Below are 51,199 nucleotides of genomic sequence, written 5' to 3'. Positions count from 1 at the left end.
GTAGTTTTATTTCTTGGCATGGGTATTTATTTGGGTCATTTGGATGCCGACCTTACAATAGTATATGTCCGCTATATGAAATGGTTTGTTATTTATGTTCAGTTAAGTATAATTTAGAAAAGAAAAACACCTATTTTTTAATAGGTGTTTTTCTTGCAAATTGGCTTATAAATTAAGGGAAAGATTTTTCTTTTAATTAAAATTTATTAATCTTCTCTATGATCATGTTTATGTTCGTCATGTTCTTTACAATGTCTACGACGTTTACAACAGAAACGATCACAATCAGGTGAATTTATAGAGATTACGTTAATTTTGTTAATTGCAATACGTGCTAATCCCGGGAAACAATCAAAGTCAGATAAAATGATTACGTTGTTTCCTTGAAAACCTTGGAATGTTGCACTTGTAGGTGGTTGACAATCATATTGAATAACAATACAAGTACCAGGAGTTAATGTTCTTAAGAATTGTAATAACTCTGGATTGTTATTCATTTCTCTTTTATTGTCTTCTCTTTCTTCTTTTCTGTGATGTTCTTTTCTGTGATGTTCTCGTCTATGATGATCACATCTGTTAAAATCACAACCTCCACCAAAACCAAAACCCATAAAATTACCCCCTTTCGTTCGTCAGTACATCTTATGCTCGTCTAGAAAGGATGGTGTGAGTATAGGAGTCTAGTTAAGTGTGGATTTTTTATTTAATTATGGAATTTGTTTAATAAGGATCTTTTTATGTATTATCCCTTAAACATTATGTCCTAATAATGTATTACTAAAAAATTTGCCAACTTGTCTATTTCAATTCTTATGCTAGAACATATTCTATTTTGATAACTAATAATAAGTTAATTTAATAGAGTTACATTGTTAGGTGTCAAAATTAGAAATAAAGGAAGGTGATAGAGAATGGATAATAATGAAATTCTAACTCTGTTGCAAGCATTTCAATTGGTTGGGGCGAGAGTTGTATTATTTTTGCCATCATTTCACGTAGAAGGAATTATTACACAAATTGGAGAAAATTTTGTTACTCTTCGTCGTGGTAATGGGGAAGCTATTGAAGTAGAAAGTAATGCGAACGGTGGAACTCTTGAAAATCCAAACCAAATTAGTGTTATGATTGCTAGCATTTTAGCGGTAAGTGATGATCGAGGAGCATAATAAATTAAAAATGTACTGGGTATTATAAATACCCAGTACATTTTTGTATAATGTGTTTACTATATAATACATACTTATTATAGGAGGGGTATAGGTGTGTCAGTTTTGTTTTAATTCTGATAATGGCAAACGTAAATTTAGATTGATTGATATAAATCCGATTCCTCTTATCGCTCCATTTAAATCAAGAAGAAATTTTGATCCTTTATTAGAATCAGAAAAATCTTCTGATGTTTTATTACAATCAAAAAAGTCCTCTAACACCTCTTTAGAATTAAAGGGATCTTCTTCTTATCATTCAGTAGTGAATAGTTCTAGTAATAATTTTGCAGAATCAACAAATGAGATTAGAGAACTTTTATATGCTTATCAGTTGCTTCATTTACGTACTGTATTGTTTTTGAAAGGAATTCATATTAAAGGTTTTATAATGAATGTGAGTCAAAATTTAGTTACTGTAATTGGACCCAATGTAGAAGTAGCAAGTAATTCAACTGGTAATATTATAGATTTTCCGAACAAAATTAATGTTAGACTTGAGTCTATTCAAGCAATTGGTGATGTAAAATAGTTTCTCGTTAAAATGTAAAAAACAATAGGGTAAAGAGTGATTTTTAATGTTGATTTATATTATATGGCAAAATTAAATCGAAAATATATCAAGAATATTATCTTTTTCTTCTTTGTTAATTCCAATATATTTTAGATTGACACTCCTTGCTCATTTAGGGCTGGGAGTGTCCAATCGATGCATATTAGCAGTAACATCGAGAAATGTTAATCTATACGTTAGAGTTACCCCTTATATTTTGAGAAGGCCCTGAATAAGGTTTCTTTTTGCTACACCTTTTGAGAATGACAAGCATATACTAGAGTGTGGGGGAAACCACTTTATATATAGGAGCATCTAACAATTGTGGATGCTCTTTTTATTTGCACACAAAGAATTGTTAAAAATACTATATTGAAGGGGCTATTCTACAAACTCCTTTTTAGAGGGACATGTATTCCCCAATAGAGCTGTTGTGGATTTAAAATAAAGTTCGATAATTTGTAATAAAGATTGATAAAAAGATCTATTTTGTAGAGTATTTCTTTGTTCAACAATCGGGCCAAATTGTTTAGTAGTTTTAGGGGGGATCAAAAGATGGAATGGTTTACTTTTCTTGTTTTTCCAGCATTCACTTTAGGTGGAATAGCTTTAGGGCTCGCCCTTCACTCAATCAAAAAAATAAAGAACATGGAAAGGAGAGTTGAGGAATTAGAAAACAAAAATAAATAAATCTATGACTTTTGTCAATAAAGTGTCCCAGCTAAAATTTAAGTGGATTTTTACAATGATTATTCCATAAAAGGGCGCTTTAATTGAGCAAGGATCACAAAAATTATCAAACTTTTTTATAAAAGATGATTCAATTGAATATAGAAAAGGCGTGTTTTGATCAATCTTTTTTTCAAAACACGCTTTTTCTATTTGCTCTTTTATCAAGGTCTATTAAGTTAATTTAATCAAACTTTATTCTAAGGCTACAGCTGTGTCATGTGAAAGGGAAAAACATTGCTATTTATTTCATTCTCATAATCTTTCAAGGGCACTTAAGTTTTTTTGAATATTCCTTTCATAATCAGGAATAGCTACTCTACCAAAAATAAAGTCGGCTTGTACATATTTTGTTTGGAAGTGTATCATAATTTGGAATTGAACAGTCTGTGTAAGTTCTATGTCTCTATTAAATGATCTTCGCAACAGAACTTTGCTCCTTATTTATATTGAACTAATCGCCACTTAACCTCCTCACGGACTGTGTGAAGTGGGATATTCCTAAGTACGGAAACCTAACGGTTCTAATCAATTAAGCTATCCCTGTAGTTCCTACGGTTAAGAGAGAGATCGCTTCGTTGTAGCTTTGAAATAAAGTTTGATCAAAATGGATTCTTCTCCAGCAGATTTAAGATTAGTTTTTATAAAAAAATTTGATTATTTCTACCCATATTCTTCCACAATCGTGCCCTTTTGCGGAAGAATATTGATTTATTTTGGTGAAAAAAAACAACATTTAGGTTCCTTATGACATTTTTCTAATATAAGTTGTAACATTGCCTAAACAACAACTACCTTGTGGATTGTTTACTTCACAACCACATCGGTTTTCTTTTATGTTTTCGCGAATATGCTCTACTGGATTAGGAGTAAGTCCATTTTCCACATATTGTTTAATTTTTTCTTTTGTCCAATCAAAACAATAACAAATTGGTGTAGTTGCTGAGTCATCTTTTTGATGTACAGCTACCTTTATGTCAGATACAAAATGCTTTTTATTATTCGTATCAAAATAGACTACATCACAATCTTCGTTTGAACAAAAATAGTGATTTTCTTTAGCATTTAATGTTTCTAATGCTGATGGTTTAAGCAATGATTTTAGTGTAATCAACTTTACAATCTTAGCTTTATTTTTACATGATGGACAATGACCATTATTTTCAATTTTTATTCCTTTAAGGTTACTACAACAATCTTCCATTGTTCTTCCACCTTTACAATTTATTATTTTTATAAATATTCTTCTGCTTTCTTTTCTGAATCCATTAAGGTTTCGATAATAGGACATTCGTAAATATCTTTGTTTTCGGGACATCTTTCTTTAAGGTCTATCAACATTTGTTCAATTTTTTTAAGGTCTTGAATTTTACGTTGGATGTCCTCTAATTTAAGAACAGTGAAATCATATATGTCACGGCACTTTGCTTCATTGCGATCGACAACCCCTAGCAATTTGTCAATTTCATTTAAGGTAAACCCCAATTCCTGCGTCCGTTTTATGAAACTCAAACGATCGACCATTTGTAGGGAATACATTCGGTATCCTTTTTCGGTACGATTAGGCTCTGGCATTAAGCCTAAACGTTCATAGTATCGAATGGTCTCCTTGTTAACGCCACACTTTTCAGCCAGTCCTCCAATACGATATTGCATCTATCTCACCTCATATAAAGTATAAACCCTGTACCATAGTACAGGGTCAAGGGAAGTATTATTTACTATATTATCGATCTACTTTCTTAAAATAAACCGTCATTTTTCAATAAGCCTTACTCAACAATATGGCCCTTTAGTAGAGTAACTTTATTGCTACTCAACAGTTCCTTAATCTACCTTTCAGTTTAAATCTTCTTTTCACTATAAAAACACCCCTTTAGATAAACAGATCCAAAGGGGAAAAACGTCGCGACTTTATTCAAAAGATCGTGTCTTTTTTATAAACACCGTGACTTTATTTAAAAGCGACATTCGTTTCTAAGATTTAGTCCTGCATTAACATCTCTATCGTGATATGTACTACAAGAAGGGCAATCACACTCACGAAGATTAAGATTTTTAACGACTTTATTTTGGTAAATGCAATTCGAACATAGTTGACTAGAAATAAATGTTTTTGATATAACTACATCTTGCTTCACGTACCATTTTCTTTTTTAATTGAATACGCTCGTCAGAGAAAAAATGATACGTTAATCCTCTCTCCGCTTCTTTATAAGTATGATTCCACATAGTAAGAAAACGATTAAATACCAAACGACTGCAACCAATGGTTCTCAAGGCTTTTTATTCTTGATTCTAGTAAAAACGTAGGCTTACGCCTACCGACATTCATCTCCCACCTAAAATTGGTGTTCCACACCTTCACATTTTTGAGGAGGGAGTCTTCTGTCGGAAAAAGATAACAGTAATCTTTGCCCAGAATTGTTTGTATCGCGTATTAAAATTCCTCTATTAACATATTTAAAGCTTTTGACTTAATCCTTTCATATTCCATAGCTTCAGCAAGTTCATTAGCAAGTAATGGTGATTTTCTAACGTATTTTTCACGAATCACATCATACAATTCGTACGGAAATAACATATCAATGAACATAATTTTCTTCTGCTCTGCTGTTAAAGGAGAAACTGACTCATATGCGTTAATCATAATTTGAAATTGGTCTGCATTCCAAACACCAGTTGTATCTAGTAGGGGAATAATCATTTTACGCAAGTCTCGAATAGGGAGATCGTAAGAAACTGTATCTAAATCAATTACCCAAATTTGATTACTTGGATCTAATAAGGAATTTCCTGTTCCATAATCTTGATGACATAAATTGGGGAATGTTTGTAATTCATCAGTCCATTTTGTATATTCAGATTCCAATAGTCTTTGGTGTGTATGTTTTGCTTCTAAAATGAAAGCATCAATTTCAGCCAAATACAATTGTGAAAATGGGTCATCCGGCATAGTTGCGGATAAATTTTTCCAAATCTCCATCTGCTGAAATCTTTTAATGTAATGATTGGGCCAACGTCCCAGTTTTGTGAAGATAGGTATGCCTGGTGGCGGTTTGTAGCCAATAGAAGCTACATGAAAATCTGCTAACCCTTTCATAATCATTTCAAGGTCTTCTTGCATTGTTAGCTCAAACGGTCTTCCCTCAATCCATTCATAAACAACAAATAAAAATGGACCGTGTTTTGTATATAACTGATTCACTTTGCTTGGAATTATGCTCGGAACACGCATGCCTTTTTTGGCAAGATAATCTTGAGCGTGAATGGAAAATAAAGCCTTTTTTTCAGGGCGATGAATTCTCTTTAAGCAAAATGGTCCATCTGTAGTATGAATTTTCCATACTAAGGCTAGTTGTCCACCTTGTATTAATTCGATTGTAGTCGCTTGAATGTCCCAATGTTGAATCATTGTCTCTGCCAATGCTACTAATTTTTGCTCCTCTTCGGGCGATAATGTATACACCGCTTCTTCATTATGATTCTCCACATATACCACCATCCTTTTATACTCTCTTATTACTGTATGGTGCATGACCATTTTTGCTCTAGCCATTTGCCTTTAAGAAGAAAAAGTACTATTTACCAAATTTAATTATAAAAGATGAAAAAATGCTTGATAACTCACAAACATAAGGGTTTCTTCGTAACATATGAAGAAAGTTGTATTTTATGAAACAGGGAGGCGATTTAATGAAAATTGCGATAATATCCACTGAAAAGCTACCCGTACCAGCTGTACGAGGTGGAGCTATTCAAATTTATATAGATTCTGTTGCTTCCATTATTGCTTCAAATGGAAAAAATGTGACAGTTATTTCTATAACAGATCCTAATTTAAAATCAGAAGAAAAAAATCAAGGTGTAAGGTATATACGTTTTCCAGAAGAGGAGTATCTGCCTTATATTATTAAACATTTGAAACAGGAAAAATATGATGTGGTTCATCTATGTAATCGTCCCAATTGGATTACAATTTTACGTGAGGCGGCACCACAGACCAAATTCGTGTTAAGTGTGCATAATGAAATGTTTGCATACGAAAAAATAAGTGATAAAGAGGGCGAAGCATGTATTGCGGCTGTTTCCAAAATTGTAACAGTTAGTGATTATATAGGAAAAACAATTACCTCGCGCTTTCAAACTGCAAAAGCAAAGACAAGAACAGTATATTCTGGTGTAGATGTAAATGAATATTATCCTTCGTGGACCGTGAATGGTACAAAAGTTAAAAGTCATGTGCTAAAACAGTTGAATTTACAAAATAAAAAAATAGTTTTGTTTGTTGGACGCTTGAGCAAAGTAAAAGGTCCTCATATTTTGCTACAAGCTCTTCCTAAAATAATTGAGAAAAATCCAGACATTGTAATGGTTTTTATTGGTTCAAAATGGTTTGGAGATAACAATGTAAATAATTATGTAAAACATTTATATACCTTAGGTGCAATGTTTCCAGAACATGTAGTCTTTATTAAATTTGTTAAGCCAAAGGATATTTCAACACTTTATGCTATGTCAGATATTTTTGTTTGCTCTTCACAGTGGCAAGAGCCTCTTGCTAGGGTGCATTACGAAGCAATGGCAGCAGGGTTACCAATTATTACAAGTAATCGAGGCGGTAATCCTGAAGTTATTGAAGAAGGAAAAAATGGATATATTGTCAATGACTTTGAGAATCCTGATGCATATGCAGAAAAGATAATTAATCTTTTAAATAACGAAAATAAAAGAAAACAGATAGGGAAATATGGACGTGCGAAGGTCGAAAAAGAATTTAATTGGAACCGAGTTGCCACGGATTTAATGAAAGTGTATGAGGAAGTTTTATAAAATTTAAGAGGAGGATGATGAAAGTTGGAAGAAACAACTGGATTAGAGAGTGAACATTTAAAAAAGGTCCTTAGCTTTTATCCATTTGAGGTAAGTAATATCATTTTACAGTCAAGCAGAAGTGGGAGAACAATTTGGGAAGTTGAAACAGAAGAAGGATTAAAAATATTAAAACAAGCACATATGCACCCCAAAAGGATGCTTTTTATTGCTGGAGCACATTTACATCTCCTTCAAAATGGATTACCAATTACAAAAATTCATAACACAAAAAGAGGGGGCTTTTGTATTGGATCTGGTGAGTATGCGTATGTACTATATGATAAGCATCAAGGGAAAGAAGTTATTTATTATAATAAAGAACAATTAGAGAAGGTACTAATATATGCAGGTAAATTTCATCAAGCATCCGAAGGATATATTCCGATACAAGAAAGTAAAATTCGGGGTCGATTAGGAAAATGGCATAAATTATACAGATGGAAATTACAAGAATTAGAAGGAAACAAAAGGATTGCACTCTCCTTTCCAGATGATGTATTTTCAACTATGTTTTTAGAGTACGTCGATAAAATGTTAGCACGTGGTCAGAGAGCATTACAAGAAATAAATGATCCATATTTTGACCAATGGACAAAAGAAGTTATTGCATCTAACAGTTTTTGTCAGCAAGATTTTACTTTAGCAAGATTTGCAGAAATAGATGATGCTATGTTTATGAAAGAACTACATTCTATTACAAGTGATTTACCCGTGAGGGACCTACGTATCTTTTTAAATAAAGTGATGAAAAAAATGTCAGTTTGGGATACTAATTTAGCAATTCATATGTTGAGTGCATATGATTCAGAAAATTCCTTATCAGAAAAACAATTTCGTGTTCTTTGGACTGATTTATCGTTTCCTCACTTATTCTGTGCAATTGCACATAAATACTATTTAGGACAAAAGCGTTCTTGGTCTGATGAAAAGTATATTTGGGCATTGCAAAATATCATTGCACTTGAAGACTCTAAAGAAGAATTTTTACAAAATTTCTCTGATATTTACCACGAAATCAAGAGCAATAGCGGAGGGAAATAAGATGAATTCAGAACAAGAAGAGATAGTAATCCCTATTTTAGATTTAGAGAAATTTGTGTTTTCTCCACCAGGGCCAATGGGATGGGAATTGTCAGAGTATGAGCAGCAAAAAAATATTGTACTAAATGAATCTTCTGTGCTAGAGAATTTAGCGATTATTAAGGAAATAGAATTAGAGGAGTTACCCAAAATCGGATTGCTAGATTTAGAAGAACAATCCCCACAAAAAACTACAATAATTGATGAAGTAAAAGATAAAGAGGTTCAAAATGCAATAGAACTAGAAGAGCAATCCCCACAAAAAACTACAATAATTGATGAAGAGATTCAGAAGACGAGGAAGAAGAAAACGAAGAAGAAGAAGAAAACGAAGAAGAAGAAAAATACAATAGAACTAGAAGGGAAATCCCCACAAAAAACTCCAATAATTGATGAAGTAAAAGATGAAGAGATTCAAAATGCAATAGAACTAAAAGAACAAAACCCGGAACAAAATGAGGTCGTTCCAACTCAAATAGAAAAGCCAAAAGTAAAAGTCAAAATTATTACTCCCGATCATCCATTAAAAACCCCGTGGATAGCAAAATTAGTAAAGAGCGCTAAGGAAAATGAATAATGAAATTTCCGCAAATATATTAATCTTTTCATATTCTTTCGACATAGTATATATAAATCTATATTGAAGGAGTTAGGTAAATGGCTGATGTGAAAAGAGCAAAAATAAAACTAGATGTTGAGAATGGCTTTAGTGTTAATTCAGATGATGATTTACAGGAAGTTCTAAAATCTCTAGCTGAAATAATTCAATCTGGTACACATAATGGTGTAGAGGTTGAAATTCAATATGATGATGAAACAGAAGTTATCTTTACAGACGAGGACGAGGACGAGGACGAAGAAGAAGAAGACGAAGACGAAGACGAAGACGAAGACGAAGAAGACGAAGACGAAGACGAAGAAGACGAAGAAGACGAAGACGAAGACGAAGACGAAGAAGACGAAGACGAAGAAGACGAAGAAGACGAAGAAGACGAAGAAGACGAAGAAGACGATGACGAAGACGAAGAAGACGAAGAAGACGAAGAAGACGAAGAAGACGAAGAAGACGAAGAAGACGAAGAAGACGAAGAAGACGAAGAAGACGAAGAAGACGAAGACGAGGAAGAAGACGAAGACGAGGAAGAAGACGAAGACGAGGAAGAAGACGAAGACGAGGAAGAAGACGAAGACGAGGAAGAAGACGAGGAAGAAGACGAAGACGAGGAAGAAGACGAAGACGAAGACGATGACGACGACGATGACGATGATGATGATGATGATGAAGACGAAGACGAGGAAGAAGACGAAGACGATGATGACGACGACGATGATGACGACGACGATGACGATGATGACGACGATGATGACGATGATGACGATGATGACGATGATGATGAAGACGATGATGATGATGATGACGACGACGATGATGACGATGATGACGATGATGACGACGATGATGACGATGACGATGATGACGATGATGACGACGATGACGATGATGACGATGGTGAAGAAGAAGACGCGTAAAATAATTAGCACTAAAATACGCTTGGTTCTCCAAGCGTTTTTTGTTCTTCAAAATATACATAATAGGCAGCCGTTATCATTTTCCGACAGAAGACTCCTTCCTCAATTTGCGTGAAGGTGCGATAGCACCAGCAAATAGGTAGGAGATGAATGTCGGTTGGCGTAAGACAAAATGTTTGTTACCATATACTTGTACAGATTGCTCTTTGAAAACTGAAGATATGAGATTGGTTGCAGAAAAATCGTTGCAACCGTAAAATTTTCAACGTTCAATCACCCCACGCTTGCCGAAGTTGCGAAAACCAAGCTAAAGTAGGAAGCGTGGTGAGTCAACGTGTAAGATACTTATGTTCTCACCGTAGGAACTGCAGACAGAGCCTGCTAAGATAACTGGTGAATACATCGGTGTTCGCAGGAATCCCCCACTTCAAACAGACTGCAGGGTCGTTAAGTGGGGATAGTTCAAACAATTAGAATTTTGAGAGGGCGTATTAGATTTCTAGCAGGTTGATTAGTAGATTCTGCTACTTGTTTATATACCTGATCTAGTTTTTTTGCTGTATGCTTAAATGTAAAGTTTTCCTCCACAATTTTTCTTCCGTTTTCAGCAATCCATTGTGCAAATTCTCGTTGAGATAACAAAGCCTGGACAAGTCTGGCAAACTCCATTGGATTATCATATTGTTCTACTAGGCAGCCGTTATATTCATCTGTTATAACTTCTGCATTTCCCCCACGGTTTGTTGTAATAATTGGGATTCCAGCAGCCATTGCTTCATAATGAACACGTGCCAATGGTTCGTTCCATTGTGAGCTACATATAAATATATCCCCCATTAGAAATATATTATGAATTTGATCTGCAGGAATAAATTTGGTGAAAATTACGTGTTCTTTAATTGGCCTAGCTATTCTATATAGCTTTTTAACATATTTATTTACTCGGTTATCACTAAACCATTTACCACCAACAATTACAAGTACCGTATCTTTATGCGTTTGAATAATCTTCTTCATAGCTTGAATGAGCAAGTCTGGACCTTTATTTTTGCATAATCGGCCAACAAATAGAATCACTTTTTTATCTTGGATACCGTATTTTGTACGAAATGCATTTCTTATCTTTTGTCCTGTTGGTGTCCAGATGGAGGGAGATTGTTTTAAATTAACACCAGAGTAGACAATGGAAATCTTTTCTTCAGCTTGTGGAAACCTCTCAATCACAGTTTGTTTAATATAGTTACTAACAGTCACAATGGCGGTAACCATTTCAATAATAAGATTGCCTTCACAAATAGATAGTTTATGTTCAGCAAACATATCGTTATGAAGACCTAATACAAATTTACTGTGTGGAGAAGCTTGTTTATATAGAGGTATATTTTTAGGACGATTAAAGACATGTATAATATCAAAGGTATTGGTTTGGAGTGTTCTTATAACATGCTGTTCATATTCTTTTTGAGGAAGATACACGTAATTGACATTATCTTGTGTTTTTTGATTTGGAAGACTTGGATCTGAAATAGAGAAAATAGTAAGTTCATAATCTTGACTTATATAGGGGGACACCCCATCAATCATCATTTGAATTGCTCCACCTTTAATCGCGGGAGATGGTAATTTTTCTGTACATATATATGCAATTTTCATAAACTAATCCCCTTTGTATAGTTGTTTTATATATTGATATTCTGCTTCCAGTCCGTCGAATAGGGAAACTGTTGGAGAATATTGCAGTAATGTACTAGCCTTAGATATATCTGCCCATGTTTGCTTCGGTTCCCCAGGAACTGATTTTAGAAAGTTTTTGGTTGCTGATTTACCTAATATTTTTTCTAACATAGAAATGATGTCCAAAATGGATGCTTGTTCTTTTCCACCGATATTGATAACTTCACCTATTATATTTTTTTTTGTTTCTAAAGCGGCCACCGTTCCTCTTATACAGTCATCAATATAGGTAAAATCACGTGTTTGTGTTCCGTCACCAAATATTGTGAGAGGTTTATCTTCTAGCATTTGTTTAATTAATCTATGAAATGCCATGTCAGGACGTTGCCTTGGCCCATACACTGTGAAATATCTTAAAATAACAATTGGTATGTGAAAATTTTTGTGATAAACATGACATAAGTGTTCACCACCTAATTTTGTAACACCATATGGGGATAGAGGGGTAGGTAATAAATCTTCAGAAACTGCGCCAGATTTTTCACCATAAACAGAAGAGGTTGATATATGAATAAATTTATCTAATTTTATGTGCTTACAGGCTTCAAGTAACTGCTGTGTAACCATTATATTATTTGTAACATAAGGCTGAAAATCTTTTCCCCAACTTGTTCTCACACCAGGGATAGCAGCTAGATGATAAATGACATCTATATCTTGTAATATTTTTGATAAATCTGTATTTAGAATGTCTTCTCGTATGAATTGAAAACGTGAATTTAATTCGAGAGATTGTATATTACCTGTCTTTAAAGTGGCTGGAGTAGGACCGATGAAATGATCAATTCCAACTACATGATATGCACTATTTTTAAGTAACGCTTGACACAAATGTGAGCCAATGAAACCAGCGGCCCCTGTTACAAGTATTTTCATGACCGACCCACTCCAATATATTGTAATCCGTATTTTTCTACTTCATCTTTTTCAATGCAATTGCGGCCATCCACGATTGTGCATCCCTTCATAACTTGTTTGACTTGTTTCCAATTAAGTGTTTTAAATTCATTCCATTCCGTGGCGATAATAATGCAATCAGAATTTGTAATTGAAGATTCTAGGTTATCATGCTGTGTAACTTGTCTTTTTAAATGTGAAGGAAGAAAAGCTTTGGGGTCATAAGCATGTAGATCATAGCCATGAGAAATTAATTTTTCAAGAAGTATTACGGCAAGGGAGCTACGAATATCATCAGTATTTGGCTTAAAGGCAATTCCTAAAACCGTTATTTTTTTTGAAGAGGGTTCTTTGATAGCTTTTTTAATTTTTTCAACATAGAGATCTATTTGTGTGGAGTTAATGGATTGTACAGCTTGTAAAATAGGAACTGCTACGTGCCTATCATTTGCTGTATAAATGAGTGAATGTAAATCTTTTGGGAAGCATGATCCTCCATACCCCATTCCCGCCTGAAGAAAATGAGGGTTAATTCGAAAGTCATAGCCAATTCCTTTTGCCACTTCAACAATATCAATGTTATATGCATCACAAATTCGAGAAATTTCATTTATAAAAGATATTTTGGTAGCCAAAAATACATTAGATGTATATTTAATCATCTCTGCTTCATTTAAACCTGTACAAAGGAAAGGAGCCCTAATCTCTTTATATATATCCTGCATAATTTTTAACGACTTTGTGTCACCTTTTTGGATACCTATAATAGTTCTATCTGGAATGAGCATATCGTGAACAGCAGAGCCTTCGCGAAGAAATTCAGGATTGGAGACAATATTGAATAAGGCCGATGAAACCCCACGTTTAATAAGTGTTTCATATAATTGTTGATTTGTACCTGGTGGAACTGTACTTTTCGTAATAATAGTTTTATACGATGTTATAACTGGAACCAGTAGATCAATGACGGAGTAGATATATTTTAAATCCGTCTTTCCACTTGATGTAGAAGGGGTTCCTACAGCGATAAAAATAACGGGTGATTGTCGAATAGCATTATCGATATCACAACTGAATTGTAATCGGTTTCTATTTTTGTGAATAAGCTCCTTTAAATCTGGTTCATAAATGGGGCACTCCCCCTTTTGGAGAGCTTGAATTTTTTCTTGATCCTTATCTACACATATAATATCATGACCTAAATCTGCTAATACTGCTGCTGATGTGATTCCCACATAACCAGAGCCTATAATACATATATCCATATGATAATCACCCCTCTGAACTTAGTACTATAGTACTAGTTGTTACAGTATATTGATGGACAAGATGGATTGGTGACAAATGAAAGGGCCTATTCATATAAGCAATGAAAGCAATCAGAAGGTAAGAGCCTCTTTTGGAATCGTCATGCGCGGGTAAGGAGGTTACTGAATATTAATATTGTAAACACTCGAGGGAGCGAGAGATTAGTGATTAAAAAAGCAATCATTCCAGCCGCTGGTTACGGCACAAGAAGCCTTCCAATTACAAAGGTAATTCCAAAAGAAATGTTTCCAATAGGTAATAAACCTGCGATTCATTATATTGTGGAAGAGGCTGTAAAGTCAGGTATTGAGCAAATATTAATTGTACTTTCTAGCAGAAAGGATTTAATAGTTGATTACTTTGATTATTCATTAGAATTGGAGGCTTTTTTAGAAAAAGAAAAAAAATCCCATCTGTTAAAAGGGCTTGCTATTCCTAATGTTCAAATCCATTATATAAGACAGCCATATGCGAGAGGACTTGGTGAAGCGATAAAATTAGGTGAAACATTTATTGGTAATGAACCTTTTGCTGTACTCTTGCCAGATGATATTGTAGTTTCGGATAAAGAAACTGCTTTAAATCAATTAATTAGTATTTATAAAGAGACGAAAAATAGTGTAATAGGCATTCATACGGTACCAGATGAGTGCATAGAGAAGTATGGTATTATTGAAGGGAATATTGTAAAGGGTAATTACATGAATATTACAAATATTATAGAAAAGCCAAAAGTAAATCCTCCATCTAATCTTGCAGTAATTGGCAGATATGTTTTCACGCCTGATATTTTTCCTTTATTAAAAAACATTCAACCTGGTGTTGGGGGGGAATATCAATTAACAGATGCGATTCATTCTTTAATTAGGACTAAAAAAGTATATGGAAAAATGATTGATGGGAAACGATTTGATATCGGACAAGAAGATGAATATATGCAGCTTCTTAATCTAATATATGGACAAAACAAAACAGGTAAAAATTAATTTATGGAAAAGGATTCAACCAACATACACTTGAAGTCAACAAGCGATTCCTGAAGATTTGATGAAACATATATATAAGTTAAGGGTAATTAAATATATTTATATCGTACCTTTGAATCAGAAGAGAATACAATCGATTTTCATTTAAATAAGAAAAGAAATCATATGGCTGCAAAGTGCTTTTTCAAAAAGCCTTGCGGTCTTTTCATGTTTCAAATCCTCATGTTATCGCAGGAGAACAAAATTCAACCTAACCGATTGTAATTGCAAAAAGAAAAAAGAAAAAAGATACCCTTAGGTATCTCAATCAGACAAGTAAAATATCTAAATAACATTACGGAACAGATCATTGTTTTATTAAGAAACGGGATCTTACCGCCAACCAAATATACATTCATACCTATAATCGATAGAAAACATCATTATATGTATTTCCTTACGACAAAAAATGGATTGCGAACCCTCAGTCATTCAAGGGTCCGGTTCGTTGATTCGTTAGAATTAGAGCTCGCAACTTTAGTCATGGGAGTATTAATTCAGATTATTCCTGATATTTTTCAGCTTTTGAGTACTTTCCTGAAAAAGTTCGTAATGCTGAGTCTTTATCTTCATAAAACAGCATCTTTACACAACGGATACCTTCAACTATCCCCCCATCCCGATTAAGCTACTTCAATTCTCTATCAAATGAAACTTTTATGTATTTTCTCACATTCTATTGCAACAAGCATATATTATATAGAAAACATTCCTTTCTAATGAAACTCATTAGGCCCTTTTTTGGGGCTTTTTTTAGGGTATGATTTTTTAATCGGGTATATGCCTTAATTTATACTTAAATATTTCCAAAGGCTTTGGTAATTAATTGATGTTTACATGTCTATTTAAACTAAAGATAACAAATTTGGTTTTATGACGTGGGAATTTCATTTGAAAAATGATAATAAATATATGCATCCAACACTTTATGTTTTGCTTGTTTTATATGTTAATTGTTTTATATGTTTTATATGTTTATATGTTTTAAGAGCATGAAATGTCTTGATATATAAGGGATTATAACTCTTAATTATAACAAAAGTGGTTCTAAAGATAACAAATTTGGTTTTAACTACAACAAAAATGGTTTTAAAGATAACAAGTTTGGTTGCTTAACTCTAACAAAGATGGTTTTAAAGGTAACAAACATGGTTTTAATCATAACAAACATGGTTTTAAAGGTAACAAATTTGGTTGCTTAACTCTAGCAAAAATAGTTCTAAAGGTAACAAATTTGGTTACTGAACTCTAGCAAAAATAATTCTAAAGATAACAAATTTAGTTTTAACCATAACAACAATGGTTCTAAAGGTAACAAATTTAGTTTTAACCATAACAACAGTGGTTCTAAAGATAACAAATTTAGTTTTAACCATAACAACAATGGCTCTAAAGATAACAAATTTATTTATATACTTTACCACTCTAAATATTCCCGAAAATTTTTCACTATTTAAATGATTTTCAGAATAATTTTATATAAAATAAAGGGCTTCTCAACAATAATAGTGAGGATTAAATTTTCTGAATTGATGGAAAATTAACTATAACAAAGGGAATATATTTGTTATAGTTAACAGAACAGTAGAGGTAAGAAAGAAGGGACGTATGTAGGTATGTCTGAAAATCAAGATTTGCAGATTAAAGAAAATAATATTGTTTCAAAATCAAATACTTTAATTGAAGCAAATTCACGTTTAAATTTAGTAGAACAAAAAATATTACTTTGTTTGGCTAGTAATATTGAACCCAATGATCGGGATTTTAAAACTTACACATTCCCCATCAAACATTTTCATGATCTACTTGGTCTAAATGGATCTACTAAATATTCGGAGTTAAGTAAAATTACAAAGGATTTATTATCAAAAGTAATTGAAATTCGGACGGGGGAAGAGCTGATACAGGTATCTTGGCTTTCTTCAGCAATTTACAACAGAAATAAAGGAACAATTGATATGCGTTTTGATCCGTTATTAAAGCCATTTCTATTAGAATTAAGTAGCAAGTTTACAAGCTATAGATTAGCTAATGTTATTAAATTGAAAAGTACATACGCTATACGTATTTATGAACTACTTAAACAATATGAAGATTTAAAGGAACGTACAATTAGTCTAGAAAATTTAAGGTATTACTTAGATGCAATGGATATATACCCTAACTATGCAAATTTTAAGCAACGTGTATTAAAACCTTCTCAAAAAGAATTGGACCAAAAAACAGATATTTCTTTTGAATTTGAAGAAATTAAATTAGGCAGGAAAGTACAAAAAATTAAATTTATTATCCGTGGCCAAAAAAAGAAAGATAACAATTTAGTTCATTTTGAAAAAAATTTAGATAAATTTCAACAGCCCAATACATTTGAACAAAAAATTAAAAATTTTGAAGAACGCTGTAAAGAAAAAGTGTTTCCTAAAGTGTTAAAAAAATGGGAAGCTCATAAAGAAATTGTATTAGAAATAATTGAGGATATACGATTTCGTTCAAATATTGATTCTCCAATAGGTTATGTAGAATTCACTCTAAATTCCCGATTAAAAGAACTGCCTAATAAAGAAATATCAACCCAAAGTAGTCAAATTGAGAATAAGTCTCATAATAATAGAGTATTAGAGATTGATAACATTATAGATTTAGTTATCAGTACATATTCAACATCTACAGGTGCTGTAGCTACATTTTTAGTTAAAGATACAGCAATTGAGAAACTAGTGAGAGTAGTTACATTAGAAGAAGCTGAAGCCATTTGGATAGAACACGAAACGTTTGTCATGGATAAAATTTATGAATACATTAAAAAGAATAGAAGAAAGAAAAGATACTAGATTTAAAATAAATTTGGATCATGTTGTTTACAGATTTCGCGATGTGGGAAAGCCCATATCGGACTTTAGTCCGCCTTTAGGCATGGGATGAAAGTATCGCTTTTTCATAGAAAAACAGTTGTGTTTTGGTTATACTTGAACGATAGACAAGCACAAGTCTTTAAAACGCCTATGTGTTCCTTGAAAACAAGATATCATATGGAGTTCGATAGCTGAATTCACGCTATCGGTAAAATGATATGTGTCGTCAAGAACAAGACGCTAAAACATATGAACACGCAACGATCTGTACGGTATGGTTATAGTACCGTAGCTCACGAACCTATACGGTCTGTCGTGAGAGTGGTGATGGCACACCGTAACCTTGCACGTCAGCGATACCAGAAATGGACTTCGCCTTTGGTAGCAAGAATCCCACTGACGTTAGTCAGCTTGCCCCTTTAGGGGTGGGAGTGTCAACTGAATCCCTATAAATATGTAGGAACTGTCCACTTAATAGAATCATACCCAAACTGAATTTTCTCCGCTGTATAGCTACATCCACCTACACCTGGATAAACAGGTGAAAATACATCGGGGAATTGAAATGCAGTTGAATCTAGTGTACAAAACCAACAACTCTAGCAAAATCTCGTAAGAAATTTGAAAACAAGCAGTTTTGAATTTCTTGAACAAGTAATTGTAATTCATCACATACGGAAATAGAGATACAAAACGCCATCCTTTCCTCTGGTTCTACAGGAAGAATAGCGTATTTTTTATTTTAGGGAGGCATTTTTTTAATTAACTTGATAACGATGGGATTATTATATGATTCTGGGGAAATTGTACGCTAAAGACTAAAAGTTTTACTAGGACAGCTTTCAAAAAATAAAAATCAAGGATTAATTGAACATTGAATTTGTACACAATTTATTGACAAAATTCTCGTTTGATGACGTACTTTTTATAAATATAGCCCACAGACACAAAAAAATATTTTAATTACTGAAAAATCATATCAATATATGACATGAGCTCATTTTGAAAAATTCCTCGTCAAAAAGAAGCATATATGTTGAAGAAGACATACTTTACACTATATTCCATTGGAAAGGTGAGGAAACGTATATGACTTTACATTACAAGAAAAATTTCATTATAATAAGCACGCCTTATTTCCCACATATTAATTTATCAGGTCTTCCTGAAGTAACAAGAATATCTTCATACTTTCCTGAAACTCCAAAAACGAAAAAACCACCAAAACCCCCAAAATTAAAAACATTGTGCTTTAGACAATTTGTAGAGCATAAAATCCAGTTAGTTCCTCCTGCAAAAAAAGGAACCATCAAAGTTGATAGACAGATATTTACTACGATTGAAAAGGTGTGTTCAGAAGTAGTCACTATTTCGGGATTTATCCGTAAGACTGTTACCTATACAGCAGTAGCTTATAACAAGGTAATTCCAAACCATAAGATCCAAAATGACGTTCCCTTTCAAGGCCTTATAGAATCAAAAGATATTAAAGAGGAGTATCAATTTAGCATCATCGAAGAAAAAATACTCGGTAATGTTTTTACACGTGAAGCTAACTTTGAAAATCCAAAGAAATTTCAAGTATACAAATGTCCCATTGCTTTCAATTTTATAGAGAAAGATGCTGTAAAAGTTTCTATAAAAATGAGTACGTAGAGTAATTCATATTCTCTTATCTTGAATATGAATTTAGCTCATTACAAATGACTAACTCTGCAATTACTGTTCTTTCTAACATAACTTATTATCTGCTGAAAAAGCATTTTTAATGGATTCAATACCCTCCCATCAACTTAAGAATTTTTACTACCGCTAAGTACAAAAAACGTTCTTTTTTCTTATTTCCTCTTTTCGGGAGATGGGCAAAAATACTTATATATAAAACTTAATTAATTGGTATATACTTCTTGAACCCCTTACTTATAGTTACATTGTAGAACAAGATCATCGTTTTATTAAAAAACGTGTGCGTTCTATGTTAGAATTCAAATCATTTAAAACAGCACCCTCTATATTAAGTGGTGTTGAAGCTATGCATATGATGCTATTTAATTTTTAGCACAATAAATATTGGCCAAACATATAATATAAATGGGTATCACTCACCCATTTATATTTATAGTTTCCTTTTAAGAACACCAACGGGCATTGGTGTTCTTTTAAGTAGGTTGGGTTTGAAAAATAAGAAGCTTTCTTAGTTACAAATTTATAAAACAAAGAAGCACTCAAAATGAGTGCTTCTTTGTTTTATATTTGTACTTGTTGTACTTGTAAAACTTTTAAAGTAAGATCTAGTACAATTTTTTCACGAAGTGTATCAAATGTTTCGTTTAATTCTGTTGGACAAGGGGAAAAATCTAATTCAAAGAAGTTAGCGCTGACTAATTCGCAATATGGTTGTTCGTTATAAACAACTGCATTTTCGAAGAAGTATTTGTCTAAACGTGGTAAATCACCGTTTTGTGGATTAATAAAGTGAGATGTTGTGTCTGAGGAAGCTGCTATTAGAGGTAGTGTTAAAAAATCACCCTCTGTTAAATCTGCAAAACCAGAGAATGGAACATTTGCAATGCGATCAAATAGCACTGAATTACATCCATCACCTGCATATTCAATATTTTTACGAATAAACCCTTGTACAAATAATTTTGCTCTTGTAACTCGGCGGTAAACTGTACCTGCTACTGGAGTAAACGCTACAGGAACTAACTTACATTGTGTTAAAAATACGTTTTTTAGGACACGTTTAATTTCAGTTGCTGCAGGTGCTAATGTAATATCGGTTTCTACAACAATTTGAATTGTTCTTTCAGCTAATACAACTGGGATTTTTACAATCGGTGCTCCTGGAGTAAGAATTGGTGTTGCAGTCTCATCACTTAGTGGTATTTGAGTTTGTCCCGCTGTTTGACAAGGTACATTAATTGGACATTGTTCGCTCATATTATCTAATCTCCTTTTTGAAATTACTTTATATTTTTAAAACTTTTCTATGTAAATATATTCATTTTTTGTATTGATGTATAAGCTTGTATAATAGGTTTTAAATTTTTTGTAGATTTTTTTGACTTTCTCATTAAGAATTTTCACGAGTTGGTACTTTATCAGTCATTCCTACATAAGCGTCGGATATTTCACATTGAATTATTAGAGAGAATCCCTAGGAAATTAAAAAGTCATGATATTGCTAAAACATTTGGAAGTGCTGAAAGTACAGTTAGGAAGTACGCCAATCCCTTGAAAAAGCAGGGTATGTTTTTCGGAAAAATGAAAACAATACAAGGATTTTTACTGATATAGATGCGTTAACATTTAGAGATTTGATCCAAGTTAGAAAAGAAGCTGGAGTAAACCTTGATATGGTAGCTTCCGTAGCAGTGATACGAAGACAGAAACAAGAATCACCGATACAAAGCGTGCACTCTTTGATAAATAAGGAATCAGAGGACGATTTAATTCCGCACAAAATAAAACAAGTTCCCAATCTCTTAATAGACACAATGATATCTATCACTAAATAAAGGATCCTAACATATTCTTGATATCACGAATGATTTTATGAGCATTTCATATTAGTATTATCTACCTGATTAAGTCTGTTTTTTAAAGCGACATATCAGCGATAATTTATGTCTATTCTGTCCATGTGTTAGCACTGTAAGTACATCCAAAATGTACTTATCTATATCACATTGTAAGTTCGTATATTTTTCTGACGATACTCCCCTAATCTATAGTGGTTTCTTGCCCTTAAATTTGTAAAAAACATTCTACACCAATAAGGGCTTCAACAATTCCGTTAATAATATTAACTCTTTACTCATATATAAATAATAGAGGCTGTAGCAATGAAATTTTTTAAGTAATTAGGGCATAAATTACTAATCTTTACATCTCTGATGTCCGCTAGTATTACTTAGAGAATATTCTAAAAATGAAAATTACTCCTGAGATATGATTGAAAAATCCGTACGATTTGAGTTATTTCCATTATGTTTGATATCTGGTTTAATTACGTAATTTGGTACCGTTGCTAAATAAGATCCATAATTTACTTTTTATAGGGAGTGGAATATATGGGGTCAACACAGTTAACAGGACGAGTAATCTTCAAAGGAGATCCAGGTTATTTAGAAGCAGTTAAAAATTGGAATCCTTATGTTGATGTCTTTCCTCTCGTCTTTGTTTTTGCACAAGATTCAGGCGATGTAAGTATTGCTATTAAATGGGCTCGTGAGAATAAAGTTCCCTTACGTGTCAGAAGTGGTCGACATGCTCTAGATAAGAACCTTTCAGTAGTAAATGGGGGACTTGTTATTGATGTGAGTGACATGAATAACGTTTCTTTAGATAAAAAAAATGCGATTGCAACCGTTCAAACAGGAATTCACGTTGGCCCATTAGTAAAAGGATTAGCTCGTGAAGGTTTTATGGCTCCTTTTGGAGATAGCCCAACGGTTGGAATCGGAGGAATTACGATGGGTGGCGGATTTGGAGTACTTTCACGATCGATTGGTCTTATAAGTGATAACCTTCTTGCATTGGAAATGGTAGATGCGAAAGGCGAAATTCTTCAAGCGGATCATTGTAACAACGAAGATTTACTATGGGCTTCGAGAGGTGGTGGAGGTGGTAATTTTGGATATAATACTGAATACACTTTTAAAGTTCGTCGTGCCCCTAAAACAGCAACCGTCTTCAATATCATTTGGCCGTGGGAACAATTTGAATCGGTGTTTAGAGCTTGGCAAGAATGGGCGCCGTTTGTAGATTCACGATTAGGATGCTTACTCGAGATTTATAGCAAAGTAAATGGATTATGTCATGCTGAAGGTATTTTCTTAGGTTCAAAAGATGAAGCAATCGAATTATTAGAACCTTTAACTAGTATTGGAACCCCAACACAAATAGTTATAGAAACTTTACCTTATCCGGATGCTATAGACTTTTTAGATCCAGATGAACCAATACCTGGTAGATCTGATCAGAGTGTTAAGTTTTCTTCGGCTTGGGCACTTGATCTTTGGTCAGAAGAACCTATTTCGATAATGAGAAAATTTTTAGAAGAAGCTACTGGGACAGAAGCCAATTTCTTTTTTATAAATTGGGGTGGTGCTATAAGTAAAGTACCTAGCAGTAAAACAGCTTTCTTTTGGCGAAGTCCATTGTTTTATACGGAATGGACTGCTAGTTGGAAAAACAAATCAGAAGAGGCTTCAAATCTGGCATCAGTTGAAAGGGTACGCCAACTGATACGACCATATGTAACAGGTTCTTATGTGAATGTTCCGGATCAAAATATTGAAGATTTCGGAAAAGCATATTATGGATCAAACTTTGAAAAACTTCGAAAAGTAAAAGCGAAGTATGACCCTGAAAACTTATTTCGTTTCCCTCAAAGCATACCACCATCTTCATCTTGTTAAATAGTTTATTTGTTTTACAAAACAAACTAAACTCCCTAGATTTTGAAATGCACCTCAATCGTTGATACCCTCTAACAATTGAGGTGCATTTTTCACATAAGAAAGTTTACATTCTTATTGGCGTAAAAGCAAACGTATATGAAATTCCCGAGATTTATATTAAAAATTTTGCATAATTCATTTTCACTTTAACTGGTGATACACCAAATACCTTTTCATAAAACTCAATAGACTTCTCTAAATCAGTAACATTTATACCTACATGAACATACTTCATTGCTAATTCCACCCTTTTAAATTCAATTAATCAATTTTTTTGATTAATATAGATCTTACTTCTTCGTCATAACAGAATTTAAAAGCTATCAAATCACTAAAATACAGCAACGTAAGGAACGAAAATGATTTGTGTGAAGAATTCCTTTACCATTCCTTTTTATAATCTTGAGGGGATTTCAATTCTACTAGATGACCATAAGCCCAAGTAATATTTCCTCCACTTGGTAATAAAGAACATGGTGGAACATAAAAATGACCATCTTTCTTTTCAACTTTCGGGAATGCTTCAGCATACGCTTTCGCTTGATTTGGCTTCTCTGCTAGGATTAATACGGACATGTTTTTAACTTCCTCTCACTTTAAAATTTTGTATACAAAAAGGAGCAGCATGGATTATGCTACTCCCGAAAACATTGTGAACTTGTGTAATTGTGTACATTTACACATCAAATCTCTAAAGCAACATATCGTTATGTCGCCCTTTTAAAGCACACTATTTCATTTATTCCATTAGATTCCTTTCTTTTCTTGACGAATATAATCCTTTAAATAGGAACCAAATCCACTTTTTATGGTTTCATAATTATCTTTAATGAAATTATATTGTTCTCTATCTAAGTGCGATTGATTTTTAATATAAGATCGATTAGGAAGTATCAATGCATGTGAATAATCGATTCCTGCATTAGCTGATTTACTAGAAGGTGCGTGAAAACCATTAGGATGATTTAAATTTGATCTTAATGGTAATAAAAAATCTTTGTCTTCTACCCTTACCTTCACATACACATAAGGTCTCTTCACCTGTTTTGAAACGTTGTTTTCATCCAACATATTTTTGAAATGACTATTTTCTTCAAAGTACTTTTTATTTAAATGTACAACTTCAATTTTTTAGTCATAGTGATTTTCCCCTTCAACAAAAAAAGGCAACCAATATGGTTGCCTTTAAACTTTATTGCATTAAATTTAATCATCGTTCTTTTCATTTATGTCATTACGGAGATGAACGAGTAAAAACTCCGCTAAATATGTGCCTGTTCTTTTTATTTATGTCATTGCGGAGGTGAATCAGAAAAGAACTCCGCTCAATTTCTATATCTATTAGGGGTAGCGTTGTAAATCCGCATTTTCCTGACGCTACCCCATGCCCATCAAGCTAAGAAAATAAATCAACCCCAAAACGAAAAAATGAGCTAAATTTACATAAGTAACTGTAGAGAGAAAATTTTGTTTTTGGGGATACTTCAAAAATTTAGTTTGATGGGAATGTGGCGAGATCCTGTTTCAAAATGGTACAATATGTAAAAATACATAATAAGGAGAATACTAATGAGACTTTGTTTTATTGGGGGAGGAAATCCTTTAGCTGGGGAACTTGATGATGTAATGAATTATTTATTAAATCACGTTGAAGTAGGAAATAAAGTTTTAATAATTCCTTTTGCAACGGAGGATTCAAAACTTGATAGATGGTTTAACTCTACAAAAAAATCATTTGAGGATATAGGGATGGAGCATATTAAACTTCTCAACTATCGACTCACGAATCAAGAAATGCAAAAAGAAATCAGAGAACATGATATTCTTTATTTTACTGGCGGTAGACCAGAAAAGTTAATGGAAAGTTTAACGGAAAAAGAATTAATACAAGCTGTCAAAGAATTTTCGGGATTAATGGTAGGTGTTAGTGCTGGTGCTTTAGTTTTTTGTAAAGATTGTATCATAACAAAAGATGAAGATTATCCTGAAACACAAGTAATAAAGGGTTTAGATTTAGTAGAGTTTAGTGTAGAAGTTCACTATGATGGAAGTATTGACGAGGAATTATTCCTTTTATCAGACAGCAGGGATATATACGCCATTCCGAATGGTAGTGCAATATTTTGGAATGAAGAAGTAGTCACACCTATTCATAATGTTTTTAATTTTAGTAAGAGAAATAAAAAACATTATAGTCAAGTGTACAAATATTCAAACATATCCACTCCTTCTTAGGCTAACGGGTACTAGAGTTGAAGAGGAAATAAAAAAACGAATCCTCAAATAACTTCTGATAACGAATTTTATGTGAACTAAAAAATATATTGAATCTAAGTAATGCGTAAAAAATAGGAGTTGGAATAGGAGAGAGCAATGATTTTAAAGAGTGAGATCACAAAGTTAGTGCCGTCAAATGTTAAATTAGGCTTTTATTTACTAGATACCAAAACAAAAGAGCAAATAGTGATAAATGAAAATGACTGGTTTCCATTAGCTAGTGTTTCAAAATTAATCACAGCCATTTTCGCTTTAGCTAAAAATATCAATATAAAAAGAGAAAACATTTTTAATGTCATTAGTAAGCATTGTGGTAGTTCTTATAAAAGATTATTGGAAGAAATATCAAGTGAAGAAATAAACCGCCGACTTGTAGAGTTAAATATAGAAATAAAAGTTGATAATGATAATAAAGACATAGCCAATAACTTGGGTACTCCTAATGGAATACATAAAATTTTGTCACTTTTATTAGAAGGAGAACTTTTGGACAGTATTTCTAAACATTTAATTATAAAGAGCTTAGAACAACAAAATGATGAAGATGGTTTTAAGTTAAATAAATATTATAATTGGTATCATATGACTGGTGGTCTCGATGGGGTCTGTAATGATATAGGATATTTCGAATTTGAAGATAGAAAGATTATTGTAATAGGTCTAATTGAAACTACTGATACAAATGCTGAATGGTATCACCTTGAAGAGATTCTACAAAAAATAGGAAGAATAATAGTGAGTAATTACTAATAATACAGATTATATCTAGAAAAGTCCCTTCAGATCTTCTGAAGGGACTTTTCTAGATATAATGAATACCGATAAGTGGTGTTATGTTAACTTGGTAAAAACACGTTATATAAAAGGGTTTCCTTACTTTTATCGAGAATATACTTATGTTCTTGATTTGTTAATTAAAAGGGAGCGTTAATGATGAAATTTAATCAATTATTTTTATTTATTATTGGGGCATTTGTATGTAGTTTAGTATTTAATTTTGTTACAGGTAAATTTGAATGGAGTGTTTTTTACTTATTGATATTAGGGGCAGTTTCAGGTTATCAAATTGGTAAAAATGAAATCAAAAAACAGGTAAACAATGTAAATTAAACTACCAATAATGAGAATTATGTAAAAAAAGTTAGCATGGATTTAGCTTTTTTCTTTTTTGTCCATAATGCTCTAACCTCTTTGTTTATTGTGTTTTGAATGTATACTTTTATTATTGATTTTGGAGGGAATGGGTGAATTGAAATGGAGTCAATAAAATCAAGGAAATGAAAGTAAACTAATATTTAAAAGTTTACATTGGGACGGTTTAAGAAAAATACATTCACTTCTTATGAAAAGTAGTCATAGGAGGTGAATGTATGAATGAAGAAAATATTGTTTTAGTTTGAGCTCCTGTTGAACCAAGTCTAATTGGTCTGACAAAGAGCTTCTATTTCACCATTCATTTTTACCACAGGTCCAACAGGAGCAACAGGAACGGCAATAATACTTGTATTTATTTGGATCATTAACGATTTTACTTAGATTAATTCAGACAGCTATACCTAACGTGAATCTTAAACTTCAGGAGGCGAGCCCCCTTTTATATATTGAAAGCCATTTGGAGTGAATTCATGTTCTTTATACATTATGAAATGGATTTATAGTTGTGATATAAGGACTTGCTGTTAATATTTATTTTAATTTTTATAGGTTTTTTTCTTATACTTGTACGTTTGCGGATTCATAAGCTATAAGGTGTAAGTGGGTGAAAGATAAGGTTGGTGTATAAATGAGTAAATTTAATAAGAAATTTCATATTCCGTGTGAATGTTTTCTTCCCCCTGTACCTATACCTGAAATTGGACCAACGGGTCCAACAGGACCAACAGGACCAACGGGTCCAACAGGACCAACAGGACCAACGGGACCAACGGGTCCAACAGGACCAACAGGACCAACGGGACCAACGGGTCCAACAGGAGTAACAGGACCAACGGGTCCAACAGCGGTAGCATGTTGTCCATGTACTAATATTCTTGATAACCCTGGTTTTGACGTGCCAGGTGTAACAGGTGATGCAGTTCCAGGTTGGATTCAAAATGGAAATGTTTCAGAAGTAGGTTTTCCAAACGCCCATAGTGGTCGTATTCTTTCAAATGGGACACTTAGTATCTTAGCTGCGTCAATTGAACCAGGTGGAAGTATTAATCAATCGGTTGATGTTGGCGAAGGTTGTTGTTTTACGTTTTCTTTTGCTGCGGATATAAGGGATGGTGCATTTCTTATAGCTTCTGTATCTTTCCCAGAACTTGGACATGGATGTCCTCCTCTCCCTGCAACTCTTGGCCCGTCAAATATTCCGAATATTGTCCCAGCTTCGAATCAACCGCAATCTAGTTTCCAACATTATACTCTTGTTGTGTGTATACCTGCTGGTGTGACTACAGCATGTGTTGCTTTCCAAAATATTGCTACAGGTGGGGAAGGAGCAACAGCTTTTGTTGATAATGTTGTATTCCAACCTACTGGTGGACCTTGTACTTCATGTGCACAGAATTTTTAATGCATTGATGTATTTGCAGTTTTTTGATGAGGTTTTTAGTATAAAAAAAGAGAAGGATTATACAAATCTTTCTCTTTTTTATTTATAAACTATTATCTATTGGGGTACAGACAACGTACTAACATAAAACTCACGCTAAGGAAAAGAAATCCCTTTATATCAAGGTTTCTAGCGTAACAAAAAAGGGCGTGGCAAATAATGTTACGAATTATTTTTGATACACTATTTTGTTACAGCTAAATTGGCTAAATAACAGCTAACGCTTCTTGAAACCAATGTTGTAACTTAAATGAACGTTTTTGTTACAATCCTTAGCGTACGAAAATTAAGGTTTCTACTTCGAAAAAATGTTTTAACGTGGGTTTTATGTCATTTGGTTGGCGGGACCCCTTGTAGGGCTTTTTTCTTTGCAGGAATTTTACACCTACCATTGAATACTCTCACTATGGAGGTGTTGTGACGCTATGACGGACGAGATTGTTTATTCTGCTAGTGAAGTATACAAAAGGCTAGGAATATCCGCTAGTAATTTACATCCTTATATTAAATCTACAAGGTGTCAATAGAATATGTAAATATACATATTGTATTTATTTGGGTTTTTTGTATGTTAAAATTAAATATAGGGATTTTTATATATAATGAACCACAAGTAGGAATATCCAATGAATTTTGAGAGGTGTTACATGTTTAAAAATAGGAAATTAATTCGATTTTGTCTAACATTATTTGTATGTTTATCTGTAATTGATTTTACAATCGGTTATTTTCAAACATATCTTGAATCAGCAGCAGATATTAAATGGGTAATACCAGAGATTTGGAAAACTATTTTGATAGATGTTCCTGAAAGCATACTTGTTATTTTAGGTGCAATAGCTTTATATGATTTCACAAAAGAGACATCGCCAAAAGACGCATCAATCTAAATGCGTCTTTTTTCAATTTTCTTCAATTAGCAATTTCGTGGAGAGTCTTGCTGTAAAAGCAGAATAAGAGACTTTTTATTTTAGGGAATGACTTAAGCATCAGTGCAATTGCATCCGTTGTAGCGTTATGCGGTGGCTTGTTCATTATGGTTGGCAGCCAGGAGCGCGGATTTTCGTTAATTTCAAGAGCTGGGATTGGTTATATAGTAGTTCAAATGATTCCGTTGTTTATGAGATTGTTAGTTGAAATTGCTAAAGCTATTTAGTCCTACACTTGTAGGGCTTTTTTCTTTGCAGGAATTTTACACCTACCATTGAATACTCTCACTATGGAGGTGTTGTGACGCTATGACGGACGAGATTGTTTATTCCGCTAGTGAAGTATACAAACGACTAGGAATAAGTGATAGCACCCTTAGAAAGTACATGGAAGTATTGCAGCGAGAGGGATTCGCAGTAAAGAAAGATAATCGTGGTAGACGCCAATACACAGAGCATGACGTTATGGTAATTGATAAGTTAATTGAACTCAGTAAGCATGACGGTATGACGTTAGAAAAGGCAGCGAAGATGATTGCGCAGCGTTTAGAAATCGCCAATCCAAATGCGGAGACAGAGGCACCCCACGAAACCGATTTAATCCCATTCCATATCCAACAGCAACTCCAACAACAGTACAGCGTTATGGCACAAGAAATGAATCAAGGTATGTTAGCGATGGAGAAGCGATTAAGTGAGCAGGAAAAGCAAAGCAATGAGGAGATCAAAGCTAGTATAGAGCAACATAATGAACGAGTGGAAAAACGATTAGAAGCGCGGGTTCTGGTGCAAAAAATCTCTTAAACTTGGACATACTGATATTACTACTCTACAAAAGGTGTGTGATCAGTATGGAAAAGGAGAATTTGTTCAAATGGAAGCATTATCATCCTGAACTAATCTTATTAACAGTAAGGTGGTACCTACGGTACAATTTGAGCTTTCGTAACCTGGTGGAAATGATGGAGGAAAGAGGATTATCAATTGCTCACACAACGATTATGCGCTGGGTTCATCAATATGGACCTCAATTAGAAGAGAAAGTACGACATCATCTAAAATCAACCAATGATTCATGGAGAGTCGATGAAACCTATATTAAAGTAAAAGGGCAATGGATGTATTTATATCGTGCCGTTGATTCAAAAGGGAATACCATTGATTTTCATCTAAGTAAATCAAGAGATAAACAAGCCGCCAAGTGCTTTTTCAAGAAAGCCCTTGCTTTTTCGTACGTTTCTAAACCTCGCGTGATAACAGTAGATAAGAACCCTGCCTACCCTGTAGCAATTCAAGCGTTGAAAGAAGAAAAACATATGCCTGAAGGCATCAAGCTAAGACAAGTTAGATATCTCAATAATATAGTGGAACAAGATCATCGTTTTATTAAGAAACGTGTGCGTTCTATGTTAGGGTTCAAGTCTTTTGGCACAGCTACATCCATTCTTGCAGGAGTAGAAGCTATGCATATGATTAAAAAAGAACAGATTGATTTACGGGATCAGTCTGTTCAAAATCAGAAAGAATTCATCCATCAATTGTTTGGGCTAACAGCATAAAATACAATTCTGCTCGAAATATATGCGCTATATTCTCTTTTATTTTATCTTTGCACCAGAACCCTTTTTATAAAAGTAATCCCTCAGTTCCAAGAGAAGCTCACCATTCTCAATTTTAGTTAGAAACATTTCTCACAAATAACGCACCCGTTAGTTGAACAAACAATCATCTTATCGAATTCTATCTCAATAGAAATTCAATTAATAATTTACATGAATTTTCACATGCCAAAAGCTTAAACCTTTTTTGGTCTTCAATAGTTTTATTATCTGCTTGGTCGGATACAGACTTCACACATAGGAATGGTATTTTATTAACATAAGAAACGTATGAAAAAGATGCTATCTCTTGGTCAACAGCAATAGCATTATGAGTACTACTTAATGATAATCTCAAAACATCTTCTCTAATACGCTGATCTCCCGATATAACCATCCCGTTGTTGATTTTATGTTCACTGGTATTGATAGCAAAATTAAGAAAATCACTAAATATAGAATTATCGCCATCAATAATCGATGTTCTACCAGTATACAGGTCCCACACATCATCGCCTTTTCCAGCATTCGTAACGTCATGTTGGAGCATTTGTCTTGCAATGACAATTTCGCCACCCTTTATGCTATCTGACAAACTTCCACAAATTCCTGTCATATATATTTCATCAGGATGAAACTCTGATATAAGTAATTGTGTACAACTAGAACAGTTTGTTTTTCCAACACCACTTATAACAGATATAATCTCTAAATTGTTAATACTATGATAATGGAATTCCCATGCGGCAATTTTACGAACTTTTCTACTCGGGTATTCTTCGTGTAAATAATTCAGTTCAGGTTGCCAAGCTGCAATTATTCCAATTCTTTTCATTTTTATCCTCTCCTCACCTAAATTATACCAAAAAAGTCTTGTTTTAATATATAATTTAATCGTAATGTTAAAATAATTTAAGTCATCGATATATTAAATGCAAAAGATAGGTAATTATATGATTCGTGAAGCTGAACCAAAGGACAGTAATGTAATTGAAAATCTATATAAAAAATTAGCACAACATAGCAAAAACATTAAGGTTTTACCAGAAAGAATTGAGCAGATAAGGAATGATTCTAATAATTTCTTGTTTGTCTATGAGGAAACTGGTAACGTCAAAGGAAGTATATTTATGACGTTTTGCCTTGATCCTGGATATCAATTTAGACCGTATACTGTTCTAGAGTATGTGATTGTAAATGAAGATTTTCGAGGTAATGGGATAGGTGAAAAGTTATTGAAACATGTAGAACAGATATCAATTGCAAGGGGATCCACAAGAATTATCTTATTAAGTAGTATAATTAGATTAAAAGTACATAAACTCTTCACTAAAAATGGATACAATGTAACTATAAGTAAGGGTTTCAAGAAGTATATACCAATTAATTAAATTTTATATATAGGTATTTTTTCTTAGAGTGTTTAGAAAGAATAACGTTTTTTTGTACTTAGGGGTAGTGAAAATTCTTAAGTTGATGGGCATGTATGGTGACCCCATATAGAAAATTTTGAAAGATGAGGGCTACGGCTCTCTTTTTTTATTTTCATTCGACAAAATATGACAATATTATGATTGATTGTCTGATAAGATAAGTTCGGAAATCTTACATATTACATAACTGTAGGAAAAGAAATGTATAAAAAAATGGGTACAATTGCTTTAACTGGAGCACTTGCTTTTAGTTTAGCTGCATGTGGTGAAACAGAAGTTAAAGAAGTAAGTAAAGACAATGCTCCTAAACAAGAGGAAAAAAAGGACAAAAAAGCATCTACTGAAAACAAAGTTTATAAAATCGGGGATACAGTAGAAATTAATGGCCTACAACTAACTTTCAATTCAGCTCAATTCGTTGAACCTAATGAATATTCAAAAGCTGAAAAAGGAAAAGTGTTAGAAATTGCTTTATCTGCTAAAAACAACGGGAAGAAAGATGCTTATATTGGAACAGAAGAATTGAAGATCGCTGATGCTGGTGGTAACCAATTCAAAGAATATTTCGGCGCAGATAATGCATTTATGAATGAAAATGTTGGTCCAGGTAATCAAATTACAGGGAAAATGTACTTTGATGTATCTGAATCAGATAAATATACAGGTACATATAAACCAAACTTTACGTTGGACGATAAATCTGTGAAGTTCGAATTCACACCTGGTAAATAAAAGGAGAAATTATAAATATGAAAAGAACAACTGAATTTGTATTAGGACTTATTGGTGGTATTTTCGGTATTATTTGTGCATTTATCGCTTTAATGATCGGCGGTATGGGAGCTGCGTTTGAAGCTGAAGGTGCAGATAGCATTATCGGTTTAGGATGGGGAGCTGTCGCTCTATCGATTTTAGGAATTGTTGGCTGCGTAGTAGTTAAAAAGAATGCTAAAGTTGGCGGTATCATGATGACAGTCGCTGCTATTGGCGGATTCATCTGTATCTCTATTGTTTACTTATTACCAGGAGTATTATTATTGATCGGCGGATTAATGGGCATCTTCCGTAAAGGAAAAGCTTCTGTATCTGCTTAAAAGTGAGCACTCGAAAGAGTGCTTTTATTTTGTAGATTGCATCCAGGAAAAACAACAAGAATTGAGGACAACTATGAAAAGAATCATTTTAACCATTATCACAGCAATGTTAGTTTTATCAGGTTGTGGTGGACCAAAGTATATCACTGAGAATTTAGATGGTATTGTCTCCGGAATATCAAAGGATAAAGAGATTAAAAAGCATCTAAACTCCGTAACATACAAAGAAACAGAAAAATCAGATCAAAATACTAAAAATCCATCTTATTATTATGACATCATAGCTTACCTTGATGATTCATTTGATAACTTACAACCTAAAGAACAATATGAATACTTGGTATCCATAGGTAAAATCATCAAGAAACAAAGCGGAACACCGCAAGGTAAAGATGGTGAGGGAGAGTTATACTGTGGAAAAGGCATTAAATGTGAATTGATAAATGTTGTATTAAAAACAGATAAACACGAATACTACGCAAATTATGATCTACCTGGCTTAATTGGAGGGTGGCTTCACTTAGATGATAAAGACAAAAGTGTTGCTGAAAATAATATCATTTACGATGCAAGTGCTAAAGATGGAAAATATATCAAACCTGAAAGTAGCAATCCATCACCTTCAACTAGTACTTCCTCATCAGCTAATGCAGAAGTGGAAAAGATTAGAATTGCAACCGGTAGGGATTGGGTTAAGTTGTCATTTGATGATAAGTTCATATATGTTCAAACTTTGATTGAATCCATGAAATCTGCAGGTAGTTCTGTAACAGCCGACGCATATTGGTTTATTGATGCATTAAACGCCTACTATGGAGGCGGAGAAGAAACCAATGTATCAGATAAAATAATTGATATTATGGCAATGTCCGGAGTTGCTGGTGATGTAATCAAGTAAATTAGACATATAGAATACTTTTATACAAAATATAGATTTTAAAGCGCTCAAAAAAAGAGTGCTTTTTTTATTTGACTTTATTTACCTTGTTACTGTATAGTTATAACTAAGTTGCAACTTAGTTATAACTAAATTATTCGTTCAACATTTAAAACCTGGGAGGAATTTAAAATGGCTAAAAATATTTTCATGTTAAGAACTAAACCAGAGAAAATCGAGCGTTTTCCAAGCTTTATAGAGGATAAGTTCATCGCGATAGGGTGGTATAAAACTGGCGATTTAACAGGAGCATCCACTGATGTGATTCGTGAAAAATTATCCTCTGCCTATCCAAGTTATGAAGGACAATCATTTAGAACTAATTTTAGTATGGTCAATACCTTTGTTACTGTAATGAACGCTGGTGATATAGTTCTTGTTCGTAAAGATGGTATGGTTCATATAGGAGAGCTTAAAGACTATACATATCGGACAGATTACATCGAAAACTATATGCCTCATACACGTTCAGTTACCTGGTTAAATGAAGTTCCTTTTGAAGAATTCAATGCAAAGATACAATCTTTACTTAAAAATATTCGCACGGTTTGCCGTTTTAATGGCACATGGGAAGAAGCTGAAATTGAACAATATATTACTGGCGAAAAGCCAAAAACGACTAAACTCGAGGATAGTGAAGATCTACTTAAAGAGTCATTAGAAACATTAAAATACTTAATGAAAAACTCTGAGGATGAAACTGTTAGATTGGAAGCTACAAAAGAAATCTTGAAGCTTATCAATAAATAATTCACAAGGGGTGCAAAAATGGAAAAAATATACAAACAATTTGAAGAAGGCTTTAAAAAACATATTACTGGTGAAGAATGGGTGCACGATTATGGAAGTAAACATTGGGCGCATTTAGTAGCAACTTCGATATTAAAAGAAGAAAAATTGGCGAGAGACGATGTCTACGGTGAGCATTTATTAGTAGAACGTTTCTATTTAAATGAACCACAACAACATTACAGTGCTAGAATGTATACAAGTCATAATGTATTTCAAGTAAAAGATGCATATGAAGACCAATATATTAATAACAGTAGGCCTGGAGAAATACTAAAACGTGCATATGAAACGTTAAAGTTTTTATATGGCAAGGAAATCAGTAACCCTAAATTTATTTGGAAGATTACTGAAGAATTTATTGATGTTTATATGTACAGTTCACATAACCCTGACGTTTCAGTTGATATCCTAATAAGGGAATCATAAGCATAATAAAAATCCAGAAAAGGCACCTTAAGGTGTCTTTTTTTATCACCCCTCCGACATAATATGACAATGTACAGAGTAATAGTTTGTTACTATAGTTCAGGAAATCTTATATTTTAGATACTGGGGGATACATATTATGAACAACAAACTATTAATCGCACTTACAAGCTGTGCTTTAATCATGGGATTAGCTGCATGCTCAACTAACAAAGCAGCAAGTACTTCTAATGAATCTAAAACTGAAGAAAAGGCTAAACAAGAAGAACAACAGCGTCAAGAAGCTGAGGCGCAACGACAGGCTGAAGAAAAAGCGAAACAAGAAGAACAGCAACGTCAAGAGGCCGAAGCACAACGACAGGCTGAAGAAAAAGCGAAACAAGAAGAGCAACAACGTCAAGAAGCTGAGGCGCAACGACAGGCTGAAGAAAAAGCGAAGCAAGAAGAGCAGCAACGTCAAAAGCAGGAACAATCCCATAAACAACAAGCAGCACAAGTGCAAAAGCAGAAAAAGACAGAGAAAGAAGCACGTGAAGAACAAGATAGTTTAGAGTATGCAAAAAGAAGAGCACAATCATTTGAGGATAAAGAACGTGAAAAAATGAGTTGTGACGACGCGAAAAATGTTCTTGAACAATTAAAAAATGCCGAACAAAATCCAGCTATAAAGGAGAGTACGGCCAAGTATCAAAAGAAAGTAGATACATGTAGTAAATAATAGAACAGTAAGATCACGCAATTCTATTAGAAAAAATATTATTAGAATAATCCCGAATCATAAAGATTTTGTTCACTTTTACGATACATTTATGAAACATTCGTATGTTACGTTATACAAGTCCTTTTTTGAATCATTTTCATTCTGTCAAAAAGCCCTAGTCCCCTCTAGGGCTTTTTACGTTCAAATAAAGAGGTATACCGTATTCCTCAATGCATAAAATTACTTAACATGGTAAAATAGTATTGGATTAGTCATCCAATACATATTATTAAAATTAAAGTGGTTCAAGTCGGAGGAAGGCACCTTAGGGTGTCTTTTTTAATACCTTTCGACAGAATATGACAAATTAACAAGATATAATTTGCTATCATCATCTTATTATCAACATAAACTGTTATAAAAAGGAGATATACATGCTAGAATTTAAAGGGCAACTAAGTACACTAGTAGTCACACCAACTAAAATTACTATTAAATACTCTCGTTTAATCGGTAAGGGATCTAAAGAAATCCAAATCAAAAGTCTTACGGGTATACAATTCAAACCACCAGGCTTCCTTTCACATGGTTATATCCAATTCGTTTTCCCTGGGAGCTCTGAAGTAAAAAATAGATCCACCTCTGACTTGGCAAAAGATGAAAATACTGTCATGTTTAATAAACACGAATATAACAATTTCTTAAAAGCAAAAGAGTTAATAGAAGGGTATATGAACGAACAAGAAAAAAATACTTTCGCTTCTAATGACCATCCTTCTACAACAACGCCTGTAAATAACTATTCGGTCGCTGACGAAATCACTAAACTAGCTGCATTGAAAGATCAAGGAATTCTAACAGAAGAAGAGTTTACAGCAAAAAAGAAACAACTATTAGGAATATAATAAGGGGGCATCCGCTCTCTTTTTTTATTCCTATTCGACACAATATAACAATATACAGATGTTTATTTTGATAAGATTGTCCAGAAATATTACATTTTATATATCTTGGAGGAATTAAATTATGAGCAAAAAATTATTAATGGCTTTAGCATGCAGCGTGTTACTTATGGGATTGGCTGCTTGTGGTTCAAATGATAAAGCAAGTACATCAGAAGAACCAAAACAAGAAACTAAAAAAGAAGATGAACAAAAGAAGTTAGATGAGCAAAAACAGGAAGAGGAACAAAAGAAAATAGAAGAACAGAAAAAAGCCGAAGAGCAAAAACGATTAGATGAACAGAAAAAGGCTGAAGAGCAAAAGCGATTAGATGAACAACGCAAACAAGAAGAGGCTCAAAGACAACAGGAAGAACAAAAGAAACAACAAGAAGCAGCTCGAGCAAAAGAACAGGAGCAACAAAAAGCTGCAGCTAATACAGCACCTCAGCAACAAGCTGCACCTAAACAAGAGAAAGTTCACTTTGCAAACTGTACAGATGCAAATAATGCCGGTTACTATGATATAACTCCAGATAGCCCAGCTTATGCTTCGCATTTAGATCGTGATGGTGATGGCGTAGCTTGTGAACGAAATAAAGGACATAAAAAATCTAGTAAAAAACATTAAATTTATGACTAAGCACCCTTGTGAGTGCTTTTTTATTTCTCAATAACCAAAACTACTTAACGTGGTAAAATAATAATTGGATTGGCATCCGATACCATATTACAATACGATGGTTCAAATCGCAGGAAGGCACCTTAGGGTGTCTTTTTTATTTGTTATTGTTTCAATTATAAAGTGCTTAAATTCAAAAAAAGACATCAAATAAAACTTAATATAATAATCCTAATAAATCGATAATATCAATAACTTTCTTATCTTCTATTCTACAATAAAGCCTTGTACCCTTGCGCTCGCTAATTACAATATTACCTATAGTTAGTTTGCGTAAGTGTTGTAAAATCATAGGTTCCGAAATATGCGTCGCAGCACTCAACTGAGAAACTGTTAAAGTCCCACTTACAACCAATTCACGTACAATTAATAAACGACTTAAACTACCTAATAACTCTAAGATTTCAGCACCATTTACATAATAATTAGAATCCATGTTGAAATCGCCAGACATACTATTCATCTCCCTAATATCAATACGAATATTGAGTATTTTAACATAAAAACGAAAATTAACCTCCTAATATTTTCTATGAAAATGTAAAAATTTCAAGTTTGGGTGATTTAAGTGAGAGGAAGGCACCTTAGGTTGTCATTTCTTTTATGTAATAATGCATAGTACATTAAATTTAATAGATATTATGATATACTCTAAAGGTGTGATACCTAATTTCTATAAATTGGAAAAATAAACCTTATCTACCCAATTGTGGGGGACGCCTTATGGCGTCTTTTTTTTAGGACCTGCTCAATTCAGGCGTAAAAACATAAGGTAAAGTGAACCCGTTAAAATACATGAGTGACCTTGAATTTCCCCTCCTACTCAAAGGAGAGATTAAAATGGGATTTGGTGGTAGTTGCGGTAGTTGTGGCGGCGGAGGTTTCGCTGGAGGCTTTGCTTTATTAGTTGTATTGTTTATTTTATTAATCATCGTTGGAGCTTCTTGCTTCTGCTAAAAAAACTATTAGAAAAGGCACCCTTATCTGGGTGCCTTTTCTTTATGTATATTATTTATTATCCGATTCATCAGTTTTATTATAAACACATTTGGCTTCTCCAAAAAGACCACCTGTGTCCCATTCTCCACCATAATACGCATACTTCCCAGGTGAACCATTGTCTCGTATACTTGGATATGATTTTAGTTTATATTCATAAATCGAAACCATAAAAATATAAATATATCCCCCCGATTAAAAGTGCCGCAGCAACGATTAATATTATTACTCCATCCGGACTATTAACAATTTCCTTTATATGATTTTTTGCTATTTGCTTAGTTTCTCCACTTGAAAAGAGATACACAATAGAATTGAAAATTAGTAAGAAAAATGCCGTAATTACTTCTAACATGGCTTATGTGCCTCCCTAATATATGTGCGCTATTAATTAACCAATAATTGCCTTATACATTATATCAGCTAGGGGACATGGAAGTATAACAAATTATTTATATAACTTATTTTATTAATCGGCACGGCATTAATACAGGATAGTCCAAGTCGGAGGAAGGCGCTTTATGTGTCTTTTCTTTATAAAAAAAGACGCATAAAGCGCCTGAATCATACTATAATCAATCCATTTGTTGTCTTGCTTCTTTACCTAATAATTCATGAGAAAAAATTACCCATCGCCCATTAGGTAATTTAAAGATAGTATCATCACCGTTATCTACCATATAACCCATTACAGTTTGACCATCTTCTAAATCTTCTGCTGAAACTTCCCCCATCTCTAATAATGTCTCAATAATCGCTTCTTTATCTTGTTCATCAATGAAACGATGCTTAAAAATCTCCTCATCACTTTTAAATAAAATCATTTCTTCCCAATCTACTAAGTTAGGTGTACATTCAAAATTATTCCTAATTTCTTCAATATCATCTTTTGTAAAACCTAAATCCATAATTTCAAGCTCCATTAACATAGTTGATCCCCTCTTCTATTAATTTATATAATACTAGGATAACACCTTCATATTATCTTTTGTTGACGTATAAATAAACATACCTAAATAAATTTCACGTACTATATCTGATTGATAAAACCAAATTTCGCAATAAGGCCTATTCTAATCACCCATCCTCTTTTCCTCTAGCTAAATAAGTAGTAATTCCTTTATTTATTCCTCTATCTTAGTACGTCATTTCCCTAGGACTTATACAATCTCATATTCTTCATCTTTTCTTCATAATTAGCCTTGACAGAAGGTCTTGAGGGTTTTTATCATGTGGGAACGATTATGGAACACGGCTGGAAGGCAGATTTATCCCCTATTTTGAATAATCACAAAAAAAGTAATCAATCAAAATAGATGGATAAGCGTCTTTGTTTTCGCCATGCGGTCACTTATAAGGTATCCGTATGTATAGACCCTGTTCACTCAGCGATCTTCACCGCATACATCCTTTTTCTATGGCTTGTCCTTGTAATATCGTCCCTACACGACAAACTGAATGTACTCCCTAGCACCGTAATGCTAACGATAACCACCCGAACCTTTCAGAGAATCGTCTCTGGGCAAGTTCTCGCCCTCCCTCACCAGAAGAACAGGATTCCAATGAGGGGTGCTGTTTTTGTAGGCGTATACTTTGTACCCCCTGCACGACTAACAGCTAGCCACGCCGTAACACGTTCCCTCTATATAGAAGCACGGAATCACGGCTTATCAGTTTTTATTTACGTGGTATCAGGCAATTCCACGCGAACAAAAACAAAAAGGCATCTCCAATTCCTAAATGACCTGTACATCACAAGACTTCTAGGTTTAGAGATGCCCGGTATATATCTTTTGGACTACAAAATAATCAAAACTAGTATTTACTAGTTGATATTTATCCAAACAATAGATAAAATGGGTATATCAAAGAAGCCTCGTGAAAAGGCATAGTTGTTTAAGGTTAGTGATGGTACACTACTTAAACGTAAACACTGTGGGTTAATACAGTTCATTCTAGCCAAGTGGTGGTACACTAGCTAGAAGAGTCATTCCCGCTATAGGTTGGTAGCCGATAGCATATGGGAGTGGCTTTTTGTTTTTTGTTCATATTCAATTGTAGTTATATTCGTTCTATCGATCTTCATTTATTTAAAATATCAAAATATGTTTTGTTTTGTAGAAAAAGCTTGTTGTGTATTAACTTACAGCAAGTTTTTTTGTTTGTAAATACAGAATTGACAACTCAAAACTACGCATAAGTAGAAAAGTGGAACTACGAAAAAGTGTAAAAGTATACTTTTCTACCTGAGTTTCAAATTTGGTATACTCTTTCTAACTTACGCATAAGTAGAAATGTATACTTTGGCACTCATATTTACAAGCATTCTCTCCTCGAAAAGTGCAATTAACCCTTAAATACCAGCGTACAGAGAAAAACATTCAAAACTACGTTTAAGTAGAAATGTATACTTTTCTACTTGTGAAATTACGATTTACATAAACTACGTTTAAGTAGAAAAGTAGAAAAGTATACTAAAAAATCTTACGCTTAAGTATACTTTTCTACTCTTTCGATAAATCCGTTTGAAAAACATAAACTTTTCTGCGGTATACTGTTGCGAATATTGTATGTAGATGTTACATTTTACTCAAAGGTATACTTATTCGGAGTTTTATAGAGGAGTGTCGAAAATGACTAGACAAGCAACTACATACGTAATCGGTAACTTTAAAGGCGGAGTTGGAAAAACAAAAACAGCTACAATGTTGGCTTATGAAGCAGCTACAGTATTTAATGAGAAATGTCTTTTAGTGGATATGGACCCTCAGGGTAATGCTACAAGAGTCCTTGCTAAAACAGGTGACATTGAACAAATAGACAAGTCTATTACGGATGCATTTCTAAATCAAAATTTAGAGAATGAGATTATCCCAGTAATGGAGAATTTGGACATTGTTCCATCTAACACTTCATTTAGAAAACTATCAAAAATCTTATTTGATATGTTCCCTGAAGATGAACTTGCCCAGATTACAAATTTAAAAAAATTACTAGAACCATTAAAAGATAAATATGATCGCATATACATAGATGTACCACCAACAATCAGTGACTACTCAGATAACGCTATGATAGCAGCAGATTATTGTATCATCGTTCTACAGACACAAGAATTATCTTTAGAAGGTGCTCAAACATACATCGCTTATATGCAGTTCTTAGCAGAAACATATGATGCAGACCTACAAGTTTTAGGTATTATCCCAATGATGTTACATCAAGGTAAACGAGTGGATAATAAAGTATTACAACAAGCTCAGGAAATGTATGGCGGAAACGTTCTAGATACAATCGTTAGATACCAAGAGCGTCTAAAAGTGTACGATATTGAAGGAATTCATAAAAATGTTAACGTTAACGGCAATATTGATATGTGGGATGAAAAAGCTCATCAACTATTCATCGATGTTCTTAGCGAACTTAATGAGCATGAAAACTATTTTGCTACTATTAATGCTTAAGGAGGAGGTTCATAATGTCTAAAGCACCATTTCAACCTATAGTCACAAAACCTGGAAACACTTTAAATGACAAAGGTGTACAGATAAAAGGAACTAACGATTTTGGCCGTAATAGTGAGCCCCTTAAGAAGCAAGTTATTAAACCTATCATCAATAAAGCAAAAGTAACTGCTCCTGAGAAGCCAGATCAACGTTTAGTTCCATCTAAAACTGCTAAAATTTCACCAGCTGTTTTATTAAAGCTAAATACTCTTAAACCATTTATAAAAGAACAAGAAAGTATGGATAAGGCATCGATTAACAGCATCATCGATATGCTTCTTGAAAGCTATGTAAATACCAAGCTAACAACGCGTCAATCTGAAGGTTATAAAGGGATGTACAAGCACCTTTATGAAATGTTAGAGAAGAAATAACAAAAAAGTTTTAAATAGGAGTGGTACCTGTGGAAAATAAGAATAATTCATTTGTAGTAACAGTTACGCCTATTACTGACAACTCAGATTTAAATACTAACTCAGAAAAGAAAATACAGGCGCCTGAGAAAAAGAAATTTACAAACCAACAAGGAAGTATTAAAATTCCTAGCCAATCCAAAGAAGAACTTGAAGCACTAATGAAAATCACCAACACGAAATTTGCTCACGAAATAATTGATCTACTTATAAATCATTATGTAGAAAATGAATTAACTGCAGAACAGAAAATGAAATTTAAATTACTGACTGAAATATAAAAAAGAAGTATCCCTGTTTCTAATTAGGGGTACTTCTTTTTTTCATTATCGGGTACTGACCGCAAAATGCAGAAAGTGAGTAACACCTAAAATAAATATATAGTTTATCGCAAATATTTATTTTAGGTATCCCTAAATTTTGAAATGGATAATTAAAATTCATAATCCATTAAATATGCTCCTGTATTTACCAATCGTTCAGGTATTGTATAAATATTAGTTGCAATTGCCCCAACAATTATAGCCATACCCCAAACAAACACTTTTTGTACTAAACTTGCATCTGAAAAAGTAAATATAATTGCCAAAAGAAATAAAAATCCAGTAATAATATTCACTAAAAATCCCGAAATTGTTGCAAGTAATATTAAACCTTGTCCCAAAATTATTAATAAAAGACCAACAATCTTAAATATAATTTTTATTATTGCTTGAATAATAACCATATATAATTCTCCCCTCCTTCTCCCTTTTTTTGGTATCATTTTGTATAATATTAACATAAATAAGAACTTAATAGTGAGATTATTCTTACTATTAAGTTCTCAAAAATGGAGGTTTTTAAGATTATTGAAGATGCTAAGATTCATCTGAAATTTTTATAAATTTCTTAGCGAATAAAATCCGCATTTTGTTGTCAGTGCCTCATTATGTAACTAAAGATATATATATCTTTCATCAAAGTAGAAAAGTAGAAATGTATACATTTCTACTTATGCGTAGTTTATTACAAACCCTTACCAAAACTTCCACCACGGCTTTTTCTTCTCTTTCGCAGCCGCAACCTCATCCCGAAATTCCTGCATTAATCTCTTAGATTCCTGCATCTCACGTAGTGTTTTCATAAGCGTCTCGTCTCGTGCTTCTAATCGCTTTTCCACGCGTTCATTATGCGATTCTATACTCACTTTGATTTCCTCGTTGTTTTGCATCGCTTGCTCACTCAATCGCTTCTCCATTGATGCTATACTCTGATTCATTTCTTGTGCCATAACGCTGTACTGTTGTTGGAGTTGCTGTTGAATATGGAATGGGATTAGATCCGTTTCTTGGGCTTCCTCTGTCTCCGTATTTGGATTAGCAATTTCTAATCGCTGCGCAATCATCTTCGCTGCCTTTTCCAGCGTCATACCGTCATGCTTGCTGAGTTCAATTAACTTATCAATCACCATAACGTCATGCTCTGTGTATTGGCGTCTGCCTCGATTATCTTTCTTTACAGCAAATCCCTCACGCAATAATACTTCCATGTACTTTCTAAGGGTGCTATCACTTATTCCAAGTCGTTTGTATACTTCACTAGCAGAATAAACAATTTCGTCCGTCATAGCGTCACAACACCTCCTAGTGAGAGTATTCAATGAGGTTATATAAATTCCTGCAAAGAAAAAAGCCCCTACTAGGGCTTCCTATTCTATATTAAGATTCTTAGTCACATTATATATATTTCCTGTTATTTAATTGAATAAGAATTCACTTTTCCATTCAGGCTTCCTTCTATGCGCTTCATTACAATCAAAAAGGCACTCTTTCATTATTTTTGCATCTGTCGGTAATCTTTTTTCTAGCTTTGACCATCCGTTAAAAATCATTTTGTTTGGCAAAGGGAACACAAATCCTGTAATACAATCCCAAAAGGCATCCCAATTTTCCCCGTAAAAATCAGGAAACTCAAGCTTCTCTTTAAGAAGTAAATGCAATTCTTTTGCACTATAAATGTTGCTTACATCTATGACCATAATTGATTCACGTTCATTACTCAATTTATACACCCCATTAACATATTAGGCTTATATTTCATCACTATTTTACAATATATCACTTATTCCTAATCGCTTGTATACTTCACTAGCAGAATAAACAATTTCGTCCGTCATAACGTCACGACACTTCCTAGTGAGGGTATTCCATGATGGGTATGGAATTCCTGCAAAGAAAAAAGACCTCTATGGGCCTTTTTAAGTCACTTATATATAATCTTTTTCGACTTTCTTCAGCCAATAAGCAGAAGCTAAATTTAATAAAAATGCTATGAATGCCGTTATACTTGTTGCAATAAAAATGGATTCAAGGGTTGATAAATTATTATAATCAAGCAATAGTAATAAGAATCCTAATACAAAAAAAGTTGATATGTTACTAAAAAAGACTTTTTTCACTTTAGTCACCTCCTTATCGGTACCTATAGTATACTTATCCGTTTGCTACTACCTTAATAATATCTTATATAGCTTTAGCAATTTCAACAAGTAATCTCATAAACAACGGTATCATTTGAACAACAATATAACCAATTCCCGCTCTTGAAATAAGGGAGAATCCCCGTTCCTGGCTGCCGACCATAATGAACAAACCACCGCATAACGCTACAACGGATGCAATAGGATAGGACACTGCTTTAATCAAAAAGATAACTGGCTCAAATGCATTTACAATCCTGTTATACAGTTGGGCATCTATATAATTCTTTATTGTTCCGTCATTTGATTGAACATCCTTGAATACTTCATTCACATCCGGTTCCGAACCTGACGCGAAAACATGAGGAATATCTATAATTTGGCTGAATATAATAGCACTACCGATCACAATACTAATACGTGCCGCCACGGGTGCGTATTTTTTTGCTTTCTTTTTAAACAAGCTCCACTTTTTCTTTGCTCCATAGTTACCATCCATAAAATCTTTGATGCTCATCGTCTCAGTTGCCATATGGACCATCCCCTTAGTTTTAATGGAAATCAGTAACCGTAAAGATATTACAATCTAATCCCTCGCAAAGCTTCTGGAGTTGCTTTCTTCTATATTCCGTAGTGGTGTACCAAATAAATTTAGGTGCCTTCTCAAATACATTGCATTCCATCAACTTTCTGTACTTCTGCATTTTCACACGGTTCGCACTCATCTTTTGCTCATGATCTACCTCAACAATGTGATAACGGCCATTATCTGAGAATAGTGCATCTGCAATTATAGAAACGATACCTTTCACATTCAGCTTCACTTCTTGCTTCCATGTTTTCGGGCATTCATAAGCGATGTAGATGTCATTTCTCATGATGTAGTGACGGAACTGATTAGAACGCTTAAGGACCTTCTTACTGCCGATACGTTCACGTCCTTCTTTGTTTAAATAATAAACTTTTTCCATATCTCTGAAGCTAGATACATATTCTTCTAAACCCTTCATTACACGAGAAGCATTTCTGTCACCACCAAGATCATGAAGTACCTGGATTTGCTTTCTACTAAGAAAGCCGAGTTTCTTCAAGCTCAAGAGTATACTTTCCGTTCTTGCTTCCTTCATGGCTAGTTTTTGCATCTTCATGCTCCTTCCTCGCTCTAATGTTGATATGAGGCTTTATGATGTTATCAATCTGCTTATTATCGATATAAACAGTCTGTAAGACCTTCTTCTCGTTCGTTTGATATATAGCCCTTCCTTTTATGTTGGGAAGACTTTCTGCACCACTCTCATCAAGCACAGCACGGCTCCCTGCTTCTGTCTGTAATCTAAAGCAAACGCGGACACCAATGTTTTGTCGCAACTGCGATGGCAGTGCTTCATTGGTTGGGTACTGCGTCGCATATAACAGGCGGAATCCCGCTGCCCTGCCACGACGACCTATATCAACGATTATGTCTTTGCACTCCTGATATGGCGTCATGTCGGCTGCTTCATCTACAACTACAAAGTACCTTGTTGGGTCACCAGCTTCTTTTATATCTTCGTATCCTTTTTCTAGTAAGTATTCGTTTCTATCATTCAGTTTAGTTTGCAAATCCCTTAGAGTCTCCAGGGCTTCCTCTGGATTCTTCGCAATTGATTCGACTTGAGTTAGGAATCGATATCGGTTAAAAGATAGACCACCCTTCAAATCAATAAGAAATAGTTTTGTGTTCTCTGGTTGATTGCGTACCAGTGATGTAATAATGAGCTTTAATACATTTGATTTTCCCATGTCCGTCATACCGGCCGAGATCATATGAGAAATTGCATCGAAATCATGTTTTACTAATCCGTCCCTTGTATAGCCAATAGGAACCTCCCAACCTCTACACTGCTTCATCATGTCTTCTTCAAACTTCACAAAGTCAGGTATTCCCTTCTCGTAAACTCGTATTTTCAGCAAACCATCGTAAGACAGCTCAATTTCCTTTCTAATGAGTTTTTTCTTGTTTATGATGTTTTGTATTTGTTTTAAGATATCTTTTCGCAAGCGAAGAGATTTGAAGTCTTGTAGTTTGAAATCATAAACTTTGCTCTTATGGTTTAACCCATCCTCTAAATGTTGTATCTTTTGTTCGAAGTCGGAGAAGCTAAGTCCAAGGGGAATCCTATATGCATATTCCACACCCCAGTCATTTCTCGTCTTGCGAAGCAGCTGTATGGTCCTGGTATCTTTCCCTTCTTTCACTTTCAAACCACAGTTAGCGCAAATACGTTGTATTTTAGAAGCATCGTTAGTTGCTCCTTTTTGATGCATTTTCGCGAAAAGAATTACACTACCAACTGCTGCAGAACTTACTAACTCAAATATCAAAGTCAAACACCACCTCTTTTTGTGTATTCTGCAAGAATAGTCCCTGAAGATTAGAAGAGATAAAAACAACTATGAATCGTTGAAAATAGTAATCTTTCGATGTCTGAATCATTATTCTGTGAGCGAATTCTATTCGGAATAGCTGAAACGAAGTTTTGAAAGGCTATCAATTTGGAACGGTAAATCGTAATTTGTTTGGTATGGTAAAAGGTATTTCATACTGCTTGCTTAACATTCCTATTTTCTGGAGGTTTTAAAAATAAAATTTTTGGACATTCTTGTACTAATGGATTAAATACAGGAGTGATCAAAATGAATTGGCTCAATTTAGGTAAAGGAAGACGGTCTAAATTAGCTCGTTTTCTAGATAAAAACGGGGTTACTCAGCAAGAGTTAGCTGAACGAAGTGGTGTAAGTAAATCTACAATAAGTCGGGTATGTCAAGGCGATGCATTTGCACCAACAATGAAGAACGCACAAAAGATTGTAAGGGCCTTAAAGAGGATTACAAATAAAGATGATATTCACTATGATGATTTTTGGATGTAGCTTCGTAAAAAAACGAGGCTATTTTTATTTTTTGATAAAAATACAGAACAAGAATTGGGCAGTCAAGGTGAAATGTTTACGGTTTTGGTGCAAAAAAAGAATAAAATACATATATTCCCAACGGAATTGTATCTTATACTGCAAGTTCAAACAATTGATGGATGAATTCTTTCTGTTTTTGGACAGACTGATCCCATAAATCAACCTGTTCTTTTTTAATCATATGCATGGCTTCTACTCCAGAAAGAATGGTTGTAGCTGTGTCAAAAGATTTGAACCCTAGCATAGAACGGACTCGCTTTTTTATAAAGCGATGATCTTGCTCTACTATGTTATTCAAGTACTTTTGCTGTCTAAGTTGCATACCGTCAGGTATGATTTTCTCTTTTTTCAACTGTTCAATTGCTATAGGATAAGCCGGATTCTTATCGACTGTTATGACACGAGGCTGCGAAACATGAAAAGACCGCAAAGCTTTCTTGAAAAAGCGATTTGCAGCCTGTTTGTCTCTTGTTTTGCTTAGGAAAAAATCGATTGTGGTTCCTTTCGAATCAACGGCACGGTACAGATACATCCATTGCCCTTTAACTTTGATATATGTTTCATCGACTCTCCAAGAGTCATTGGTCTGCTTGAGGTGACGACGAATTCGTTTGTCCAATTCAGGACCATACTGATGAACCCAGCGCATAATCGTTGTATGAGAAATGGATAAGCCCCGTTCCTCCATCAAATCACGAAAGCTGAGATTATACCGTAGGTACCATCTCACTGTAAGAAGGATAATCTCAGGCTGGTAATGCTTCTATTTGAATACATTTTCCTTTTCCATACTGATCGCACACCTTTTGTAGAGTAATAGTATCAGTATATCCAATATTTATAGATTCGTTGCAATGGTCCTGAAGTTTTTGCACCAGAACCAAACCTCTCATAACACATGCACAACTGGAAAAAAATGAGTAAAGATCTATACAGAATATCATTCGATTCATGCACTTTGAGTAATCAAACATCATTTTATTCTCAAAAGAAGAATATTTGTTCTTACTATAAACCTTTTATTTTGCGTTATTTAACTATTTTTTTACATTAATTTGGTACGTGAAATTTCAAGTGTGAATTTGAAATAGAGTCACAATGCTTTGAATAAAGTTGCGACGTTTAGAACAAAGATAAGATGTTTTATCTCTTCAATCAAAGAATTCTAAATGGGGTTTGATCTGATTTTTTTATAAAACTGAAAGTTCATTTAAAAAGAAAAGGATTCAAATAGATATTTTATCAAGGAGAAATAAAATGCTGAAGAAAAAAACGTTTGAAGAAGTCCAACAAGCATTTGATGCAAGAGGTTATAGCTTATTAGAAACTGAATATAGGGGGCAACTGTTTAAAATGAAGTTTGTCTGTCCCGATCACACTGACAAGGATACTGAAATTACATATAAACAACTTGCTAGAGTGAGGGCTGTAAGTATTGTGGTATAGAAAAGGCAGCAAAAGCAGTATCCAGAAGAAAATACTCTATCGAAGATGTCAAGAAAGCATTGATACGAAATGGTTGTGAGCTTTTAGATGTGGGAAAGGCTTATCGCAACGCCAAACCGCCAATTCACTACAGATGTAAGTGCGGGAAAGTATGTAAAACAAGTTTTCAAAACTATAAAAGAGGCTCTGGATTATGTAAAAGCTGCACTGGAAAACAAAAGCCTTTAAAATGGACTTACGAAGAAATTAGTGAAGAGTTTGAAAAAGAAGGATGCATCCTCCTGTCCAAAGAAATTCACACTTGTAAAAAACTATTTTATATATGTTCTTGTGGTAATAAGGGAGAAGTCACCCTTCCGAACTTTAGAAGTGGGAACAGATGTAAGGAATGTGCTATTAAACGATTGAGAAATAATTACGAGGATGTCAAGAGGGTGTTTAAAGAATATGGTTGTACATTACTAACAACAGAGTATAAAAGCTCAACATTTCAGAAATTAAATTACATCTGTTCTTGCGGAAATCATCATTCTATAAGATTTCTATCATTCCAGAGAGGTGAAAGATGTCCTCAATGTTCATCTATTTCTAAAGGCGAAAAGGCAATACTGCATTTTCTTGAAATGAACAGTATTCTGCACAAGTACCAATTTATTATGAAAGAGTGTAAGAATATTAATCCTTTACCATTTGACTTCGTTGTTTTTGATGGGACAAACTCAATTAAGTGTCTTATCGAATTTGATGGAAAGCAACATTTTACTCCAATAGAAAAGTGGGGAGGAGATGAATATTTTGAGAAAATAAAGAAGCATGACAAAATCAAAAATGAGTATTGTCATACTAACGGTATTCCTCTTTATAGGATTTCATACAAAGAACTGAGGAAGGTGAAGGCGATTCTTACAGAGATATTACTAAAAAATAATGACAAATGTATTACTAAATATCTGGCAAAAGTAGACAGTTTAACAGATTGAAGAAAAAGATTTGAGCATGCTTTTTCAATATCAAAACCAATTAATTTTGTGAATGAATACACTTAAACAAACGGGAGCTATAGTGAGATAAGAGCGTATAAAAATTCCATCTAACTCTAAAACTTAGAATCTATTTTGATCAAACTTTATTTTAATCTAACATTTAAATATTCATATCCCTCTCTTGTAATCAACTAAAACACTTTTAAAATCTCTATCTATCGTTTCAATATTACATTCATAAGATGTGGCTAATTCCTCGTTTGTTTTATGGTCTTGCATACTGTAATTAATGACAGCTTTCAAGTCCTTGGCTTTTTGTATTTTTACAATAGACATTGTAATCAATCCTTAATTAATAAATTTCATATTCATCTAATATATCTTTCAGTCCAAACCAATCATCATCTGAAAAAACATTATCGAGTTTGGATAACTTAAATTTCACTTTCTGTGCAAAAATAAAAATGCTATCGGCCAATTTTATTAATTGATTATCATCTAACTTATATAGCGTATCACCATATAAATATTGCCATACATATTCTGTTACTTCTTTATCTTGTTCAGGCGAGTTTTCTATACATTCTATAATATAAACAAAATCTTCTTTTATCTTCTCATACACTTCTTCTAATAGTAATTTCTTTGGTATATCCATTTGATTTTCCGTTAGTGATTTAATTAATTTTTCCTTTTGCTTTTTACTCAAGCTATCGCTATTAAACTTGGTTTTTAAATCAAGTAATCGGTCATATTCTGTATTCATAATATTTAT

General features: G+C 33.6%; 56 protein-coding genes and 9 pseudogenes. 37 read left to right on the top strand and 28 right to left on the bottom strand.

What is annotated here, in order from left to right:
* Positions 1-206: 206 nt before the first annotated feature.
* Positions 207-611, bottom strand: a complete 405-nt coding sequence (locus tag ACFWDE_RS18385; RefSeq protein WP_377893792.1) for a hypothetical protein — start codon at positions 609-611, stop codon at positions 207-209.
* A 300-nt stretch (positions 612-911) separates the two neighbouring features.
* On the opposite strand from ACFWDE_RS18385, the gene ACFWDE_RS18380 reads away from it, so the two are divergent.
* The 3 genes from ACFWDE_RS18380 (at position 912) to ACFWDE_RS18370 (ending at position 2,448) form a co-directional block, all read left to right on the top strand.
* On the top strand, positions 912-1,166 hold the full coding sequence (locus ACFWDE_RS18380) for a hypothetical protein (RefSeq protein WP_002151793.1): 255 nt from the start codon (positions 912-914) through the stop codon (positions 1,164-1,166).
* 94 nt (positions 1,167-1,260) lie between these two features.
* On the top strand, positions 1,261-1,737 hold the full coding sequence (locus tag ACFWDE_RS18375; protein ID WP_377893789.1) for a hypothetical protein: 477 nt from the start codon (positions 1,261-1,263) through the stop codon (positions 1,735-1,737).
* A gap of 576 nt (positions 1,738-2,313) precedes the next feature.
* A complete protein-coding gene (locus ACFWDE_RS18370) occupies positions 2,314-2,448 on the top strand; it encodes a hypothetical protein (RefSeq protein WP_000454672.1) in 135 nt (44 codons plus the stop codon).
* A gap of 784 nt (positions 2,449-3,232) precedes the next feature.
* Here the strand turns inward: ACFWDE_RS18370 and ACFWDE_RS18365 are convergent.
* The 5 genes and pseudogenes from ACFWDE_RS18365 to ACFWDE_RS18345 all read right to left on the bottom strand — a co-directional run bounded on the left by ACFWDE_RS18365 (position 3,233) and on the right by ACFWDE_RS18345 (position 6,031).
* On the bottom strand, positions 3,233-3,691 hold the full coding sequence (locus ACFWDE_RS18365) for a putative iron-sulfur cluster-binding metallochaperone (RefSeq protein ID WP_088079268.1): 459 nt from the start codon (positions 3,689-3,691) through the stop codon (positions 3,233-3,235).
* Positions 3,692-3,720: 29 nt separating this feature from the next.
* Complete coding sequence (gene merR1 / locus ACFWDE_RS18360; protein ID WP_377893788.1) at positions 3,721-4,143, bottom strand: mercury resistance transcriptional regulator MerR1; 423 nt, start codon at positions 4,141-4,143, stop codon at positions 3,721-3,723.
* Positions 4,144-4,445: 302 nt separating this feature from the next.
* A pseudogene (locus ACFWDE_RS18355) lies at positions 4,446-4,643 on the bottom strand (zinc ribbon domain-containing protein); the annotation flags it as partial.
* Positions 4,588-4,767: a helix-turn-helix domain-containing protein gene (locus ACFWDE_RS18350; protein WP_080019237.1), complete on the bottom strand. Its 180-nt coding sequence runs from the start codon at positions 4,765-4,767 to the stop codon at positions 4,588-4,590. The gene ACFWDE_RS18350 and the pseudogene ACFWDE_RS18355, both read right to left, overlap by 56 nt.
* Positions 4,768-4,927: 160 nt before the next feature.
* Positions 4,928-6,031 carry a spore coat kinase CotI gene (locus ACFWDE_RS18345; protein ID WP_377893798.1) on the bottom strand — a complete coding sequence of 368 codons (1,104 nt, stop codon included), beginning with the start codon at positions 6,029-6,031 and terminating at the stop codon, positions 4,928-4,930.
* A gap of 152 nt (positions 6,032-6,183) precedes the next feature.
* Between ACFWDE_RS18345 and ACFWDE_RS18340 the strand changes: the two genes are divergently transcribed.
* The 4 genes from ACFWDE_RS18340 to ACFWDE_RS18325 all read left to right on the top strand — a co-directional run bounded on the left by ACFWDE_RS18340 (position 6,184) and on the right by ACFWDE_RS18325 (position 9,972).
* Positions 6,184-7,320 carry a glycosyltransferase family 4 protein gene (locus ACFWDE_RS18340; RefSeq protein ID WP_002151773.1) on the top strand — a complete coding sequence of 379 codons (1,137 nt, stop codon included), beginning with the start codon at positions 6,184-6,186 and terminating at the stop codon, positions 7,318-7,320.
* Between the two features lie 24 nt (positions 7,321-7,344).
* A complete protein-coding gene (gene cotS, locus ACFWDE_RS18335) occupies positions 7,345-8,403 on the top strand; it encodes a spore coat putative kinase CotS (protein WP_016103978.1) in 1,059 nt (352 codons plus the stop codon).
* Position 8,404: 1 nt separating this feature from the next.
* Positions 8,405-9,019, top strand: coding sequence for a hypothetical protein (locus tag ACFWDE_RS18330; protein ID WP_377893785.1), 615 nt, complete (start codon positions 8,405-8,407; stop codon positions 9,017-9,019).
* Positions 9,020-9,099: 80 nt separating this feature from the next.
* Positions 9,100-9,972, top strand: coding sequence for an ATPase (locus tag ACFWDE_RS18325; RefSeq protein ID WP_377893784.1), 873 nt, complete (start codon positions 9,100-9,102; stop codon positions 9,970-9,972).
* A gap of 462 nt (positions 9,973-10,434) precedes the next feature.
* Here ACFWDE_RS18325 and ACFWDE_RS18320 read toward each other — a convergent pair whose 3' ends face one another.
* Genes ACFWDE_RS18320 through ACFWDE_RS18310 form a run of 3 tightly spaced genes read right to left on the bottom strand, consistent with a single transcriptional unit; the run spans position 10,435 to position 13,868 of the window.
* Positions 10,435-11,625: a glycosyltransferase family 4 protein gene (locus tag ACFWDE_RS18320; RefSeq protein WP_016093985.1), complete on the bottom strand. Its 1,191-nt coding sequence runs from the start codon at positions 11,623-11,625 to the stop codon at positions 10,435-10,437.
* Between the two features lie 3 nt (positions 11,626-11,628).
* Positions 11,629-12,582: an NAD-dependent epimerase/dehydratase family protein gene (locus ACFWDE_RS18315; RefSeq protein ID WP_002151916.1), complete on the bottom strand. Its 954-nt coding sequence runs from the start codon at positions 12,580-12,582 to the stop codon at positions 11,629-11,631.
* A complete protein-coding gene (locus ACFWDE_RS18310) occupies positions 12,579-13,868 on the bottom strand; it encodes a UDP-glucose dehydrogenase family protein (RefSeq protein ID WP_377893782.1) in 1,290 nt (429 codons plus the stop codon). Before ACFWDE_RS18310 ends, ACFWDE_RS18315 begins: the two co-directional genes overlap by 4 nt.
* Before the next feature lie 207 nt (positions 13,869-14,075).
* On the opposite strand from ACFWDE_RS18310, the gene ACFWDE_RS18305 reads away from it, so the two are divergent.
* The 3 genes and pseudogenes from ACFWDE_RS18305 to ACFWDE_RS18295 all read left to right on the top strand — a co-directional run bounded on the left by ACFWDE_RS18305 (position 14,076) and on the right by ACFWDE_RS18295 (position 17,767).
* Positions 14,076-14,897, top strand: a complete 822-nt coding sequence (locus tag ACFWDE_RS18305; protein ID WP_377893781.1) for a UTP--glucose-1-phosphate uridylyltransferase — start codon at positions 14,076-14,078, stop codon at positions 14,895-14,897.
* 93 nt (positions 14,898-14,990) lie between these two features.
* Positions 14,991-15,265, top strand: a pseudogene (locus tag ACFWDE_RS18300) (DDE-type integrase/transposase/recombinase); the annotation flags it as partial.
* 1,287 nt (positions 15,266-16,552) lie between these two features.
* Positions 16,553-17,767 carry a replication initiation protein gene (locus tag ACFWDE_RS18295; RefSeq protein ID WP_377893780.1) on the top strand — a complete coding sequence of 405 codons (1,215 nt, stop codon included), beginning with the start codon at positions 16,553-16,555 and terminating at the stop codon, positions 17,765-17,767.
* A gap of 469 nt (positions 17,768-18,236) precedes the next feature.
* Here the strand turns inward: ACFWDE_RS18295 and ACFWDE_RS30570 are convergent.
* Positions 18,237-18,476, bottom strand: a pseudogene (locus ACFWDE_RS30570) (hypothetical protein); the annotation flags it as partial.
* Between the two features lie 401 nt (positions 18,477-18,877).
* On the opposite strand from ACFWDE_RS30570, the gene ACFWDE_RS18290 reads away from it, so the two are divergent.
* Together ACFWDE_RS18290 and ACFWDE_RS18285 are read left to right on the top strand one after the other, a co-directional pair.
* Positions 18,878-19,444 (top strand): hypothetical protein, encoded by a 567-nt coding sequence (locus ACFWDE_RS18290; protein ID WP_377893778.1) that lies wholly within the window; start codon positions 18,878-18,880, stop codon positions 19,442-19,444.
* Between the two features lie 274 nt (positions 19,445-19,718).
* Positions 19,719-19,847: pseudogene (locus tag ACFWDE_RS18285) on the top strand (DDE-type integrase/transposase/recombinase); the annotation flags it as partial.
* A 188-nt stretch (positions 19,848-20,035) separates the two neighbouring features.
* Here ACFWDE_RS18285 and ACFWDE_RS18280 read toward each other — a convergent pair.
* Positions 20,036-20,731, bottom strand: a complete 696-nt coding sequence (locus tag ACFWDE_RS18280) for a CsxC family protein (RefSeq protein WP_377893776.1) — start codon at positions 20,729-20,731, stop codon at positions 20,036-20,038.
* A gap of 1,133 nt (positions 20,732-21,864) precedes the next feature.
* Between ACFWDE_RS18280 and ACFWDE_RS18275 the strand changes: the two genes are divergently transcribed.
* On the top strand, positions 21,865-23,214 hold the full coding sequence (locus tag ACFWDE_RS18275) for an FAD-binding oxidoreductase (RefSeq protein WP_377893774.1): 1,350 nt from the start codon (positions 21,865-21,867) through the stop codon (positions 23,212-23,214).
* Between the two features lie 157 nt (positions 23,215-23,371).
* Here ACFWDE_RS18275 and ACFWDE_RS18270 read toward each other — a convergent pair.
* The 3 genes and pseudogenes from ACFWDE_RS18270 to ACFWDE_RS18260 all read right to left on the bottom strand — a co-directional run.
* Positions 23,372-23,491, bottom strand: a pseudogene (locus tag ACFWDE_RS18270) (VOC family protein); the annotation flags it as partial.
* Positions 23,492-23,640: 149 nt separating this feature from the next.
* Positions 23,641-23,832, bottom strand: a pseudogene (locus ACFWDE_RS18265) (toprim domain-containing protein); the annotation flags it as partial.
* 171 nt (positions 23,833-24,003) lie between these two features.
* Positions 24,004-24,282: a hypothetical protein gene (locus tag ACFWDE_RS18260; RefSeq protein ID WP_377893771.1), complete on the bottom strand. Its 279-nt coding sequence runs from the start codon at positions 24,280-24,282 to the stop codon at positions 24,004-24,006.
* A 543-nt stretch (positions 24,283-24,825) separates the two neighbouring features.
* On the opposite strand from ACFWDE_RS18260, the gene ACFWDE_RS18255 reads away from it, so the two are divergent.
* From ACFWDE_RS18255 to ACFWDE_RS18225, 8 genes and pseudogenes are all read left to right on the top strand, one after another.
* On the top strand, positions 24,826-25,491 hold the full coding sequence (locus tag ACFWDE_RS18255; protein WP_377893768.1) for a Type 1 glutamine amidotransferase-like domain-containing protein: 666 nt from the start codon (positions 24,826-24,828) through the stop codon (positions 25,489-25,491).
* A gap of 138 nt (positions 25,492-25,629) precedes the next feature.
* Positions 25,630-26,283, top strand: a complete 654-nt coding sequence (locus ACFWDE_RS18250) for a serine hydrolase (RefSeq protein ID WP_377893766.1) — start codon at positions 25,630-25,632, stop codon at positions 26,281-26,283.
* Positions 26,284-26,466: 183 nt separating this feature from the next.
* Entirely contained in the window at positions 26,467-26,643 is a 177-nt protein-coding gene (locus tag ACFWDE_RS18245) for a D-alanyl-D-alanine carboxypeptidase (RefSeq protein WP_377893763.1), read from the top strand.
* Positions 26,644-27,316: 673 nt separating this feature from the next.
* On the top strand, positions 27,317-28,090 hold the full coding sequence (locus ACFWDE_RS18240; protein WP_377893760.1) for a collagen-like protein: 774 nt from the start codon (positions 27,317-27,319) through the stop codon (positions 28,088-28,090).
* A gap of 464 nt (positions 28,091-28,554) precedes the next feature.
* Positions 28,555-28,638: pseudogene (locus ACFWDE_RS30565) on the top strand (DUF3967 domain-containing protein); the annotation flags it as partial.
* A gap of 117 nt (positions 28,639-28,755) precedes the next feature.
* Positions 28,756-29,019, top strand: a complete 264-nt coding sequence (locus ACFWDE_RS18235) for a DUF3937 family protein (protein ID WP_377893758.1) — start codon at positions 28,756-28,758, stop codon at positions 29,017-29,019.
* 348 nt (positions 29,020-29,367) lie between these two features.
* Positions 29,368-29,862, top strand: coding sequence for a MerR family transcriptional regulator (locus tag ACFWDE_RS18230; protein ID WP_377893757.1), 495 nt, complete (start codon positions 29,368-29,370; stop codon positions 29,860-29,862).
* A gap of 47 nt (positions 29,863-29,909) precedes the next feature.
* Positions 29,910-30,617: an IS6-like element ISBwe3 family transposase gene (locus tag ACFWDE_RS18225; RefSeq protein WP_377893755.1), complete on the top strand. Its 708-nt coding sequence runs from the start codon at positions 29,910-29,912 to the stop codon at positions 30,615-30,617.
* 181 nt (positions 30,618-30,798) lie between these two features.
* Here ACFWDE_RS18225 and mtnN read toward each other — a convergent pair whose 3' ends face one another.
* Positions 30,799-31,491, bottom strand: a complete 693-nt coding sequence (gene mtnN, locus ACFWDE_RS18220) for a 5'-methylthioadenosine/S-adenosylhomocysteine nucleosidase (RefSeq protein WP_377893753.1) — start codon at positions 31,489-31,491, stop codon at positions 30,799-30,801.
* Between the two features lie 118 nt (positions 31,492-31,609).
* Here mtnN and ACFWDE_RS18215 point away from each other — a divergent pair, with 118 nt between their 5' ends.
* The 9 genes from ACFWDE_RS18215 (at position 31,610) to ACFWDE_RS18175 (ending at position 37,610) form a co-directional block, all read left to right on the top strand.
* A complete protein-coding gene (locus ACFWDE_RS18215; protein ID WP_377893752.1) occupies positions 31,610-32,047 on the top strand; it encodes a GNAT family N-acetyltransferase in 438 nt (145 codons plus the stop codon).
* Positions 32,048-32,290: 243 nt separating this feature from the next.
* Positions 32,291-32,821: a DUF4352 domain-containing protein gene (locus ACFWDE_RS18210; RefSeq protein ID WP_377893750.1), complete on the top strand. Its 531-nt coding sequence runs from the start codon at positions 32,291-32,293 to the stop codon at positions 32,819-32,821.
* A 17-nt stretch (positions 32,822-32,838) separates the two neighbouring features.
* The gene (locus ACFWDE_RS18205) at positions 32,839-33,183 is read left to right on the top strand and encodes a DUF4064 domain-containing protein (protein WP_128283539.1); all 345 of its coding nucleotides are present in this window, start codon (positions 32,839-32,841) and stop codon (positions 33,181-33,183) included.
* Positions 33,184-33,256: 73 nt separating this feature from the next.
* Positions 33,257-34,081: a hypothetical protein gene (locus ACFWDE_RS18200; protein ID WP_377893748.1), complete on the top strand. Its 825-nt coding sequence runs from the start codon at positions 33,257-33,259 to the stop codon at positions 34,079-34,081.
* Between the two features lie 171 nt (positions 34,082-34,252).
* Positions 34,253-34,870: a hypothetical protein gene (locus ACFWDE_RS18195; protein ID WP_377893746.1), complete on the top strand. Its 618-nt coding sequence runs from the start codon at positions 34,253-34,255 to the stop codon at positions 34,868-34,870.
* A gap of 18 nt (positions 34,871-34,888) precedes the next feature.
* The gene (locus ACFWDE_RS18190; protein WP_078419513.1) at positions 34,889-35,338 is read left to right on the top strand and encodes a hypothetical protein; all 450 of its coding nucleotides are present in this window, start codon (positions 34,889-34,891) and stop codon (positions 35,336-35,338) included.
* 139 nt (positions 35,339-35,477) lie between these two features.
* Entirely contained in the window at positions 35,478-36,056 is a 579-nt protein-coding gene (locus tag ACFWDE_RS18185) for a hypothetical protein (protein ID WP_377893744.1), read from the top strand.
* A gap of 416 nt (positions 36,057-36,472) precedes the next feature.
* Positions 36,473-36,943, top strand: a complete 471-nt coding sequence (locus ACFWDE_RS18180) for an SHOCT domain-containing protein (RefSeq protein ID WP_377893742.1) — start codon at positions 36,473-36,475, stop codon at positions 36,941-36,943.
* Positions 36,944-37,064: 121 nt separating this feature from the next.
* Positions 37,065-37,610 carry an excalibur calcium-binding domain-containing protein gene (locus ACFWDE_RS18175; RefSeq protein WP_377893741.1) on the top strand — a complete coding sequence of 182 codons (546 nt, stop codon included), beginning with the start codon at positions 37,065-37,067 and terminating at the stop codon, positions 37,608-37,610.
* A gap of 208 nt (positions 37,611-37,818) precedes the next feature.
* Here the strand turns inward: ACFWDE_RS18175 and ACFWDE_RS18170 are convergent, their stop codons facing one another.
* A complete protein-coding gene (locus ACFWDE_RS18170; protein WP_377893739.1) occupies positions 37,819-38,115 on the bottom strand; it encodes an ArsR/SmtB family transcription factor in 297 nt (98 codons plus the stop codon).
* A gap of 386 nt (positions 38,116-38,501) precedes the next feature.
* Here ACFWDE_RS18170 and ACFWDE_RS18165 point away from each other — a divergent pair, with 386 nt between their 5' ends.
* Positions 38,502-38,618 carry a YjcZ family sporulation protein gene (locus tag ACFWDE_RS18165; RefSeq protein ID WP_002069235.1) on the top strand — a complete coding sequence of 39 codons (117 nt, stop codon included), beginning with the start codon at positions 38,502-38,504 and terminating at the stop codon, positions 38,616-38,618.
* A gap of 196 nt (positions 38,619-38,814) precedes the next feature.
* On the opposite strand, the gene ACFWDE_RS18160 is transcribed toward ACFWDE_RS18165, so the two are convergent.
* Positions 38,815-39,015 (bottom strand): hypothetical protein, encoded by a 201-nt coding sequence (locus ACFWDE_RS18160; RefSeq protein WP_377893738.1) that lies wholly within the window; start codon positions 39,013-39,015, stop codon positions 38,815-38,817.
* A gap of 220 nt (positions 39,016-39,235) precedes the next feature.
* The gene (locus ACFWDE_RS18155) at positions 39,236-39,589 is read right to left on the bottom strand and encodes a hypothetical protein (protein ID WP_377893736.1); all 354 of its coding nucleotides are present in this window, start codon (positions 39,587-39,589) and stop codon (positions 39,236-39,238) included.
* 1,704 nt (positions 39,590-41,293) lie between these two features.
* On the opposite strand from ACFWDE_RS18155, the gene ACFWDE_RS18150 reads away from it, so the two are divergent.
* From ACFWDE_RS18150 to ACFWDE_RS18140, 3 genes are read left to right on the top strand one after another with little or no spacing between them, the layout of a single operon-like run.
* A complete protein-coding gene (locus tag ACFWDE_RS18150; protein ID WP_078178400.1) occupies positions 41,294-42,124 on the top strand; it encodes a ParA family protein in 831 nt (276 codons plus the stop codon).
* 14 nt (positions 42,125-42,138) lie between these two features.
* Positions 42,139-42,540: a hypothetical protein gene (locus ACFWDE_RS18145; protein ID WP_328031000.1), complete on the top strand. Its 402-nt coding sequence runs from the start codon at positions 42,139-42,141 to the stop codon at positions 42,538-42,540.
* A 29-nt stretch (positions 42,541-42,569) separates the two neighbouring features.
* On the top strand, positions 42,570-42,860 hold the full coding sequence (locus ACFWDE_RS18140) for a hypothetical protein (RefSeq protein ID WP_377893734.1): 291 nt from the start codon (positions 42,570-42,572) through the stop codon (positions 42,858-42,860).
* Between the two features lie 152 nt (positions 42,861-43,012).
* Here ACFWDE_RS18140 and ACFWDE_RS18135 read toward each other — a convergent pair whose 3' ends face one another.
* From ACFWDE_RS18135 to ACFWDE_RS18105, 7 genes are all read right to left on the bottom strand, one after another.
* On the bottom strand, positions 43,013-43,306 hold the full coding sequence (locus tag ACFWDE_RS18135) for a hypothetical protein (RefSeq protein ID WP_284556804.1): 294 nt from the start codon (positions 43,304-43,306) through the stop codon (positions 43,013-43,015).
* Positions 43,307-43,597: 291 nt separating this feature from the next.
* Positions 43,598-44,188, bottom strand: coding sequence for a DUF3967 domain-containing protein (locus ACFWDE_RS18130; protein ID WP_377893732.1), 591 nt, complete (start codon positions 44,186-44,188; stop codon positions 43,598-43,600).
* 129 nt (positions 44,189-44,317) lie between these two features.
* Positions 44,318-44,623: a barstar family protein gene (locus ACFWDE_RS18125; RefSeq protein WP_377893730.1), complete on the bottom strand. Its 306-nt coding sequence runs from the start codon at positions 44,621-44,623 to the stop codon at positions 44,318-44,320.
* Positions 44,624-44,827: 204 nt separating this feature from the next.
* Positions 44,828-45,019, bottom strand: a complete 192-nt coding sequence (locus tag ACFWDE_RS18120) for a hypothetical protein (protein WP_377893729.1) — start codon at positions 45,017-45,019, stop codon at positions 44,828-44,830.
* A 64-nt stretch (positions 45,020-45,083) separates the two neighbouring features.
* Positions 45,084-45,572 (bottom strand): hypothetical protein, encoded by a 489-nt coding sequence (locus ACFWDE_RS18115; RefSeq protein WP_377893727.1) that lies wholly within the window; start codon positions 45,570-45,572, stop codon positions 45,084-45,086.
* A gap of 19 nt (positions 45,573-45,591) precedes the next feature.
* On the bottom strand, positions 45,592-46,137 hold the full coding sequence (locus tag ACFWDE_RS18110; protein ID WP_377893796.1) for a replication-relaxation family protein: 546 nt from the start codon (positions 46,135-46,137) through the stop codon (positions 45,592-45,594).
* The gene (locus ACFWDE_RS18105; RefSeq protein ID WP_377893725.1) at positions 46,109-47,404 is read right to left on the bottom strand and encodes an FtsK/SpoIIIE domain-containing protein; all 1,296 of its coding nucleotides are present in this window, start codon (positions 47,402-47,404) and stop codon (positions 46,109-46,111) included. Before ACFWDE_RS18105 ends, ACFWDE_RS18110 begins: the two co-directional genes overlap by 29 nt.
* Before the next feature lie 312 nt (positions 47,405-47,716).
* On the opposite strand from ACFWDE_RS18105, the gene ACFWDE_RS18100 reads away from it, so the two are divergent.
* On the top strand, positions 47,717-47,953 hold the full coding sequence (locus ACFWDE_RS18100) for a helix-turn-helix domain-containing protein (RefSeq protein ID WP_377893723.1): 237 nt from the start codon (positions 47,717-47,719) through the stop codon (positions 47,951-47,953).
* Between the two features lie 133 nt (positions 47,954-48,086).
* On the opposite strand, the gene ACFWDE_RS18095 is transcribed toward ACFWDE_RS18100, so the two are convergent.
* On the bottom strand, positions 48,087-48,740 hold the full coding sequence (locus ACFWDE_RS18095; protein ID WP_377893794.1) for an IS6 family transposase: 654 nt from the start codon (positions 48,738-48,740) through the stop codon (positions 48,087-48,089).
* 512 nt (positions 48,741-49,252) lie between these two features.
* On the opposite strand from ACFWDE_RS18095, the gene ACFWDE_RS18090 reads away from it, so the two are divergent.
* Together ACFWDE_RS18090 and ACFWDE_RS18085 are read left to right on the top strand one after the other, a co-directional pair.
* Entirely contained in the window at positions 49,253-49,441 is a 189-nt protein-coding gene (locus ACFWDE_RS18090) for a hypothetical protein (RefSeq protein WP_377893721.1), read from the top strand.
* A gap of 89 nt (positions 49,442-49,530) precedes the next feature.
* A complete protein-coding gene (locus tag ACFWDE_RS18085; RefSeq protein ID WP_377893719.1) occupies positions 49,531-50,421 on the top strand; it encodes a DUF2726 domain-containing protein in 891 nt (296 codons plus the stop codon).
* Positions 50,422-50,607: 186 nt separating this feature from the next.
* On the opposite strand, the pseudogene ACFWDE_RS18080 reads toward ACFWDE_RS18085, so the two are convergent.
* Together ACFWDE_RS18080 and ACFWDE_RS18075 are read right to left on the bottom strand one after the other, a co-directional pair.
* Positions 50,608-50,760: pseudogene (locus ACFWDE_RS18080) on the bottom strand (relaxase/mobilization nuclease domain-containing protein); the annotation flags it as partial.
* 16 nt (positions 50,761-50,776) lie between these two features.
* Positions 50,777-51,199 (bottom strand): annotated as a pseudogene (locus tag ACFWDE_RS18075) (hypothetical protein); the annotation flags it as partial.

This window comes from Bacillus sp. NPDC060175, from assembly GCF_042728695.1.
GTDB lineage: Bacteria > Bacillota > Bacilli > Bacillales > Bacillaceae_G > Bacillus_A.
Note: the sequence above shows the minus strand (reverse complement) of the source record. Positions and strands in the feature narration are given on the sequence as shown.

Bases quoted from the DNA above. Each gene is read 5' to 3' on its own strand.
- ACFWDE_RS18385 (WP_377893792.1), bottom strand. From the start codon at position 611: ATGGGTTTTGGTTTTGGTGGAGGTTGTGATTTTAACAGATGTGATCAT.
- ACFWDE_RS18380 (WP_002151793.1), top strand. From the start codon at position 912: ATGGATAATAATGAAATTCTAACTCTGTTGCAAGCATTTCAATTGGTT.
- ACFWDE_RS18370 (WP_000454672.1), top strand. From the start codon at position 2,314: ATGGAATGGTTTACTTTTCTTGTTTTTCCAGCATTCACTTTAGGTGGA.
- ACFWDE_RS18365 (WP_088079268.1), bottom strand. From the start codon at position 3,691: ATGGAAGATTGTTGTAGTAACCTTAAAGGAATAAAAATTGAAAATAAT.
- merR1 (WP_377893788.1), bottom strand. From the start codon at position 4,143: ATGCAATATCGTATTGGAGGACTGGCTGAAAAGTGTGGCGTTAACAAG.
- ACFWDE_RS18345 (WP_377893798.1), bottom strand. From the start codon at position 6,031: ATGGTCATGCACCATACAGTAATAAGAGAGTATAAAAGGATGGTGGTA.
- ACFWDE_RS18340 (WP_002151773.1), top strand. From the start codon at position 6,184: ATGAAAATTGCGATAATATCCACTGAAAAGCTACCCGTACCAGCTGTA.
- ACFWDE_RS18330 (WP_377893785.1), top strand. From the start codon at position 8,405: ATGAATTCAGAACAAGAAGAGATAGTAATCCCTATTTTAGATTTAGAG.
- ACFWDE_RS18325 (WP_377893784.1), top strand. From the start codon at position 9,100: ATGGCTGATGTGAAAAGAGCAAAAATAAAACTAGATGTTGAGAATGGC.
- ACFWDE_RS18320 (WP_016093985.1), bottom strand. From the start codon at position 11,625: ATGAAAATTGCATATATATGTACAGAAAAATTACCATCTCCCGCGATT.
- ACFWDE_RS18315 (WP_002151916.1), bottom strand. From the start codon at position 12,582: ATGAAAATACTTGTAACAGGGGCCGCTGGTTTCATTGGCTCACATTTG.
- ACFWDE_RS18310 (WP_377893782.1), bottom strand. From the start codon at position 13,868: ATGGATATATGTATTATAGGCTCTGGTTATGTGGGAATCACATCAGCA.
- ACFWDE_RS18295 (WP_377893780.1), top strand. From the start codon at position 16,553: ATGTCTGAAAATCAAGATTTGCAGATTAAAGAAAATAATATTGTTTCA.
- ACFWDE_RS18290 (WP_377893778.1), top strand. From the start codon at position 18,878: ATGACTTTACATTACAAGAAAAATTTCATTATAATAAGCACGCCTTAT.
- ACFWDE_RS18280 (WP_377893776.1), bottom strand. From the start codon at position 20,731: ATGAGCGAACAATGTCCAATTAATGTACCTTGTCAAACAGCGGGACAA.
- ACFWDE_RS18275 (WP_377893774.1), top strand. From the start codon at position 21,865: ATGGGGTCAACACAGTTAACAGGACGAGTAATCTTCAAAGGAGATCCA.
- ACFWDE_RS18255 (WP_377893768.1), top strand. From the start codon at position 24,826: ATGAGACTTTGTTTTATTGGGGGAGGAAATCCTTTAGCTGGGGAACTT.
- ACFWDE_RS18250 (WP_377893766.1), top strand. From the start codon at position 25,630: ATGATTTTAAAGAGTGAGATCACAAAGTTAGTGCCGTCAAATGTTAAA.
- ACFWDE_RS18245 (WP_377893763.1), top strand. From the start codon at position 26,467: ATGAAATTTAATCAATTATTTTTATTTATTATTGGGGCATTTGTATGT.
- ACFWDE_RS18240 (WP_377893760.1), top strand. From the start codon at position 27,317: ATGAGTAAATTTAATAAGAAATTTCATATTCCGTGTGAATGTTTTCTT.
- ACFWDE_RS18235 (WP_377893758.1), top strand. From the start codon at position 28,756: ATGAATTTTGAGAGGTGTTACATGTTTAAAAATAGGAAATTAATTCGA.
- ACFWDE_RS18230 (WP_377893757.1), top strand. From the start codon at position 29,368: ATGACGGACGAGATTGTTTATTCCGCTAGTGAAGTATACAAACGACTA.
- ACFWDE_RS18225 (WP_377893755.1), top strand. From the start codon at position 29,910: ATGGAAAAGGAGAATTTGTTCAAATGGAAGCATTATCATCCTGAACTA.
- mtnN (WP_377893753.1), bottom strand. From the start codon at position 31,491: ATGAAAAGAATTGGAATAATTGCAGCTTGGCAACCTGAACTGAATTAT.
- ACFWDE_RS18215 (WP_377893752.1), top strand. From the start codon at position 31,610: ATGATTCGTGAAGCTGAACCAAAGGACAGTAATGTAATTGAAAATCTA.
- ACFWDE_RS18210 (WP_377893750.1), top strand. From the start codon at position 32,291: ATGTATAAAAAAATGGGTACAATTGCTTTAACTGGAGCACTTGCTTTT.
- ACFWDE_RS18205 (WP_128283539.1), top strand. From the start codon at position 32,839: ATGAAAAGAACAACTGAATTTGTATTAGGACTTATTGGTGGTATTTTC.
- ACFWDE_RS18200 (WP_377893748.1), top strand. From the start codon at position 33,257: ATGAAAAGAATCATTTTAACCATTATCACAGCAATGTTAGTTTTATCA.
- ACFWDE_RS18195 (WP_377893746.1), top strand. From the start codon at position 34,253: ATGGCTAAAAATATTTTCATGTTAAGAACTAAACCAGAGAAAATCGAG.
- ACFWDE_RS18190 (WP_078419513.1), top strand. From the start codon at position 34,889: ATGGAAAAAATATACAAACAATTTGAAGAAGGCTTTAAAAAACATATT.
- ACFWDE_RS18185 (WP_377893744.1), top strand. From the start codon at position 35,478: ATGAACAACAAACTATTAATCGCACTTACAAGCTGTGCTTTAATCATG.
- ACFWDE_RS18180 (WP_377893742.1), top strand. From the start codon at position 36,473: ATGCTAGAATTTAAAGGGCAACTAAGTACACTAGTAGTCACACCAACT.
- ACFWDE_RS18175 (WP_377893741.1), top strand. From the start codon at position 37,065: ATGAGCAAAAAATTATTAATGGCTTTAGCATGCAGCGTGTTACTTATG.
- ACFWDE_RS18170 (WP_377893739.1), bottom strand. From the start codon at position 38,115: ATGTCTGGCGATTTCAACATGGATTCTAATTATTATGTAAATGGTGCT.
- ACFWDE_RS18165 (WP_002069235.1), top strand. From the start codon at position 38,502: ATGGGATTTGGTGGTAGTTGCGGTAGTTGTGGCGGCGGAGGTTTCGCT.
- ACFWDE_RS18160 (WP_377893738.1), bottom strand. From the start codon at position 39,015: ATGTTAGAAGTAATTACGGCATTTTTCTTACTAATTTTCAATTCTATT.
- ACFWDE_RS18155 (WP_377893736.1), bottom strand. From the start codon at position 39,589: ATGTTAATGGAGCTTGAAATTATGGATTTAGGTTTTACAAAAGATGAT.
- ACFWDE_RS18150 (WP_078178400.1), top strand. From the start codon at position 41,294: ATGACTAGACAAGCAACTACATACGTAATCGGTAACTTTAAAGGCGGA.
- ACFWDE_RS18145 (WP_328031000.1), top strand. From the start codon at position 42,139: ATGTCTAAAGCACCATTTCAACCTATAGTCACAAAACCTGGAAACACT.
- ACFWDE_RS18135 (WP_284556804.1), bottom strand. From the start codon at position 43,306: ATGGTTATTATTCAAGCAATAATAAAAATTATATTTAAGATTGTTGGT.
- ACFWDE_RS18130 (WP_377893732.1), bottom strand. From the start codon at position 44,188: ATGACGGACGAAATTGTTTATTCTGCTAGTGAAGTATACAAACGACTT.
- ACFWDE_RS18115 (WP_377893727.1), bottom strand. From the start codon at position 45,572: ATGGCAACTGAGACGATGAGCATCAAAGATTTTATGGATGGTAACTAT.
- ACFWDE_RS18100 (WP_377893723.1), top strand. From the start codon at position 47,717: ATGAATTGGCTCAATTTAGGTAAAGGAAGACGGTCTAAATTAGCTCGT.
- ACFWDE_RS18090 (WP_377893721.1), top strand. From the start codon at position 49,253: ATGCTGAAGAAAAAAACGTTTGAAGAAGTCCAACAAGCATTTGATGCA.